Source organism: Stenotrophomonas sp. UBA7606 (assembly GCF_002477705.1).
GTDB lineage: Bacteria > Pseudomonadota > Gammaproteobacteria > Xanthomonadales > Xanthomonadaceae > Stenotrophomonas.
In genome coordinates, this window is sequence record NZ_DLJW01000128.1 from 1 (window position 1) to 46,867 (window position 46,867).

The window sequence follows — 46,867 nt, forward strand, 5'->3', positions numbered from 1 at the left end:
CTCGGCTGGGGCCTGCCCGGCAAAGCTTTGGCCGAGCATGACTCGGCTCTACAGGAAGCAGGTTTGACTCATGGCTCGCTTCGCACTAATGTATTAGCACGCTATTACATTGATACAAATGAAAACACGTCAGGAAACCGAACGAGACAAGGCCGCCGATGCCGCGCTGAAAGCGCTGGCGCGTGCCTTTGCCGCCCTCGACAAGCCGCAGGAAGCGCAGGCCTTCCTGCGCGACCTGTGCACGCCCGCGGAGCTGGAAGCCATGGCCGACCGCTGGCGGGTGGTGCCCTTGCTGCGCAAGGGCGTTCCTTACCGTGAGATCTACGACCTGACCGGGGTGAGTGTCACCACCATCGGCCGGGTTGCGCGCTCGCTCGAGCATGGTGCCGGTGGCTATGCCGCCGCCATCGACCGCCTCGCCACGCGCAAGTCCGAATCCAACTGAGATAAACCCATGAGTGCTTCAACCACCGCCCCGGCACGTGACCGGTTGCGTATCGCCATCCAGAAGAGCGGCCGCCTGGCCGATCCCGCGCGCAGCCTGCTGGCCGCCTGTGGCCTGAGCTGGCGGCAGAGCCGCGACAAGCTGTTCTGCTTCGGCGAATCGTTGCCGGTGGATCTGCTGCTGGTGCGTGACGATGACATCCCCGGGCTGATTGCCGACGGTGTCTGCGACCTCGGTGTGGTGGGTCTGAACGAACTGGACGAGCAGGCCAAGGCGCGCCGCCAGATCGGCTTGCCCGATGCCTACCAGCCGCTGCGCGGTCTGGGCTTCGGCTCCTGCCGGCTGATGATCGCGGTGCCGGAAGACTGGGATTGGCAGGGCGTGCAGATGCTGCAGGGCAAGCGCATCGCCACCAGCTACCCGGCCATCCTGGCCGCTTGGCTGAAAGAAAAAGGCGTGGATGCGCAGGTGGTGGAGCTGTCCGGGTCGGTGGAAATCGCGCCGAAGCTGGGCACCGCCGAACTGATCTGCGATCTGGTTTCCAGCGGCGCCACCTTGGCCGCCAACCAGCTCAAGCCGGTGGAGACGTTGTTGGAGAGTGAGGCGGTACTGGCCGGGCCGGTACACGAGTTGGACGACGCCCGCGCCGGCCTGATGGCGATGCTGCTGCGTCGTCTGGATGGCCTGAGCAAGGTGCAGGACCAGAAGCTGCTGATGTTCTCCGCTGCCGAAGACCGGGTGGACGAACTGGCGCGCCTGCTGCCCGACGCCGAGCCGCTGCTGCGGCTGCCGGGGCAGGGCGATGCGGTGCGCCTGCAGACCATGTGCAGCGGCGCACTCAGCTGGCAGCGGCTGGAAGAACTGGAACGCGCTGGCGCCCAGGGCTTGATGGTATTGGCGGTGGAGAAGTCGCTGGTATGAACATCCTCGATTGGAATGCGTTGGATGCAGACGCCCAGGCGCGCGCCCTGACCCGTCCGGTGCAGACCGTTGCCGCGCAGACGCGTGCCTCGGTTGCCGAACTGATCGACCAGGTACGCAGCCGCGGCGACGCGGCGTTGCGTGATATCACCGAGCGTTTCGACGGTGTTGCGCCGGAGCGGTTTGAAGTGAGCGAAGCCGAGTTCGCAGCGGCCGAGCTGGCGGTACCGGCGGCGCTGCATATCGCGATGCAGCAGGCGGCCGATCGCATCGACCGCTTCCACCGCGCCGGTATGGCCCAGCCTTACAGCGTTGAAACCGCGCCCGGCGTGGTCTGTGAAAAGGTCATCCGCCCGATCGCGCGGGTTGGCCTGTATGTGCCGGCAGGCAGCGCGCCGCTGCCGTCGACGGCGCTGATGCTGGGTGTGCCGGCCAAGCTGGCAGGGTGCCGCGAAGTGGTGTTGTGCACGCCGCCGCGCAAGGACGGCAGCGCCGATCCGGCCGTTCTGGTGGCCGCACGCCTGACCGGTGTGCACCGTGTGTTCAAGATTGGCGGTGCGCAGGCGATTGCCGCCCTGGCCTACGGCACCGAGACCGTTCCTTCCTGCGACAAGCTGTTCGGGCCGGGCAACAGCTTTGTGACCGAAGCCAAGCAGCAGGTTGCGCAGGCCGGCGCCGCCGCCATCGATATGCCGGCGGGCCCCTCGGAAGTGCTGGTGATTGCCGATGCCGGTGCCAACCCGGCATTTGTCGCCGCCGATCTGCTGTCGCAGGCCGAGCACGGCCCGGATTCACAGGTGCTGCTGCTCTGCGACGACGCGGCGATGATTGCCGCGGTACAGGACGAAGTGGAGGCCCAGGTTGCCCAGCTTGCCCGTGAGGCCATCGCACGGCAGGCGCTGGGCAGCTCCTTGCTGGTCAAGGTCGCGTCGATTGCCCAAGCCTTCGAGATTTCCAACCGTTATGCGCCCGAGCACCTGATCCTGGCGCTGCGTGAGCCACGCCAGTGGCTGGACAAGGTGGAAGCGGCAGGTTCGGTTTTCCTCGGCGACTACACGCCCGAAGCGCTGGGCGATTACTGCTCCGGCACCAACCATGTGCTGCCCACCGCGGGTGCCGCGCGCGCCTATAGCGGCGTCAGCGTGGCCAGCTACCAGAACCAGATCAGCGTGCAGGCCGCAAGTCGCGAGGGCATTGCCGGTATCGGCCCCTGTGCCTTGACCCTTGCCCGCGCCGAAGGCCTGGGCGCCCACGCCAATGCCGTCGCGCTGCGACTGGGGGTTGCGCCGTGAGCACCGTGTTGGACCTGGTCCGCGATGACCTGCGCGACTTTGGCGGCTACTCGTCGGCACGCAGTGCCAAGCTGCAGGGCGAGATATGGCTCAATGCCAATGAATCGGCCTGGGCCAATCCCGGCGACCCGGCCGCCAGTTGCCGGCGTTATCCGGATCCGCAGCCGCAGGCATTGCGTGAGCGCCTGGCCGGCCTGTACGGCTGCCAGCCGGAGCAGCTGTTGATCGGCCGCGGCAGCGATGAAGCCATCGACCTGCTGGTGCGCGCCCTGTGCGTGCCGGGCCGCGACGCGGTGCTGTACACGCCGCCGGTATTTGGCATGTATGCGGTCAGTGCCCGCTTGCAGAATGCGCCGGCGCTGGAAGTGCCCTTGCTGGACACCGAGGCCGGGCTGGTGGCCGATATCGACGCCATCATCGCCACCGCAAAACAGGGCAATGCCAAGCTGGTTTTCCTGTGCTCGCCGTCCAACCCCGGCGGCCTGAGCATTCCGCTGCAGCAGGTGCAGGCCGTGGCCGAAGCGCTGCGCGGGCAGGCGCTGGTGGTGGTGGATGAGGCCTATGCCGAGTTTGCCGATGAGCCGTCCGCTACCAGCCTGATGGAACGCTTTGACAACATCGCGGTGCTGCGGACCCTGTCCAAGGCACATGCGCTGGCCGCTGCGCGCATAGGCTGCGTGATTGCCGATGCCGCCTTGATCGCGGTATTGCGCCGCTGCCAGGCGCCGTACCCGATTCCCACGCCTTGTTCGGCACTTGCTCTTGCCGGCCTGGAAGATGCTGCACTGGCGCAGACCCGCGCCCGCATCGCGATGGTGCGCAGCGAACGTAACCGTCTGCGCATCGCCTTGTCGCTGCAGCGCTGTGTACGCCATGTTTACGGCTCGGATGCGAACTTCCTGCTGGTCCGTTTCAACGACGCGGAGGCAGCCTTCCAGGTCTTGCTGAAGGCCGGTGTGGTGGTGCGCGACCAGCGCGCCGCGCCGCAATTGCACGACGCCCTGCGCATCACTCTGGGCACCCCTGAACAGAACGACCGCGTCCTCGACGCACTTGCCACGCTGGAGCTTGCCGCATGACCCCCATTCTGTTCGTCGATCGCGATGGCACCCTGATCGAGGAGCCGGCCGATTTCCAGATCGATGCCTACGAGAAGATCCGCTTCGTCAAGAACGTGATCCCGGCCATGCTCAAGCTGCGCGATGCGGGCTACCAGTTCGTCATCGTCTCCAACCAGGACGGCCTGGGCACGGAAGGCTATCCGCAGGCCAGTTTCGACGGCCCCAATGACTTGATGCTGCAGATCTTCGCCAGCCAGGGCATCACGTTCCGCGACGTGCTGATCGACCCCAGCTGGCCGCAGGACAACAGCCCCAACCGCAAGCCGGGCATCGGCATGATGGTTGGCTACCTGCAGGACCGCAACATCGATTGGGCGCGCTCGGGCATGGTCGGTGACCGCCCCACCGATATCCAGTTTGCCGACAACATGAAGATCCGTGGTTTCCAGCTGCGCACCGAACAATTCGGCGGTGAGTGGGATTGGGATGCCATCGCCCACGAGCTGGCTGACGCCCCGCGCCGCGCCACGGTGCAGCGCGACACCAAGGAAACCCAGATCCGCGTATTCGTCGACCTGGACAAGGTGGCCAGCTCGAAGATCAACACCGGCCTGCCGTTCTTCGACCACATGCTGGACCAGATCGGCCGTCACGGCGGTTTTGCGCTGGAAGTGGAAGCCAAGGGCGACCTGCACATCGATGAGCACCACACCATCGAGGACACTGGCCTTGCGCTGGGCCAGGCGCTGCGTGAAGCGCTGGGTGACAAGCGCGGCATCGGCCGCTATGGCTTCACCTTGCCGATGGATGAAACCCTGGCCAGCGCCGCGCTGGATTTCAGCGGCCGCCCGTACTTTGTGTTCGAAGGCGATTTCAAGCGCGAGCGGGTGGGCGACATGCCGACCGAGCTGGTGCCGCATTTCTTCCGCTCGCTGTGCGATGCCAGCGGGTTGAACCTCAACCTCAAGGTGGAAGGCGACAACGACCATCACAAGGTGGAAGCCTGCTTCAAGGCACTTGCGCGCGCCTTGCGCCAGGCCATCCGCAAGGAAGGCACCGAGCTGCCTTCGACCAAGGGGGCCTTGTGAGCAGGGTAGGGCTGGTTGATGCCGGCGGCGCCAACCTGGGCTCGGTGCGCTATGCGCTGGAGCGCTTGCAGGTGGACGTGCAGATGGTGCGCGCGCCGGCCGACCTGGCTGGGCTGGAGCGGGTGATTCTGCCCGGCGTCGGCGCTGCTGCCGAAGGCATGAAGCGCCTGCGCGCGCAGGGCCTGGTGCAGCCGCTGCGTGAACTGCAGGTGCCCTTGATGGGGATCTGCCTGGGCATGCAGTTGCTGTTCGAGCGCTCGGAAGAGGGCGATGTGGAATGCCTGGGCCTGCTGCCCGGTATTGTCCGCCGCCTGCATCCCGGTGTCGGCGTGCGCGTGCCGCATATGGGCTGGAACAAGCTGTTGGCGCTGCGCGAGTCGCCCTTGCTTGCGGGCGCGCCGTTGGGTTCCAGCGCCTATTTCGTGCACAGCTACGCCGCACCGGTGACCTCGGACACGGTGGCCGCCTGCCATCACGGTGGGCTGTTCACCGCGGTGGTACAGCGTGGCCGCTTGTGTGGCGCGCAGTTCCATCCCGAGCGTTCGGCCGGGCCGGGCGCACGCATCCTGCAGAACTTTCTCGAGATTGCCGCATGAGTTTCACTGTCTACCCCGCGCTGGATATCCGTGATGGCCGCGTCGTGCGCCTGCTGCAGGGCGACTATGCCAAGCAGACCACCTACGGCGACGATGCCTTGCCGCGCGCGCAGGTGTTTGCCAACACCGGTGCCCGTTGGATGCACCTGGTCGATCTGGATGCGGCCAAGGCCGGTGGTTACACGCTGGCGCCATTGCTGCAGCAGATCGCCGCCACCACCTCCCTGAAAGTGCAGACCGGCGGCGGTGTGCGCGGCCGCGACGATGTTGCCCGCATCCTGGAGGCCGGCGCCAGCCGCGTGGTGATTGGCTCACTGGCGGTGCGCCAGCCCGAGCAGGTGCTGGAATGGCTGGCCGAGTTCGGCCCCGAGCAGCTGACCATCGCGCTGGATACGCGCCAGGGCGAGGACGGCGTGTGGCGCCTGCCGGTGCACGGCTGGACCGAAACCGCCGACGTGACCCTGGACGAACTGGCCAGCCGCTATGCGCAGGCCGGCATGCAGCATCTGCTGTGCACCGATATTTCCCGCGACGGCATGCTCTCAGGCCCCAATATCGAACTGTACGCACACCTGGCCAAGCTGCTGCCCGGCGTTGCCGTGCAGGCCTCGGGCGGCGTGCGTGATGCCGACGACATCCGCGCGGCCAAGGCCGCCGGCTGCGGCGGCGCGGTGCTGGGCAAGGCACTGCTGGAAGGGCGCCTGCAACTGGACGAGGCCTTGTCATGCTGAGCCGCCGCATCATTCCCTGCCTGGACGTGCGCGAAGGCCGGGTGGTCAAGGGCGTCAAGTTCCGCGATCACATCGACATGGGTGATATCACCGAGCTGGCGCTGCGCTACCGCGACCAGGGTGCCGACGAGCTGGTGTTCTATGACATCTCCGCCAGCCCGGAAGGGCGCTCGGTGGACCGCGCCTGGATCGAGCGCGTGGCGCGGCTGATCGACATCCCGTTCTGCGTGGCGGGCGGCATCCGCGATGTGGAAACCGCGCGTGCCGTGCTCAATGCCGGTGCCGACAAGATTTCCATCAATACGCCGGCACTGGAGCGCCCGCAGCTGATCGAAGAGCTGGCTGACGCCTTCGGCCAACAATGCGTGGTGGTGGGCGTGGATTCGATCCGTGAGCCTGACGGCCAGTGGCGGGTGCGCTCCTACACCGGCGACCCGGCCAAGACCCGCGCCGAGGCCCGGCTGACCCTGGATTGGCTGCGCGAGGTGCAGCAGCGCGGCGCAGGTGAAATCGTGCTGAACTGCATGGACAGCGATGGCGTGCGCAAGGGGTACGATATTGCGCAGTTACGCCAGGCCCGGGCGTTGTGCACGGTTCCGCTGATCGCCTCTGGCGGCGCGGGTACGCCGCAGCATTTCGCCGATGTGTTCGAACAGGCTGACGTTGACGGGGCTTTGGCCGCCAGTGTGTTCCACTCGGGCGCCATTGCCATTCCGGAACTGAAGCAGTTCCTGCGCGAACAACAGATCGAGGTTAGGGATGTCTACTGAATTCAAGCCGGTTGATCCGGCTGCGCTGGACTGGGAAAAGGTCAACGGCCTGATCCCGGTCATCATCCAGGACGAAGCCACGCTGCGCGTGCTGATGCTGGGCTATATGGACCGGCAGGCGCTGGAAACCACGCGCAGCAGCGGCAAGGTCACCTTCTTCAGCCGCAGCAAGAAGCGCCTGTGGATGAAGGGCGAAACCTCCGGCAACCACCTGGATCTGGTGGACATCCGCAGCGACTGCGACAACGACACCTTGCTGGTGACCGTGCGCCCGCACGGGCCCACCTGCCATACCGGCAGCACCAGTTGCTTCAGCGCAGCCCCGGGCAACTTCCTGGGCGCGCTGGATGCGCTGGTGAAGCAACGCGAGCACGACCGCCCGCTCAACAGTTATACGACCAAGCTGTTCGAGAAGGGCGCGCGGCATATCGCGCAGAAGGTGGGCGAGGAAGGCGTGGAAACCGCGCTGGCCGGTGTGGTGCAGCGTGACGACGAGCTGCTGGGCGAATCGGCCGACCTGCTGTTCCACCTGATCGTGCTGCTGCGCGCACGCGGCCTGTCGCTGGACGACGCCACCGCCGTGCTCGAAGAGCGCCACGCCAAGGCCGCTGAAAAAGCCGTCAGCTGAGCAACTGTAGTGCCGAGCCATGCTCGGCAGGGGCCTTCCCAGAAATCCCCGTAGTGCCGAGCCATGCTCGGCAGGGGCTCTACCGGTAACGCCCAGCCGATGCCGCGTAGCACCGTAGCCCGGGTAAGCGCAGCGCACCCGGGGCTCTCCTCGTACAGCTCCCGGGTGCGCTGCGCTTACCCGGGCTACCGTGGTTGATGAGCGCGATCCCTGCCAGCGACGGCTCGCCAGCTGGCGCAACCCCACTGCAGCATCCCGGGGCGATAATGGCCACCTGCCTTTCGCCGCCGAGGACACCATGCGCCCATCCCTGCTGACCGCCCTGTTGCTGGCCTGTGCGCCGTTTGCGGCTGCCGCTTCCTGCGTCGAGGGCGCGGTATTCCTCGACAGCAATGGCAATGGCCGGCAAGACGCCGGCGAAAAGCCCTTGTCCGGCATCCGTGTCTCCGACGGCGAGCACATCGTCAGCACCGGCAAGGATGGCCGCTACCAACTACCGGGCTCCAGCCAGCCCAATATCTTCATCATCAAGCCGGCCGGCTACAGCGCGGCCAAGCGCAGCGACGGCCAGCCCGATATCTGGCGTCCGCAGGCGGGCGAGGGTGATGCCCAGTGCCGCGCGTTTGCGCTGCAGCCCGACAAGCATGCCCCCAGCAGCTTCCAGGCCTTGCTGGTGGCCGACAGCCAGACCAGCAGCGCGCTGGACGTGAGCTACTTCGAGCGCGACATCATCGAGCCGCTGCGTGGCAAGCACCAGGCACGCCTGGGCATGACCCTGGGTGATATCACCAATGACGACCCCAGCCTCTACCCGGCGCTGACCAAGGCGGTCACCTCGCTGGGCGTGCCGTGGCTGCATGTGCCCGGCAATCACGACATGGACCTGGGCGCCAGCAGCGACGCCGATTCGCTGGCCAGCTTCCACCGCCAGCTTGGCCCGGATACCTACGCCTGGGAAGAAGCATCGATGGTGTTCATCGGCATGGACGACATCATCGCCCAGCCCGGGCAGAAGCCTGCTTATGTCGGCGGTCTGCGCGAGGATCAGTTCGCCTTCCTCGAGGCCTACCTGCCGACCATTCCGAAGGACAAGCTGGTGGTGCTGGGCTTCCACATCCCCTTGTTTGACCATGTTTACCGCGCGGAAGATCGGGCCCGTCTGTTCAAGCTGTTGGAACACGTACCTCACCCCTTGATCGTCAGCGGCCACACCCATAACCAGAGCCAGAAGTTCTGGGGCGTGCCGGACGGTTGGAACGGCGCCAAGCCGTTGCACGAATACAACGTCGGCGCTGCCTGCGGCGCGTTCTGGTCCGGGGTGAAGGATGCGCAGGGCATTCCTGATACCACGATGGCCGACGGCACGCCCAATGGCTACGGCCTGCTCAACATCCGCCCGCAAGGCCAGTACAGCGTCGAGTATCGCGTCGCCCGCGCGCCGGCAGATCAGCAGATTGCTCTGCATGCGCCCAAGGTGCTGCGCCAGGGGGCCTACCCGGCCTGGGGCATCTACGCCAACGTGTTCATGGGCTACGAAGGTTTGCCGGTGGAGTTCCGCGTAGACGGCGGCGATTGGCAAGCGATGAAGCAGGTGCTGCAGCCGGACCCGCGCCTGCTGGTCGAGAACATCGCCGACGACCTGGCCACGGCACTGCGCGGCTACGACCGCTCGCCGGAAGCCGTGCCGTCCAGCCACCTGTGGCGCGCGGCGTTGCCGACCAAGCTGGCCGAGGGTGAGCACGAAGTGGAAGTTCGGGCGGTGTTGAACGGTGTTCAATACCTGAGCAGTACCCGCTACCGCCTGCAGACTGCCAGCCCCTGAACAACGCTGGATGGCTGTGCTTTCCCGAACCTTCCGGTGCGAGCATTCCAGGTGGCCCGAGTGATCGCACTATCGCCCGGGTAAGGCATGGCGCGCCCAGGAAACAGGGGCGATCCAACCGCGCGCATGCTCCAGCAATGCTTTGGCGTGGGTAAGCACAACGCTAGCGGGTGACTCGATGGCTCCAATAGCGTCGGGTGCCTGGTAATGTGCAGAGCCGCGCCGATCGATCCTCGGTTACTGGGCCACAGCATTCTGGTCGTTGGCAGCGCCCTATTTGTGATTGCTGGCGTTGTTCGAGCTGTCCGAGTGCACGGGGTGCACGAACGGGTAGGGCACCGGCGCGGTTTCAGGTAGGCCGGCTCGCCAGCGTGCCAGAACCTGCTCGACCTGCTTGCCGCTCTCAAACTGCGGCACGGACGGCTGCTCGCCTTCTTCCCGCTCGCGCCTGCGCACTGTAGTGGCTGCCAAGTCGAATGCCTGGGTGAGATCGGTTGTTGTATTCAAGGCCTCAACCAGGAACGCACGACCGAACCATGTCGCACTGTCGGTATTGCCGCAGCCGAACGACGGCCGGTCGCGGCGGGCAGCGGTAATCACCGTGTGTCTTGGCGAGCGCAAGGCCTGGATGAAGGCCCCTGAATAACAGGCAGATACCACCACCACGGCGTTGCCGATACCGGCATTGTCGAGCATTCGGGCCAGCTCGTTCGGTGCCAGGTATTCCTCCTGCCCAGGGCCGGTGTGCAGATAGACGCTGTTGTCGTCCAGGCCGTGGCTGCTCAGGTAGAGGAACAGCACGTCCTCTTCCGGATCCAATACCTTGCCTAGTGCGTCGAGTGACTGGCCGATGCTCTGGCGCGTAGCGAGCGGCATGGGCGCATCGCCCTTGGCGCTGGCCGGGTGGTTGATCAGGCTGATCATCCGCCCATCGGCATTCCAGCGCTTGGCCGAGAGTTGCCGTAGATAGAGCACCTCATTGCGGAACACATCCTCATCGGCGTCCCCGGCAATGCCGAGGATGTACATGTCGGGGGTACCGGGCCTTTGGACGGGCAGGCGTGCTATTTCAGCCTCCAATAGTGCCGCTTGCTGGTTTGCCTGCTTTGTACCTGATTGGGGTTTGCCGGCAGATAGCGCGTTGCCGGTGGTCAGGATGATGATCAGGGTCGCTACAGCGATTGTTCGCAGATGGGACGACGGGCGGAAGGTGGGCAGCAGAATGGGCATGGCGGCGTCCTTGCGGGGTGGGTTAAGCGTTGCAGGGTGGTGCGCGTCATGCAATATGGCGCCGGGCATAAGCCCGCTTCCACAACTGAGCTGCGCCAATTGCTCGGTTTTTCCATTTGGTGTTTGGGGTGCAGGGATGAATTCGCAGGCGAACCAGGCCGAGCCATGACCTGGATGACGGAAGTGGGGTGTTTGACGATCCACTGGTTCCTGGTCAGGCCACGCAGGAAGTACCGCCAAGCTGCCCGTGATTGCGCATGCCCTGCTTCAGCCGATAGATGCCGATGTCAGGCTCAAAGGACTTGAGGGGATCGCAGGCGAGGCGCGAGTGATCGTTGTTGGCCAGGTGCACGTGTTCCCAACAGCTGCCTTTAATCCTGTTCCGCAACCGGAAACGCCTTCAATGCCGCCCACACCACCGGCTTTGCCCATTCGGGTACCTGTGCGAACTCTTCCTGTTCGGTCGGGCAGAGAATGCGGCCGCGGTCCACTTCCAGTACCAGCAGGGGTTCCACCTGACCCTCGGCATCCGGCGGGCGGCTGTTGTCGTAGACGTGCAGGGTGGTGAGGTGCGGCAGCAGTTCGATCAGGTTGAGGCGTGAGCTGTCGTAGCGCTGGCGGATTTTTTCCTCGGGGATGTCATGGCCGCCATTGGCGACACGTTCGGCAACGCGTTGCAGGTGCAGCTCAATGCTTTCCAGGCCGCAGAACCAGACCGTGACTTCATGCTGTTGGCAGGCCTCGCGCAGCAGCTTGGGAATGGTGTTGGCGCCGAGCGTGGTTTCGAATGCGTAGTCCCGGTTGTCGGCCATGGCTGCGCGCAGGCGGCGGGTGCCTTCCTGCCACGCGGTAGCGTTGGCGTCCTGCAGGGGCCAGCCGCGATCCACCAGCTGCCGTGTGAATGCGTCCGGATTGAACCACGTGGCGCCGTCGTGCTGCAGCAGCATGCCCAGCAGCGAGCTCTTGCCGGCGCCGTTGACGCCGGCCAATACCAGAATCCGTGCCACCGCTTAGAGTGACTTGCCCGGGGTGAGTTTGATGCCGCGGCGGGCAGGGCGGGCCAATGCCTTGGCCAAGCCGGGGCCGTCATTGAGCACACTCAGGTGGGCATCGAACTCTGCCTGTAGCTGCTTGAGCGACTGGGCGCGCTGGGTGGCTTCGGACGCCCCGGCGGCCTGGCTGACCAGGCGCTGGTATTCCTCTGCCGAGACCACCACCGCCTGCGGATGGTTGTGGTTGGTGACCACCACTGCGCCGAGTTTGGCGACCTTGCGCATCAGCTCCGGCCAGCCCTTGGCCTTGACGTCGCTGGCGGGCGTCTTTTCCAGGTCCAGCAGGTTCAGGGAGAGGTCCATGGCGGGCGTCCTTGGGTGGGTATTTGGAAAATATCCCAAATTTCTCTAAATGGGAAATTTGGGATATTTATTGTTCAGGTGGGGTGGGGTCGAGGGTGTGGGGCGTGGGGCGTCAGGGATTGCGTTTGTTTGTGCTGGCTTCGAGATTCGGGTCGTAGGCGTGGCGCAAAGCTTGAAGCCTAAAGCGGCCCTCACCCCAACCCCTCTCCCGCAAGCGGGAGAGGGGCTCATGTCCCCCAACTCCCGCTCCGCGCCCCAGTCCGGGCGTTCGATGAGCAGCGAACCAGTGGTTCGCAAGCTGCTTCTCTCACCCCGTAAGCGGGAGAGAGGCTTTGGAACGCAGAACGCCCGGTGCAGTGCACCGGGCGTTCTGTTGTCTCAAGCATCAGCAGAGGCGTGGATCAGCCGCCGCGCGGGCCGCGGTTGCCGCCGCCACCCGGACGACCACCGCCACCGGGGCGGCCTGCGCCGCCGGGGCGGTTGCCACCCGGGCGCGGGCCGCCGGCCGGGCGTGCACCCGGGCCACGGTTGCCGCCGCTCGGGCGATTGCCGGCCGGACGTGCGCCGTACGGGCTGAAGCCCGGGTTGGCGTGGTCGGACGGGAAGCTCGGGGCATTGCCCGGATGACCATAAGGGTGCTTGCGCTGCTGGCCCTGGCCTGCGCCCTGGCCACCTGCACCGCCGCGGCCGGCACCGGCTGCGCCACCCGGGCGCGGCTTGCCGTAGGGGCGCGCCTGGCCATCAGCCGCGGCGCCGCGGCCCGGGCCGCGGTTGCCACCGGGGCCACGGCCTGCGCCGGGGCCTGCATTGCGGTGGCCGCTCGGGCCGGTGCTCACGCCGTCCGGCACGTACCAGGTGCGGAACGCGGCCGGGTTGCCTTCCGGCAGGCTGCGGTCGCCGCTGGGCTTGCGCTGCTTGAACGGCTTCTGCGACTGCTTGGCTGCGGCTTCACCGCTGACCGTCAGGCCGCCCTTGTTGAAGCCGCCACCCTTGCCACCACGGCCACGGCCGCGGTCTTCGCGGACGTTGTCGAAGCGGCGCAGTTCGCGGCCTTCGTCGGCAGTGTTGTGGCCGTTGACGTAGGCATTGCCACGGCTGCCCTCGCGCGATACGCGCAGTGCGGTCTTGGCGGCGCGGCGCTGGCCGATCACCGGCTGCAGGGTCAGTGCCGACGGGGTGCCTTCTTCCAGCTTCAGCTGGGCGCGCAGCGCCTCCACCTGCTGGGCCGGCAGCTCGACGGACTGGCCGCGCAGCAGTTCGCGCGGCAGTTCGATCTTGCCGTAACGGGTGCGCTTCAGGCGGCTGACCTGGCAGCCCTGCGATTCCCACAGGCGGCGCACTTCACGGTTGCGGCCTTCCTTCACCACCACGCGGAACCAGTCGTGCGAGTCGGTGCCGCCGATGCGTTCGATCTCGTCGAACTTGGCCGGGCCGTCTTCCAGCGCGACGCCACGGGCGAGGCGGTCAACGATGTTGTCCGGCACCTTTTCTTCGCCTTCCGGGGCGCGCACGCGCACCACGTACTCGCGCTCCACCTCGAACGAGGGGTGCATCATCGCGTTGGCGAGTTCGCCATCAGTGGTGGCCAGCAGCAGGCCGGTGGTGTTGATGTCCAGGCGGCCGATCGCGATCCAGCGTGCGCCCTTGAGCGGCGGCAGCGCCTCGAACACGGTCGGGCGGCCTTCGGGATCGTCACGCGTGGTGACTTCGCCTTCGGGCTTGTTGTAGATCAGCACGCGCGAGGGATCGGTCAGCGCGCTGGCAACAAAGGCGCGGCCGTCCAGGTCGATCTTGTCGCCGCTCTTGATCGACTGGCCGGTCTGGGCGGTTTCACCATTGACCTTGACCAGGCCGTCGGCGATGCGCTGTTCCAGCGCACGGCGCGAGCCCAGCCCGGCCTGGGCCAGGACCTTGTGCAGGCGTTCTTCAAGCTTGGGCTGTTCGGTGCTGGCTTCGCGCTTGAGCGAGAGCTTGTTCAACGACAGCTTGCGGGGGGTGTCACTCATCTATTTGCTCCGGCCGGCGTTTTCTGCGTCGGCCTCAGGTTCGGGATCGGCTTCGTCAACAGCCACGGTCGTCGTCGCGACGGCGATGTTTCCGGTGTCTTCCACTTCCGCCGCGCGCTCTCCCGGCGCGGCGTCGGGTTCGCCCGTGAGGGCGGTGTTGCTGGCCGGTTCGTCGGAGCCATCGGGTTCCGGCGTATCGGCGGTATCGGGGTTGTCTGCCGTGTTGGCGGCGTCGCCATCGGGCGTGGCGGCAACGGCGGCAAGCGGGGCGGCCGGTTGGCCGTCGCCGTCCAGCGGCAGTTGCGGTTCCAGCTCGCCGATGTCACGCAGTTCGGACAATGGCGGCAGTTCGTCCAGGCGCTTGAGCCCGAAGTAATCCAGAAAGCCCTTGGTGGTGCCGAACAGGGCGGGCTTGCCGGGCACGTCGCGATGGCCAATCACGCGGATCCATTCGCGCTCTTCCAGTGCCTGGATGATGTTACTGCTCACCGCCACGCCGCGCACCTGCTCGATTTCGCCACGGGTGATGGGCTGTCGGTAGGCAATCAATGCCAGGGTTTCCAGGGTGGCGCGGGTGTAGCGGGTCTTGCGCTCGGTCCACAGCCGGGACACCCAGCCGTGCACCTCGTTGGTGATCTGGAAGCGGAACCCGGAGGCTACCTCCACCAGCTCCACGCCACGCCCGCTGCAGCCTTCGCGCAGCAGCTCCAGGGCGCGCTCGATGCTGCCCGGCGGTGCCGGCTCGTCTTCCGGAAACAGACCCTGCAACTGCGCCAGGGTCAGCGGCTGGCTGGATGCCAGCAGCGCGCCTTCGACTATGCGGTTGATCAGTGGTTGATCCATGCGTCCTGTGGCTTGTTCAGGCGGGGTCGGTGGCGTCGGCATCATCGAACTCGCTGGAGAACGACAGCGGTGCGTTGGTGTTGCCGGCGGCGAGGGACTTCACGTAGATCGGGGCAAGCGGTGCTTCCTGCACGATGTCCAGCAACTGCTCCTTGGCCAGTTCCAGCATGGCCAGGAAGGTCACCAGCACGCCGAGTCGTCCTTCCTCGGCACTGAACAGCGATTCGAAACGGTAGAACCTGCCATCTTCCAGATGGCTGAGCATCTCGCCCATGCGCTGGCGCACGCTCAGCGCCTCGCGCTTGATGGCGTGGCCGCTGAACAGCTCGGCGCGCTTGAGCACGTCGTGCAGCGCCATCAGCATTTCCTTCAGTTCCACCGGCGGCGGCAGCTTCACCGCGGCATGCTCGGGCACGAAGGCATGGGCCATGCTGGTGTCGCGGTCCTGGCGGGGCAGGCTGTCGATGTCTTCGGCAGCCTGCTTGAAACGTTCGTACTCCTGCAGCCTGCGCACCAGTTCGGCGCGCGGGTCTGCCTCGTCACCCTCCACGCTGGGCGGGCGTGGCAACAGCATGCGTGACTTGATCTCGGCCAGCATCGCGGCCATCACCAGGTATTCGGCGGCCAGCTCGAAGCGCAGCTCCTGCATCACGTTGATGTACTCAACGTATTGCTTGGTGATCTCGGCCACCGGGATATCCAGGATGTCCAGGTTCTGCCGGCGGATCAGGTAAAGCAGCAGATCAAGCGGGCCTTCGAAGGCATCGAGGATGACTTCCAGCGCATCCGGCGGGATGTAGAGATCCTGCGGGATCTGCAGTACCGGCTGACCATGCACCATCGCCAGCGGCATTTCCTGCTGCTGCGGGGCATGGGGCGGCGCTGGCGGGTTCGCGACGTGCGCGAGTTCGGAAGTCATCAGGTCGACATTGGTATTGCGAGCCTTACGCGCCCCGGGGTTACGGCCCGGGATGGTTCCTGCCCTTGAGTATTGCGATCCATGCGCGCTGGCCGGCGCGCTTCCACACATCAACAACACGGCGCGCCGCAGACACGCGGCACATCTATCCAACGAGGAGGTCGTCTACGCGGTCCGGGAGAGGTCTGCGTCGGTTGAACGACGGGGCGCCGGGGCCTGCCGTCGCACCGAGCCGCTACTGGCCGGCTGCGTGCAATGGCGTAAAGAGTAATCGCCGGGTAGGGGCCATGTCCAGCGTTGTGACGCTAGACTTGTGGTCTTTCCATTCAGCGGACAAGGAGAATTTGCCCGTGTGGTACGTGATTGAAGGCCATGATGGCGAGCAGGTACTGGCTGCGCGCATGCAGGCCAGGGCGGCACATCTTGATCGGCTAAAGACATTGTTGGCCGAAGGCAGGCTGCTTCTGGCCGGTCCCTGTCCTGCCATTGACGCCGAGGACCCGGGTGAGGCCGGTTTCAGCGGCAGCGTGGTGATTGCCAGCTTCGAAGACCTGGCCGCTGCCCGTGCCTGGGCTGACGCCGATCCCTATGTGGCTGCCGGGGTCTATGTTCGGGTGGATGTGCGGCCGTTCCGCAAGGTGCTGCCATGAACCGGTTGGAGCGTATCCGGCTGGCGCTGGAGGCGGCCCTGGCCCCGCAATTGCTGGAGGTCGAGGACGACAGCCACCGCCATGCTGGCCATGCCGGTGCTCGTGATGGCCGTGGTCACTTCAATGTGACGGTGGTCAGCGAGGCGTTTGCCGGCAAGCCGCCCTTGGCGCGGCACCGTACGGTGTATGCGGCGTTGGGGGAAATGATGCAGACCGATATCCATGCCCTGTCCATCAAGGCATTGACCCCGGCCGAACACGCCGGGCTGGGCTGAACGGAAACCGGCCGGGGAGGGCAGGCTGAATGGACAGGCGATGTCTTTTTGAGACATCGTCCAGTAACAAACTGTTTACACAGTATCCTGAAAACGTTTACAGTCGGGCCCGACCCCGAATTGCGGAGGGCACGGCGGTGGCGAAGTCGGCAATCACCATCAAGGATGTTGCCAGGGAGGCGAATGTCTCCGTTGCCACCGTGTCGCGCGCGCTCAATGGCCACGACAATGTCGCCGAGCCGGTGCGCAAACTGGTGCGGGACGTGGCCAAGCGGCTGCGCTATACCCCGCACGCGGCTGCCCGCAGCCTGAGCAGCCGCAGCACCCAGACGCTGGGGGTGGTGCTGCCGGATCTCTACGGCGAATTCTTTTCCGAACTGATGCGCGGCATCGACGGTGTGGCAACTGCCCACCGTTGGCACCTGCTTGTGTCCAGCTATCACGGCGATGCGCAGCAGCGCGGCGCGGTGCTGCAGGCCATGCGTGGCCGCGTGGATGGCGTGCTGGTGCTGTCGCCCTATGCCGGCGACACCGAGGCGCTGGTCGAAGACCTGCCCGATATTCCCTGTGTGCTGATCAATACGCCGTTGGCAGATGCGGCGTTGCCGGTTTTCAGTGTGGACGATCACGCCGGTGCGATGGCGATGACCCGGCACCTGCTGGCATCGGGCTACCGGCGCATCGCCTTCATCGGCGGCCCGGAGCGCAACCACGATGCCCAGCAGCGCCTGCGCGGCTTTCGCGAGGTGATGGCGGCGGCGGGGGCCCAGGCCACGGCGATAGAACTGCCGGGCGCGTTCGATGAGGCATCCGGCCACCAGGCCGGGCTGGCCCTGCTGGCGCTGCCGGAGTTGCCGGACGCGGTGTTTGCCGCCAACGACATGATGGCGCTGGGGTGTCTGTATGCACTGCAGCAGGCGGGCGTGCGCGTGCCTGCGCAGGTGGCGGTGGCGGGCTTCGACGATATCCCGCTGGCACGGTTCGTTCACCCGTCCTTGACGACGATGCAGGTGAGCATCGCAGGGCTTGGTGAGCAGGCAATGACGCATCTGCTGCAATTGATCCAGGACCCGCAGGCGACGCAGGCGGCGGGTCTGATGTTGGTTCCAAGCCTTGTCGTGCGGGGCTCCACGGCCCAGCGCGATCCCGTTTAGACACGCCAACCCGGCATAGACCGGGCGGACCGACAACCCCGTTATTCAACGGCTCCATGCCGCCACCTTGGGAGAGGTGAAACATGAAACAGATTGCCAGGACATCCACGCCCACACGAAAGCTGCTCAGCTGCGCGCTGGCCAGTTGCCTGTTGCTGGGTGCTGCACCGGTGTTCGCACAAAGCACCGGCGCCACCATCCGCGGCCAGGTGATGGCGGATTCGGCCCCCGCCGCGCAGGCGCAGGTCACTGCAACCAATATCGCCACCGGCCTGACCCGCAGCGTGCAAAGCACGGCCAATGGCGGCTATTCGTTGGCCGGCCTGCCGCCGGGTACCTATAAGGTGGATGTGAATGCCGGTGGCAAGACCACCACCCAGAACATCACCGTGGCCGTGGGCCAGACCGCCACCGTCAACCTGGGCGTGGGCGGCGTGGCGGAAACCGCTGGCGGTGCGGCGACCACGCTGGATGCGGTGCAGGTGACGGCGCAGGCCGTGGTGGAGACCAAGACCTCGGAAGTGGCTACCTATGTCAGCCAGCGCCAGATGGAGGCGCTGCCGCAGGCATCCCGCAATTTCCTTGCGTTTGCCGACACCGTACCCGGCATGGTGTTCGAGACGCGTTCCAACAGCACCAGCCAGCTGAAAAGCGGTGCGCAAAGCGCCAATGGCGTGAACGTTTTCATCGATGGTGTCGGCCAGAAGAGTTACACGCTGGCAGGCGGTATCAGCGGGCAGACGCAGAGTCAGGGCAATCCATTTCCGCAGCTGGCGATCGGTGAATACAAGGTAATCACCTCCAATTACAAGGCGGAATACGACCAGATCAGCAGCGCGGCGGTGACCGCGGTAACCAAATCCGGTACCAACGAGTTCCATGGTGATTTCTTCTGGGACAAGACCGGCATCCGTGATTGGCGCGAATCCACCCCTATCGAGGATAAGCAGGGCTTCAAGAATCCTTCCGGCGAAACGCAGTACGGTGCTGCTTTTGGTGGCCCCATCGTCAAGGACAAATTGTTCTTCTTCGTCACCTATGAGGGCAAGGAGTTCGAGCGCCCGCGCACCGTGCGTACCGATGATTCGGTCAATGGTGCGGCGTTGATCCCGGAACTGGCGCAGTATCTGGTTTCCACCAGCGTGCCGTTCAATGAGGACCTGTGGTTTGGCAAGTTGACGTGGCAGCCAGGCGATGCGCACCTGTTCGAGCTTTCGACCAAGCGTCGCAGCGAGTCGGAGATCACCGATATCGGTAACGGTACCAACTCCGTGCAGTCCGGCAAGACCAACGACAACGACAGCACTCGTTATGACCTGCGGTATCAGTTCAACAGTCTCAACTGGTTGAACGATGCGCACCTCACCTACGAAGACGACACCTTTAATCCCCGTGCGATGTACCTGACCAATGGGCAACGCTATGCGGCCTGGACGCAGGGACCGAATCCTTCGGAAATCGGAACGTTCATCCATCTGGGCGGCGGCGCCGACTTCCAGAACAAGGGACAGAAGGGCTGGGGCTTCCAGGATGACCTGACCTTCATGGGCTGGGAGCGCCACACCATCAAGATGGGTGTGAAGTTCAAAAGCATCGATCTGAATTCCTTCGAACAGCAGCCATACAATCCGCAGTTCCGCTACGACTACTACGCCAACCTGCAGGCCGGTAACACCAGTGTCGCCGACATGGTGCCGTACGAGGTGCAGTTCGCGCCGAGCTATGCGGGCGCCCGCAATATCGAGTCCAAGAACAAGCAGTACGGTATCTACATCCAGGACGACTGGGATGTGACCGACAAGCTGCAGTTGAACCTTGGCTTGCGCTATGACTACGAAACATCGTCCAGTTTCGAGGACTTCGTCACCCCGCAGGGCGTGGTGGATGCATTGCGGGGTTGGGCCAACGTCAACAATCCCAATGTGGACTATGACTACAACGACTACATAAGCACCGGCAAGAATCGCAAGCCGTTCAAGGACGCCTGGCAGCCGCGGCTTGGTTTCTCATATGACTTGTTCAACGACCAGCGGCACGTGATCTTCGGTGGCGTAGGCCGTGCCTACGACCGTAACGTGTTTGATTACATCGCGCTGGAGCGCTCAAAGGGAGCTTTCCCAAGTTTCACCTACAGGTTCAATACGCCGAACCACCCCTGTGACGTGGGTGTTGGCAATTGCATAGCGTTCGATCCGTCGTACTACGACCGTGAGAACCTGTATGCGCTGATCGCCGGGCCGTCGCGGGCGGGTGCAGAAGTGGACCTGATCAACAATGACCTCAAGGTTCCGTATTCGGACCAGGTGAGTCTGGGCATGCGCAACATCGTCCAGGTCGGCGGGCAGGACTGGAATACGTCCGCCGCCGTCGCCTACATCGAGAGCCATGACGGCATTCTGTTCACCCTTGGCAACCGTCGTGCCGATGGTAGCTACCATGGCCCGGGTGCATCCTTCGGCAGTTCGCCGTGGGGAGATCCGCTGCCCGGCTATGGCAACATCATCAAGGCGGACAACGGTGTTGAAACACGCATCACGCAGGTTCTGCTTTCTGCCGACAAGCCGTTTACCAGCGAGTCGCCCTGGGGCGTGACGCTGGCCTATACCTATAGCGATGCAAAGGAGAACCGTGGCAACGCGGCCAACAGCGACGAGCATTATTCGTTCGATTATCCCAATTTGGACGATGTCGCTTTCGTGCCATCGGTCGGCATTTCCAAGCACCGCTTTGTTGCCACCGGCATTGTCGAGTATTGGGGCTTGCAGTTCTCAGCCAAGCTGACCGTGGCTTCCCCGCCGGGCAAGGACTCGCTGAACTGCTATTTCGTGGATGGTTGCAACAACGGCTATTTCGAGACGCTGTATTTCAGCCCCTCGCGCCAGCGACAGTTGGATCTGGCCATCCAGAAGGAATGGGATACCGGTACTGACCTGAAGTTGCGGGTCCGCGGTGATGTGTTCAACGTCACCAATGATCGCAGTTACACCAACTTCAATACCAACCGTGGTGACTACCAGAACGGTGTGGCGGTCCCCAATCCAAACTTCGGCAAGCGTAGCAACGACGAGATCCTGGCCAACCTGCCCAGGACGTTCAAGCTTTCATTTGGTTTGCACTGGTAACGCTGTGCCCCGGCTGCCGCACTGGCAGCCGGGGCATTGCGCAGGATCGATGCAGGTGTGTCGCGGGATTGCGACGGTTCGTTCTCACAACTCTGGATGTCGTCTTGAGCATGTCATTTTCTCCGCGGGTTCTGGTTGGTGTTGCCGGTGGTTGCTTGCTTGCCTTGCTGGGAGGCTGCGGCAAGGCGCCGGAGCCGGCCATGCCCAAGGTATTGCCGCAGGTGATCCTGATCGAGGCCAATCTGCCACCGCGCCCGATGAAGCCGGAGCTGCCGCCGCTGTTCGATGACATCGAGCGGCGCACCTTCCAGTTCTTCTGGGACACCACCAACGAGCAGAACGGGCTTACCCCGGATCGCTATCCGTCACGCCCGTTCGCCAGCGTAGCGTCGGTAGGCTATGCCTTGACCGCCTATCCGATCGGCATCGAGAACGGTTGGGTCAGCCGCAGCCAGGCGGTGGACCGCACGCTGCTGACGCTCAGGTTCTTCCGTGACCTGCCCAGCGGCCCGCAACGCACCGGCAAGGGTGGCTACAAGGGTTTCTATTACCACTTCCTCGACATGCAGGAAGGCCGCCGCTATGACAGCTGGGTGGAACTGTCCAGCGTGGATACGGCGTTGTTGCTGATGGGCGTGTTGTTCGCGCAGTCGTACTACGACGGCGACGATGCACGCGAGAAAGAGATCCGACAGATTGCCGACACCATCTATAAACGCGTTGACTGGCCGTGGCTGCAGCGCAACAAGCCGCTGGTGTCGATGGGCTGGTTCCCGGAGAGCGGTTTCATCCAGCATGACTGGATGGGCTACAACGAGGCGATGATGCTGTACATCCTGGCCCTGGGTTCACCGTCACATCCGGTGGAGCCGGATGCCTGGACGGTATGGACGCGCACCTATGACAACGACTGGGGCGTATACCAGGGGCAGGAATACCTGTCGTTCGGGCCCTTGTTTGGCCACCAGTACAGCCACGTCTGGATCGATTTCCGCGATATCCAGGACCCGTACATGCGCGAGCGCGGCATCGACTACTTCCTCAACAGTCGTCGCGCTACGCTGGCCCAGCGTGAGTACGCCATCGAAAACCCGATGCAGTGGAAGGACTACGGCGAGAATGTCTGGGGTCTGACCGCAGGCGATGGCCCACAGAACACCACCCAGGAATACAAGGGTGAGCAGCGCCAGTTTCGCCACTACTCATCGCGTGGCGCCGGCCTGCGCGAGAACTTCGACGACGGCACGATCGTGCCGTCGGCGGCGATTTCTTCGTTGCCATTTGCCCCGGAAGTGGTCATTCCCACCACGGTGGAAATGCACAAGCGCTACGGTGACTACCTGTACTCCAGCTATGGATTCCTGGATTCGTTCAACCCCAGCTTCAACTACGACATCCCGCTGAAGACCGGTCGCTTGATCCCCGACCGCGGCTGGGTTGCAAGCGACTACATCGCTATCGACCAGGGCCCGATCCTTGCCGGTATCGCCAATTACCGCAACGATTTCGTCTGGGACGTGATGAAAAAGAACCCGTACATCCGCAAGGGCTTGGAGCGGGCGGGGTTCACCGGTGGCTGGTTGGCACCGGAAGGCAGCTTCCAGCCGCTGCAGAAGGACGAACAGGCGGCCTCCGCGCGGGCGGCCGGCATTGCCGAATCCCGTGCGGCCGCCGCCGCCGAGCAGAAGGCCGCTACACAGCAACCGGCGGGCTCGCGGCCGCAGCAGCAGTGAGCCCGTGATGAGGCGTCTGCTGGCCATGTTTGCCCTGCTGATCCTGCTGGCTAGTTGCAAGCCGGCGCAGCAGGGCACCACCTTGCGGTTCTGGGCGATGGGCCGCGAGGCCGAGGTGGTGGGCGAGTTGATCCGCGAGTTCGAGGCGGAAAACCCGGGCATCCGCGTCGAGGTACAGAACATTCCCTGGACGGCGGCGCATGAAAAGCTGCTCACCGCCTATGCGGCCGATGGCTTGCCCGATGTCTGCCAGCTGGGCAATACCTGGATTGCCGAGTTCGCCACCCTGCAGGCGTTGGAGCCGTTGCAGGCGTATGTGGATGCGTCGCACACGGTGCAGCAGCAGGACTATTTTGCCGGTATCTGGGACACCAATGTGGTCGAAGGCCAATTGGTGGGTGTGCCGTGGTATGTGGATACGCGCCTGTTGTTCTACCGCAAGGATCTGCTGCGTGCGGTGGGGTATTCGCAGCCGCCGCGCACCTGGGCCGAGTGGGAGCAGGTCAATGCGGCCTTGAAGCAGCACATGGGCGACCGGGGCTATCCGGTGCTGATGCCGCTCAATGAGTTCGAGCCGCAGCTTTCGTTCGCCCTGCAGCAGCAGGACCCCTTGCTGCGCGATCATGACACCCGTGGCAATTTCCGCAGTGCCGGTTTCCGCCGCACGTTGGCGTTCTACGACAACATGTTCCAACAGGGGTGGGCCCCGAAGATGTCGGAGACGCAGATCTCCAACGTCTGGGATGAGTTCTTCCGTGGCTTCACCGCGTTCTATCTGTCCGGCCCCTGGAATATCCGCGAGTTCCGCCAGCGCCAGCCTGCCGGGCTGGAAGGCGAGTGGGGCACGGCGCCGTTGCCTGGGCCCGGGGGGCCGGGTGCCGGCATTGCCGGCGGTACCAGCCTGGTGGTGATGCGCTCCTCGCAGCAGAAGCAGGCGGCCTGGAAGCTGATCGAGTTCCTGTCGCGGCCGGACATCCAGCAACGGTTCTACACGATCATTGGCGACCTGCCGCCGCGCCGCAGTGCCTGGCAGTCAGCGGAGTTGACCGGTGATCCACTGACGGCGGCGTTTGCCGACCAGTTGGAGCGGGTCAAGCCCACGCCCAAGGTGCTGGAGTGGGAACGCATCGCCCAGCAGATGCGGGTAGTGACCGAGCAGGTGGTGCGTGGTGGCTTGCCGCAGGACAAGGCCGTACAACAGCTGGACCAGCAGGTGGACGACATCCTTGCCAAGCGCCGCTGGATCGTCGAACAACAAGCTGCGGGCAATGCTGCGGAGGGGCACCCATGAAACAGCGTTCGCTGGCAGGTTGGGTGTTCGCGGCACCGGCCTTGATCGTGATCGGCCTGTTCTTCGGGGTGCCGGTGCTGTCAGCCTTGGCGCTGAGCCTGACCGACTTCGATCTCTATGCCTTGGCCGACACCCGCAACCTGCGCTTCGCCGGCCTGGACAACTACATCGACCTGCTGCAGACGCCGATGTTCTGGAAGTCGCTGGGCAACACTGCGTACTTCGTGGTGATCGGCGTGCCCTTGTCCATCGCGCTGTCGCTGGGTGCGGCGTTGCTGCTGAATGCGCCGGCGGCGCGGTTCAAGGCCTTGTTCCGCACCGCGCTGTTTGCGCCGGTGGTGACCACGCTGGTGGCGGTGGCGGTGATCTGGCGCTACCTGTTCCATACCCGCTATGGGCTGGTGAACTGGGGGCTGGGGCAGGTGGGCATCAATCCGGTGGATTGGCTGGGTGACCCGCGCTGGGCCATGCCCACCATCATCCTGTTCGCGGTGTCGAAGAACTTCGGCTACAACATGGTGATCTTCCTGGCAGGCCTGCAGGCGATCCCCAGGGACTTGTACGAGGCAGCACGCATCGACGGCGCCTCGCGCTGGCAGCAGTTCCTGCACATCACCCTGCCAATGCTGGGGCCGGTGCTGCTGGTGGTGGGCGTGATCACCGTTTCCGGTTATTTCCAGTTGTTTGCCGAGCCCTATGTGATGACCCGTGGTGATCCGCTGCAGAGTACGGTCAGCGTGCTGTATTTCATGTTCGAGGAAGGCTTCAAGTGGTGGAACCTGGGCCGCGCATCGGCCGTGGCCTTCCTGCTGTTCCTGATCATCCTGGCGGTGACTACGGTGATGCTGCGCGTGGGCAAACGCAAGGAGCTGGTATGAGCCGGGCAGGCACAGGGCGCGAGATCGGCCAGTCGCGGTGGCATGGCTGGTGGGTGAACGCCGGGTTGGTGCTGCTGGCGATGGTCAGCCTGGCGCCATTGGCGTGGATGGTGTCGGTGTCGTTCATGCCCAGCGGCCAGGCTTCGCAGTTTCCGCCGCCGCTGCTGCCCTCGCAGTCAACGCTAGCCAATTATCACGCGCTGTTCGCGCGTACCGGCATGGGGCGCAACTTCATCAATAGTCTGCTGGTGTCGGTGGGTATCACGTTGGGGTCATTGCTGTTCAATACCCTCGCCGGTTACGCATTCGCCAAGCTGCGCTTTGCCGGCCGCGAACGGATCTTCCAGACCTTGCTGGCCGCGCTGGTGATCCCTGCGCAGGTGGCGATGCTGCCTCTGTTCCTGCTGATGAAGCAGATGGGGTTGGTGAATACCTTTGGTGGCGTAGTGGTGCCGGCATTGGCCAGCGTGTTCGGCATTTTCCTGGTGCGCCAGTACGCGCGCTCCATACCCGATGAACTGCTGGAGGCTGCGCGCATTGATGGTGCCAGCGAGGCGCGGATCTTCTTCCAGATCGTGCTGCCCATGCTCAAGCCGGTACTGGTGACGCTGGCGATCTTCACCTTCATGGGCGCCTGGAACGACTTCATGTGGCCTTTGATCGTGCTGACCGACCAGGAGCACTACACCTTGCCGGTGGCGCTGGCCAGCCTGTCACGCGAGCACATCATGGACGTGGAAATGATGATGGCCGGTGCGGTGGTTACGGTGCTGCCGGTATTGCTGTTGTTCCTGGTGTTGCAACGCTATTACATCCAGGGGCTGCTGCTGGGCAGTGTCAAAGGCTGACTGGTACTTCCTTCTGCAACCAAGCGCGTTGCAGGCCGCACTTCTTTGCGAAAATCCGGTGCTTGCCACCGGCAGTATTGGAACCTGGAAATGATCAAGCGTTGCTCCATTCTTGCGATTGCCGCCTTGCTGGGTGGCCTGGCCGCGCCGGCATATGCGGCAGTGCTCGCCAAGTTTGACGACGTCAATGCCTGGCAGCTGACCACATCGCCACAGGTCAGTGGATCGTTGCGCCCGGTGAGCGGCAACAGTGGCCGCGCCCTGTGCCTGGACTATGACTTCCATGAAGTCTCCGGCTATGCGGGTATCCGCCGGGCGGTGGACGTCAGCTGGCCGGAGAACTACCAGGTGTCGTTCGAGCTGCGTGGAGACTCGCCGGCCAACGACCTGCAGTTCAAGCTGGTCGATGCCAGCGGTGACAATGTGTGGTGGGTCAACAACACCGGCTACACGTTCCCGAAGAACTGGACCCGGGTGACCTACCGCAAGCGGCATATCGACAAGGCCTGGGGGCCGGACCCGGACAAGACCCTGCGCCGCAGCGCCGCGGTGGAGTTCACCATCTACAGCAAGGTGGGCGGACGCGGTACGGTCTGCTTCGACCAGCTGACAATGCAGCCACTGCCGAAGGAGGACACCTCGGCGCTGACCACCTCGGTGATCGCCGATACGGCTACCGCGCTGCAGCAGCGTATTTCCGATGGCAAGCCTGATACGGTCTGGATCAGTGGCGGCGTCAAGCAGCAGACCATCAGCCTGGACCTGGGCAAGGTGCGCGAATTCGGAGGAGCGGTGGTGCAATGGGTGCCCGGCCTGGAAGCGTCGCGTTACCTGGTGCAGGCATCGCGCGATGGCCGCGAATGGCGGAAGGTGCGCGAGGTAACTGCCGGGACCGGCGGCAAGGACTGGCTGGCCCTGCCTGAAACCGAAGCGCGCTACCTGCGCTTTGATCTGATCGACGGCCCCAACTGGCGTTACGGTATCCGCGACATCAGCTTGAAGCCCCTGGATTTTGCCGACACTCCCAACGACTTCGTCCGTAGCGTTGCGGCCGACCTGCCAAGAGGATCGTTGCCACGTGGTTTCAGTGGCGAGCAGTCCTATTGGACCTTGCTGGGTCTGGATGGCGGCAGCGACCAGGCATTGATCAGCGAGGATGGCGCGCTGGAAGCGGTGAAGTCGGGTTTCAGCATTGAGCCGTTCGTGCTGCTGGACGGCAAGATGATCAGCTGGGCCGACGTAAAAACGGTGCAGGGTCTGCTGGATGGCTACCTGCCGATGCCTTCGGTGGATTGGCAGCATGACGCAATGGGGCTGCAGGTCAGTGGCTTCGTGCAGGGACGCCCGGGGCAGTCGCAGCTGGTCGCGCGCTATCGCCTGCATAACACCGACAAGCAGGCGCATGACTACCAGCTGGCGCTGGCGGTGCGGCCGTTCCAGGTCAACCCACCTACCCAGTTCCTCAATACCGTCGGCGGCGTGAGCCGCATCAATACGCTTGCGGTGCAGGCCCAGCAGGTTGCGGTCAACGGCCAGCCGCGGGTCTTTGCGACGCAGGCTGCGGATGCTGTCTTCGCCAGTAGCTTCGACAGCAAGTTGGACGTGATCCACCTGGCAGCCAACCAGTTGCCGTCTGCACACGAGGCGCATGATGCGGATGGGCTGGCGTCCGGTGCGCTGGTTTACAAGTGGACGCTGGAGCCGGGCCAGAGCCGCGAGGTGGTGCTGGTGCTGCCACAGGCCGGCACCTGGCAGATGCCGGCACAGTTCGATGCCGACAAGGCACAGCAGCAGGTCGCGGCGATGTGGCGGCAGAAGCTGGACCAGGTGCAGCTGCAGTTGCCCGACGCCGGCCAGCCCTTGGCCAACACCCTGCGCACCGCGCTGGCGCATATGCTGATCTCGCGCGTGGGCCCCAGCCTGCAGCCGGGCACGCGCTCCTACGCGCGCAGCTGGATCCGCGACGGCGCGATGATTTCCGAAGGCCTGTTGCGGATGGGGCGCCGCGATGCGGTGCGCCAATACGTGGACTGGTATGCGCCCTACCAGTTTGAAAGTGGCATGGTGCCGTGTTGCGTGGATGCGCGCGGCAGCGATCCGGTGCCGGAAAACGACAGCCATGGCGAGCTGATCTACACCATCGCCGAGTACTGGCGGCATACCGGTGACATGGAGTTCCTGCAGCGCATGTGGCCGCATGTGCAGGGCGCGTGGCGCTACATGGAGCAGCTGCGGCTGAGCGAGCGCACCGAGGAAAACCGCGCGCGGCACCCGGGCTTCTACGGGATGATGCCGGTGTCGATCAGCCACGAAGGCTACTCGGCCAAGCCGGTGCATTCGTACTGGGACGACTTCTGGGCCCTGCGCGGTTACAAGGACGCGGCCGACATCGCGGTCGCGCTGGGCCATGAAGAGGACGCGGTGGCGATGTCCGCGTCGCGCGATGAGTTCCGTCAGGACCTCAACGACTCGCTGCTGGCGACGATGCAGGCGCACAACATCGACTTCCTGCCGGGGTCGGTGGAGCTGGGCGACTTTGATGCCACCTCGACCACCATCGCATTGGCACCGGGGGGCGAGCAGGGCAGGTTGCCGCAGCCGGCCTTGAACACTACCTTCGAACGCTACTGGGCGCAGTTCGTGGAGCGCCGTGATGGCAAGCGCCAGTGGAAGGATTACACCCCGTACGAATGGCGCAACGTCGCTGCCTTCGTCCGCCTGGGCTGGCGTAGCCGTGCCTGGGAAGCCACCGAGTTCTTCTTCAAGGACCGGGTACCGCCGGCATGGAACCAGTGGGCGGAGGTGGTTTCTTCAACGCCGCGTACGCCGTTCTTCGTGGGTGACCTGCCGCACGCCTGGGTGGCGTCGGATTTTGTCCGCTCGGCCTTGGACATGTTTGCCTACCAGCGCGAAGTGGACGATGCCATAGTGCTGGCGGCCGGCGTACCAACGGCATGGTTGAGCGGCAAGGGCATCGCGGTGGATGGGCTGCACAGCGCACATGGCACGGTGAAATATCGGCTGCTGCGCAGTGACCGGCAGCTGCTGCTGGAGGTGCCGCAGGGCCTGCAGTTGCCGGCCGGCGGCATCGTGCTGCCGTGGCCTTATGAGGGCGCGCCAGGTGCGGCGAGCATCAACGGTGAACCGGCGCAGTGGGAAGGCAGCGAGCTGCGGATCAGCAGCCTGCCGGCGAAGGTTGAGATCGAGGTCCCAGCAGACCAGCGTCGCAACGAGCGAAGCAAGCGCTGAATGCTTCTTGCCCCTTCTTTGCGCAGCAGGGGAGGGTCGGGGAGGGGTAGGCTTTGCTCCCTCCCTTGCGCAGCAGGGGAGGGCTGGGGAGGGGTAGGCTTCTGTCTCCGCCACTGCGCAGCTGCAGCCCCCTCCCTGCCGAGGACTCAGGCGCCGCGGGCCGCCTTGACGATGGCAGCCGCCGCAGCAGCGGACTGCTTCACCTCGTCCCACTGGCCGTTGCGGATCCACGCATCCTGCACCATCCACGAACCACCGATGCAGACCACGTTCTTCTGCGACAGGTAGTCGCCTGCAGTGGCTTCGGTGATGCCGCCGGTGGGGCAGAGCTTGAGCTCGGGGATCGGGCCGGCAACGCCCTTGATCATCGCCAGGCCGCCGACGGCGGTGGCCGGGAACAGTTTGCAGATCCGGAAGCCGCGGGCAACCAGCGCCAGCAGCTCGGTAGGCGAGGCGGCGCCGGGTACTACCGGCAGCGGTGCCTCGGCCAGCGCGTCGGCCATATGGGCCGGCGTGCCCGGGGTCACCAGGAAATCGGCGCCGGCATCGATGGCCTGCTGCATCTGTGCCACGGTCAGCACCGTGCCTGCGCCGACCACCACATCGGGCAGTTCGCGCTTGAGCATGGCCAGTGCTTCCATTGCCACCGGCGTGCGCAGGGTCAACTCGATGGCCGGCAGGCCGCCTTCAAGCAGGGCGGCGCTGACCGCACGGGCCTGGTCGAGGGTGTGCACAGTGACAACCGGCAGGATGCCTGCGGCGGTCAGCAGTTGCTCGGCGCGGTCCTGGTGCTTGGCAATACTCATGGTGTCCTCTCTTCAATCTGGTCTTGAGTGCCTTGATGCGGGCATCGGGAGTCGAAATTGGTGTTTCGCAACAGCGGCTGGCACAGCCGGATGCGACTTCGCGTTCCGTTGCGTTGTTCGGGGGCGGCGACCACGGTCGTCCGCGTATCCCCAATCCCGAATTTTCAGGCGTCCTTGGCTTCGTGCGGGGCCGCCGCGGCGGCGGCATCGTGGCCCAGGTCGTACTCGGCGTCGTATTCCCACAGGCTGCCGTCCGGGTGCATCGGGCCACAGGAGATCGACACCGCGCCCTGGTCGGCCGGGCCGACAATGCGGCGATTCATCGCGAACAGGTTGCGGCCCATGTCGGTGCCGGCCGGCGCAGTGTTGGCGGCGATGCCGCGTGCAGCCCATTCGGCGGCGTCCACCAATACCTCCAGGGTGCCGGCCTCACCGTCCAGGCGGATGATGTCGCCTTCGCGGATGCGGGCGATCGGGCCGCCGCGCGAGGCTTCCGGGGTGACGTGGATGGCGGCCGGGATCTTGCCGGAGGCACCGGACAGGCGTCCGTCGGTCACCAGCGCCACGCGCCGGCCCTGGTTCTGCAACAGGCCCAGCAACGGTGCCAGCGAGTGCAGCTCGGGCATGCCGTTGGAGCGCGGGCCCTGGTAACGGACCACGGCAACGAAGTCCTGCGGCAGCGCGCCGGCGGCGTGCAGCTTGTTCAATACCTGCGGTGCATCGACGACAACAGCCGGGGCTTCGATGCTGCGGTACTGCGGTTTCACTGCCGACAGCTTGATCAGTGAACGGCCGATATTGCCGCGCAGCAGGCGCAGACCGCCCTGTGATTCAAACGGATTGTTTGCCGGGCGCACCACGTCCTCGTCACCGCTGATGGCATCGGCCGGCACGTAGCTGACCTTGCCGTCGGTCAGTCGCGGCTCCTGTGCGAAGGCGCGCATGCCGCCCTCGGCGATGGTGGCCAGGTCGTCATGCATCAGGCCGGCGTCCATCAGCTCGCGGAACACGAAGCCGGGGCCACCGGCGGCGGCAAAGCGGTTCACGTCGGCGTCGCCGTTGGGGTAGACGCGGGCCAGCAGCGGCACGATCTGCGACAGCTCGTCCATGTCGTCCCAGGTCAGCACGATGCCTGCGGCACGGGCCACCGCGATCCAGTGGATGGTGTGGTTGGTGGAGCCGCCGGTTGCCATCAGTGCGACCACGGCGTTGACGATGGCGCGCTCGTCGATCAGGTGGCCAAACGGACGGAAGTCATTGCCCAAGGCACTGATATCCAGCGCACGTGCGGTGGCGGCGCGGGTCAGCGCATCACGCAGCGGCAGCTCGGGATTGACGAACGATGCGCCCGGCAGCTGCACGCCCATGGCTTCCAGCAGCACCTGGTTGGAGTTGGCGGTGCCATAGAAAGTGCAGGTGCCCGGGGCGTGGTAGGAGGCCGATTCGGCTTCCAGCAGTTCCTCGCGGGTGGCCTCGCCAGCGGCGTAGCGCTCGCGTACTTCGGCCTTCTTCTTGTTGGGGATGCCCGGGGTCATCGGGCCGGCTGGCACGAACACCGCCGGCAGGTGGCCGAACGCCAGCGCACCGATCAGCAGGCCGGGCACGATCTTGTCGCACACGCCCAGGTAGATGGTGGCGTCGAACATGTCATGGCTCAGGCCAATTGCGGTCGACTGGGCAATGATGTCGCGCGAGAACAGCGACAGCTCCATGCCGCCGCGGCCCTGGGTGACACCGTCGCACATCGCCGGCACGCCGCCGGCCACCTGCGCGGTGGCGCCCAGCTCGCGTGCGGCAGTGCGGATCAGCTCCGGGTAGTGCTCGAACGGCTGGTGTGCCGACAGCATGTCGTTGTAGGCGGTGATGATGCCCAGGTTGGGCGTCACGTCGCCGCGCAGGCGGTCCTTGTCGGTTGGCCCGCAAGCGGCAAAGGCATGGGCCAGGTTGCCGCAGCTCAGGCGCGAGCGGAACGGGCCCTGGCGGACGGCCGCATCAATGCCTGCCAGGTAGGCCGCGCGCGATTTTTCGCTGCGCTGGCGGATGCGTTCGGTGATGGCATGGATTTTCGGATGCAGGCTCATTGGCGGTCAGCTATTGGAAGGGCGGGCATGGCCCGCCGTGGAGCGAAAGGGGCAGACAGGTGCGGGGGTTATGCGCACCAGTGCACGCGCAGCGGGTTGCCGGGGGCGTTGATCGCCGCCAGCACCGGGTACTGCTCGATGTCGTTGCTGGCCAGCACCGTTTCCAGCACGTCCAGCTTCTGCTTGCCACGCAGCAACAACAGGCGGTTGGGGATAGGCGCCAGGCCGGCGGGGGTCAGGGTGATGCGCAGGTGCCAGTGCTTGGCCACCGGGCAGCCGGTGGCGTCCAGCGCGGCGTAGGGGTGGGTGCTGGCCAGTGCATGCGGCAGGTCCTTGGACCCGGGGAACAGCGAAGCGGTATGGCCATCATTGCCCATGCCCAGCACCACCAGGCACGGCGGGCGCGAGTGCTCGGCCATCAGGTTGGCGGTATGCACGCAGTCGGCGATCGACTGGCCGACGCGCACCAATGGATCGAAGTGCGCGCCCTCGGCACGGTTGAGGAAGCTGTCGCGTACCAGCCAGGCATTGCTGTCGTGGTCCTGCGGTGAAAGCCAGCGTTCATCGGCCAGGCCAACTTCCACACGCGCCCATTCCAGGGGGTGCTCGGTCAGGCGCTGATAGGCCGGCGCAGGCGTGGTGCCGCCGGACAGCAGCATGCGCGCGCGCCCATGGTTGGCGATGTCCTGTTCCAGCAAGCCCGCCATTTCGGCGGCCACACCCTCGATCCAGGCCTCGTCATCGGCGTGGCGGATGAGGGTTACGCGGTCGGAAATAGCGGCGGTCATGCAGTTGCTCCAAGGCTTGCCCGTTGCATGTCCAGCGCATAGGCGGCGGCACCCAGCAGGCCGGGGTTGGGGTGGACGATAGCCATGGACGGAATCTGCGACATGGTCGCGCTGAAACGTCCCTTGCTTTCAAAACGTTGGCGGAAGCCGGAGTGCTGCAACTGCTGCAGCAGGCGTGGTACCAGGCCACCGGTGAGGAACACGCCATCCCAGGCACCCTGTACCAGTACCGCATCACCGGCCACGGCGCCGAAGATCTCCAGGAACACCTCCACCGCGCGTACCGCCACCGGGTCACCTTCAGCGGCTGCGGCGGTGACGCCGGACGGCTGCAGCAGGCCCGGGTCGGTGGCAGCCATCTCGCTGAGGGCGCGATGGATGTTGACCAGGCCGGGGCCGCAGACCAGGCGCTCGTTGGAGACCCGGCCGAACTGTGCCGACAGGATCTCCAGGATGCGTATCTGCTCCGGCGAGGCCGGGGCGAAGCTGGCATGGCCGCCTTCGGTGGCCAGTGGGTAGTTGCGCCCGTCGCGCACCACCAGCCCGCCCACGCCCAGACCGGTGCCCGGGCCGAGCACGCAATAGTTGCGTGGCTGGTCGCTGCCAGCCGGCTGCCAGCTGGCGCCGCCGACCTGGACCACGTCGTCATTGCCAAGCAGGGCAATGCACATGGCCTGGGCGACGAAGTCGTTGATCAGGTGCAGCTCGTTGAAGCCGAGCTGGGCGCGCGTGCGGGAGTTGGAAATGACCCACGGATGATTGGTGATACGAGCTTCATCGCCATCGACGCGGCCGGCGACGGCAAACACGCCGCTGTGCGCGCTGGCACCCCGTTCCTGCAGGTAATGGGCGGCCGCATCGGCCAGTGACGCAAACTGCGTCACCGGGTATTCGTCGATGCTGGCCTGGTCCAGCGGGGTGGCTGCGCGCAGGTCAGCCAGTGCGAAGCGGGCGTTGGTGCCGCCGATGTCGGCGACCAGTACGCAGCCAGCCTCCGGGCTCACAGGCCCGGCTCCGCACCTTCTTCATTGGCCAGGGCGGCGGGTAGGAAATGGCCGGACTGCAGCGGGCCCCAACTACCGGCCGGATAGGGTTCCATCGGCAGGTTGGCGGCCTTCCAGGCGTCGCTGACGCTGTCGATCCAGGCCCAGGCCGCGCGTACTTCGTCATCGCGCACGAACAGTGCGTGGTTGCCATTGAACGCATCCAGGAACAGGCGCTCGTACGCGATGCGGCGGTGCAGGCCGGTGGGCACGGACAGTTCCAGTTCCAGCGGCTGCAGTTCCAGTGCGCCCCATTCCGGGCCGGCCAGCGAGCTCATCAGGCCCAGCTGGATGTTTTCCTGCGGCTGCAACTGGAAGGTCAGGCGGTTGGGGGTCGCATTCCTGCGGTCGGGGCGCTCGAACAGCCAGTGGGTGACCGGCTTGAGGTTGACCTCGATGCGGGTGGTACGTTCCGGCAGGCGCTTGCCGGTGACCAGGTGGAATGGCACGCCGGCCCAGCGCCAGTTGTCGATATGGGCGGTGACACCAACGAAGGTTTCGGCCTCGCTGCCTTCCGGCGGCTGGTAGGCCTGTGCTGGCTGGCCATTGATGGTGCCGGCGGTATAGCGCGCGCGCACGCTGTCCTTGGCCGCGTGCTTGGCGTCCAGCGGGCGCAGCGCACGCAGCACCTTCACCTTCTCATCGCGGATGCGATCGGCCTCCAGCGATGCCGGCGGCTCCATCGCCACCAGGCACAGCAGCTGCAGGATATGGCTCTGCACCATGTCGCGCAGCGCGCCGGAGCGCGAGTAATACGAGTCGCGGCCATCCACACCGTCGCTCTCGGCCACGAGGATGTGCACCGATTCGATGTAGTTGCGGTTCCAGACCGCTTCCAGAAGCGTATTGCCGAAGCGCAGCGCCATCAGGTTCTGGACGGCGGCCTTGCCCAGGTAGTGGTCCAGGCGGAACACGCGGTCTTCGTCGATCAGCTTGCCGATGGACTGCAGGATTTCCTCGGCGCTGTCGCTGTCCGAGCCGATCGGCTTTTCCAGCATCAGGCGGTTGGGGGCGGCCAGTGCGCCGCCAAGGGACAGGCCTTCGCAGGTGGAGATGTACAGGCCGGGCGGAATGGCCAGGTAGCTGACGCACTTGCGGTGCACCAGGTCCTTCACGGCTTCGGCCACGGATTCGGCGTTGCGCAGGTCCACCGAGCGGTAGTCGATGCGGCGCAGCAGGTTGTTGATGTCATCCTGGCTGGCCTGCGGCATGGCCTGTTCCAGGCGCGGGCGCAGGATGTCATGGAATTTCGCGGTGTCGTGCGGCGACAGCGCCAGCGCACGCACACGGAAATCCTCGGGGAGCAGGCCGTCGCCAAGCAGGCGAAGCAGGGACGGGAACAGGTAACGCTGGGCCAGATCGCCTGTGGCACCGAACAGGAAAAGGGTGTCGTGCATGGCTCGAGTTTCGTGTGCGGATGACATCGTTGTCAATTATTTGTATGCGGGGCGTTCGCCCATAGCGGGCGGTGCCTGGCGGGTGCCGTCTGTTGCCAGCCGGCGGGCTGCTTCATGGCAATGCAAACGCCTGCCCGGGCGGGAGTTGGCCCGCTGCCGGTGCCGGGGAGGGCATGCCACGAAGGGAGTATGGATGGTGCCATATGAATATGCTTAACGTGCGTGTGGTTTCGGATGTATACGATTGCAACCCGGTGTTCGGTGCTGGCAGTGCCAGCTGTTCGCAGCCCGTGCAGGGCAAGCTGATGAGGTGGGCGTTGATGGCCAAGGTGCAGTTCGATGGCGTACGGAAGGTCTATGACAACGGACAGGTGGCCGTGCATGGCGCTACGTTCGATATCGCCGACGGCGAGTTGATGGTGTTGGTAGGACCTTCGGGGTGCGGCAAATCCACGCTGCTGCGCATGGTGGCGGGGCTGGAAGAGATCAGCGCCGGCACCCTGCGCATCGGCGAGCGTGTGGTCAACGACGTGGCGCCGAAAGATCGCGACATCGCCATGGTGTTCCAGAATTACGCGCTGTACCCGCATATGACCGTGGCCGAGAACCTCGCCTTCGGGCTGAAGCTGCGCGGGCACGGCAAGGCCGAGGTACAACGGCGGGTGCAGCAGTCCGCCGAGGCGCTGGGCTTGACCTCGATGCTGGACAAGCTGCCGCGCGCCATGTCCGGCGGGCAGCGCCAGCGTGTGGCCCTGGGGCGGGCGCTGGTGCGTGAGCCTTCGGTGTTCCTGCTGGATGAGCCGCTCTCCAATCTTGACGCGAAGCTGCGCCATTCGGTGCGTACCGAGATCGCCCAACTGCACCGCACGCTGGGCACGACGATGATCTACGTCACCCATGACCAGGTGGAGGCAATGACATTGGGACAGCGCATCGTGGTGCTCAATGAGGGGCGTATCCAGCAGATAGACACGCCCATGGCCTTGTACGAACGCCCCGCCAATCTGTTTGTTGCCGGTTTCCTTGGCAGCCCCGCGATGAATGTGCTGCGCGGCACCCTGCAGCGCGGGGTTGGGGGTGTGGTGCTGCGGCTGGCGGATGGGGGCGAGCTGCCGCTGGGCTCGGCGATGGTCGATCCGGCGTGGCTGGGGAGCGCAATGGCTGTTGGCATGCGTCCGGAGCATCTGCAGCCAGGACAGGGCGAGGCGTCGTTCATGGCCCGCATCGAGGGCATCGAGCCGGTGGGGAATGAAATTTTCGTCAACCTGCAGGCGGCCGGGCAGGCGCTGGTGATGCGGGTAGCACCGCAGACGCTGCCGGCAGTGGGGCAGGAGATATCGGTACAGGCGCTGTCCGGTGCACTGCATTTCTTTGACGCGGACAACGGTGAGCGGATCGGGGCGCAGCGTCAGGCGGCGTGAACTGCAGTGGCATACGGCCCGTCACCGCTTGCACGCCTTCTTGGTTGCGTAGCACCGGGGTGGTTCGGCCTTTGCCGGCCCCCCCGTTTCACGGCTCCTGCAGCTTGTGCGTCCTCCCTTTTGCGCAGCAAGGGGGAGGGCGGGGGAGGGGGCAATGTGTTTGGCGGAGCGCGAGCTGCGCGGCTTGCGTTATTGCTGCCAGTGGGGTCAGCGGGCGAGCCCATCCACTAGCGCGGCGATCCGCGTGGCGGCGGCGCGGATCTGCAGTTCGCCCTCGGTCAGTTCCAGCGGCAATACCGCCAGGGCGAGGTTGCCGGCGGCGCTGGCTACGCTGCCGATTGCTGCGCCTGCCTGCTCGACGCCGTCGCCAGGCGCCACCACGCCATCACACTCCAACAGCGCCAGCGAGCGCTTGGCCTTGCCCAGGAAGTGGGTGCGGGCGACGATTTCCTGGCCCGGATAGCAGCCCTTCTTCACGCTGTAGGCGGCCAATCTGTCCAGGCCCAACTGCTGCGGCGTCCATTGCTCACGCTGCGCCTCCACCAGCCGCGGCAGACCCAAGCGCAGGTCGCTCCGGCGCCAGATCAGCGCTTCGGCGTCGCTGGCGGCGTCGGCTGCGGCACCCAGGTGCAGGCTGCGGGGCAGGGCAGCGCAGCCGACATCGAGTTCGATCACGCCATCGTCAAGTTGCGCAATTACCGCGCTCTGCGCGGAAACCGGTGCGTGCAGTGCGCCGCTGACCGGCAGGTTGTCTGCAAGGCTGATGACGACCTTGCGGCGGAATACGAAACGCCGCAACTGCTCGGCCATGGCCTCGGCGCCGCCGTCGTGGCAGACCAGCAGCAGCCTGCCTGTATCCACCCGAACCAGCTGAAAGATAGACAGCACGCGGCCCTTGGCTGTCAGCCAGGTACTCCATTGCCAGTGTCCGTCGGCCAATGACGGCACGTCGTTGGCGAACTGCGCTTGTGCGAAAGCCACCGCATCCGGCCCGGAAAGAGAGAGCACCTGGGCGTGCGGGAGTGTGCGGAAACCGTTGAAAGCAGGGGCGAGGTTGTCAGACACGGTGCTGGGGACTAAAATTTGTGCGTTGCGAGACCGACAATGATAGGCCAAACAACCCCCACTCCCGAGCCCGAAGCTGAAGCCCCGCTGCCCCCCGACAAGCAACCGCTTGCCGAGGTCGTACCGGAGCAGAAGGAAATAGGCGGCCGCGGCGGACTTGATCCGGTGCGGTACGGCGATTGGGAGAAAAACGGGCGCTGCATCGATTTCTGAGCAGCGTTGAGCCAACGCGGCATTGAGCCGCCCAGCCGAGATACGAGTCAGCGAATGGCGAACAGACCCCGCCCCCTTTCTCCGCACCTGCAGGTGTATCGCTGGCAGATCCAGATGGCCACCTCGATCCTGCATCGAGCCACCGGCATCATTCTGGCTGTCGGCGCCCTGATCATCGCAGGCGGTTTGCTCGCCCTGATGATGGGCCCTGAGTCCTGGAACTGCTTCACCACCCATGCCAGTGCCTGGTACGGCAAGGTGATCCTGTTCGGTTGGACCTGGTGTTTCGCCTACCACCTGTGCAACGGCATCCGCCACATCGTGCAGGATTTCGCCATCGGCTATGCCAAGCCGACCTTCATCCGCAGCAGCTGGATCTCGGTGATCGCCTCGCTGGTCATCACCGCGCTGATCTGGGCCTATGTCTGCATGGGAGCGACCGCATGAGCAAGTTCCGTACCCCGCTCAAGAATGCGCGTGGCCTTGGCAGCTCCAAGTCCGGTACCGAGCACTTCATCCATCAGCGCCTGACCGCCACCGCGCTGGTCGCACTGACCATCTGGTTCCTGTGCCTGGTGCTGAGCCTGATCGGCGCTGACTACGTCACCGCGGTGGAAGCGGTGTCCAAGCCGTGGAACGCGATCCTGCTGGTCGGCTTCCTGGTCGCCATGTTCTGGCACGCCCAGCTTGGCCTGCAGGTGGTCCTGGAGGACTACATCCACAACTCGCTGATGGCCCTGGCCTTGCAGACCACGGTGAAGTTCATCGCCGTGCTCGGCGCCATCGTCAGCATCTTTGCGGTCGCCCGCATCGCGCTTGGGAACTGATACATGTCCGCTTACAACATCACAGAACACAAGGTTGACATGGTGGTCGTCGGCGCCGGCGGCGCTGGCCTGCGTGCGACCTTTGGCCTGGCCCAGAAGGGCCTGCAGACCGTCTGCATCACCAAGGTCTTCCCGACCCGCTCGCACACCGTGGCAGCGCAGGGTGGCATCTCCGCCGCGCTGGCCAACATGGGCGAGGACGACTGGCGCTACCACTTCTACGACACCATCAAGGGGTCGGATTGGCTGGGCGACCAGGACGCCATCGAGTACATGTGCCGTGAGGCCATCCCGGCCATCATCGAGCTGGAGCACTACGGCGTTCCGTTCTCGCGCACCGAAGAGGGCAAGATCTACCAGCGTCCGTTCGGTGGCATGACCACCAAATACGGTGAAGGCCCGTCCGCGCAGCGTACCTGCGCGGCCGCCGACCGTACCGGCCACGCCATCCTGCACACCCTGTACCAGCAGTCGCTGGCGCACAACGCGCAGTTCATGATCGAGTACTTCGCACTCGACCTGATCTTCGACGACGAAGGCGTCTGCCGCGGCGTGCTCGCCCTGGACATGGCCGAAGGCACCCTGCACCTGTTCCGTTCGCAGGGCGTGGTGCTGGCAACCGGCGGCTACGGCCGGGCCTACTTCAGCGCCACCTCGGCACACACCTGTACCGGTGACGGCGGTGGCCTGGTGGCCCGTGCCGGCCTGCCGCTGCAGGACATGGAATTCGTGCAGTTCCACCCGACCGGCATCTACGGCGCCGGATGCCTGATCACCGAAGGTGTGCGAGGCGAGGGCGGCATCCTGCGCAACAGCAGTGGCGAGCGCTTCATGGAGCGCTATGCACCGCATTACAAGGATCTGGCATCGCGTGACGTGGTGTCGCGCTCGATGACCATCGAAATCCGCGAAGGCCGTGGCGTCGGCGAGCACAAGGATCACATCCTGCTCGACCTGACCCACCTGGGCCCGGGCGTGATCGACAAGAAGCTGCCGGGTATTGCCGAAAGCGCACGCATCTTCGCAGGCGTGGACGTGCACAAGCAGCCGATTCCGGTCATCCCGACCGTGCACTACAACATGGGCGGCATCCCGACCAACTACCACGGTGAAGTGGTGCGCAAGGTCGGCGACAACCCCGATGCGGTTGTGCCGGGCCTGTACGCCATCGGCGAAGCTGCCTGCGTGTCGGTGCACGGCGCCAACCGCCTGGGTTCCAACTCGTTGCTCGACCTTGTGGTGTTCGGCCGCGCCGTGGCCAACCGTTGCGCCGAGACGATCAAGCCGGGCGCCTCGCACAAGACCCTGCCGTCCGATGCCTGCGACAAGGCACTGGGCTTGCTGGACAAACTGCGCCACGCCAACGGCGACACCCCGACTGCCGTCATCCGTGACCGCATGCAGCGCACGATGCAGGCCGACGCCGCCGTGTTCCGCACCAGCAAGACGCTGGAAGAGGGCTGCCAGAAGATGGCCGAAGTGTTCGATTCGTTCCAGGACGTCAAGGTTTCCGACCGCTCGCTGGTCTGGAACTCCGACCTGATCGAAACCTACGAGCTGAACAACCTGCTGCTCAACGCCGTTGCCACCATCAACTCGGCCGAGCAGCGCAAGGAAAGCCGTGGCGCCCACGCGCACGAGGACTTCCCGGACCGCGACGACGTCAACTGGCAGAAGCACACGCTGGTCACCGTCGACGACAAGGGCAAGTGCAGCTTCGATTACCGCCCGGTGCACATGTACACGCTCAGCGATGACGTGTCCGTGGTGCCGCCGAAGCCGCGCGTCTACTGATCCGGGGAACTACGAACATGGCTGAATTTTCTCTTCCCAAGAACTCCCAGGTCACCAAGGGCAAGCACTTCCCGGTCAAGGGTGGTGGCAAGAACCTGCGCACCTTCAAGATCTACCGTTGGAGCCCGGATGACGACCAGAACCCGCGTACCGACACCTACGAGATCGATCTCGATGCGTGCGGCCCGATGGTTCTGGACGCGCTGATCAAGATCAAGAACGAGATTGATCCGACCCTGACCTTCCGCCGCTCCTGCCGCGAAGGCATCTGCGGTTCGTGCGCGATGAACATCGACGGCACCAATACCCTGGCCTGTACCCGTGCCATTGCCGATTGCGCCAAGGCCGAGGTGCCGATCTACCCGCTGCCGCACATGGACGTGGTCAAGGATCTGGTTCCGGACCTGACCCACTTCTACGCGCAGTACGCTTCGATCAAGCCGTGGATCCGTACCCAGACCCCGGCACCGCCGGATCGCGAACGCCTGCAGTCGCCGGAAGACCGCGAGAAGCTGGACGGTCTGTACGAGTGCATCCTGTGCGCCTGCTGCTCGACCAGCTGCCCAAGCTACTGGTGGAACGGCGAGCGTTACCTGGGCCCGGCGATCCTGCTGCAGGCCTACCGCTGGATCATCGACTCGCGTGATGAAGACACCGGCGCACGCCTGGACGACCTGGAAGATCCGTTCAAGCTGTACCGCTGCCACACCATCATGAACTGCGCACGCACCTGCCCGAAGGGCTTGAACCCGGCACTGGCAATCGCCGAGATCAAGAAGTTGATGATGGCCCGCCGCGCTTGATGCGTCATGCCTTCTCCCCTCGGGAGAAGAGCCTGTCCCCGCGAAGGCGGGGATGCCCCGTAGGGGCGGATGAGGGTCCGGGCGAAGCCTGCTGCCCTCGATTTCGCAGGAGCTTCGCTCCAACCCTCACCCCAACCCCTCTCCCTGTGGGAGAGGGGCTTTGGTATCAGAGGTATCCGAAGCCATGCAGACCGAAGACGAAATCCTGTTGAAGAAACTGCGCTGGCGTTGCCGCCGTGGCATGCGCGAGCTGGACCAGCTTTTCGGTCGGTATCTTGACCGCCGCTGGCTGGATGCGCCGGCTGAAGAGCGCGCGGTTTTCCTGCAGTTGCTGGACACCGAGGACGATAAGTTGTGGCGCTGGTCCATGGGCTACGAGGCCTGTCCCGATGCCACGCAGGCAGCACTCATCAGTTACATCCGCGCCCTTCCGGTGTGAGTGGCGTCCCTCGCGCTGGTTGACCGGCGCTTTGCTGGGCCTGTCGTTGCTGGCGGCCGTTGCCCTGTTGAACTGCGATCTTGAATTGCACCTGGCCTGGCCGCTGGCCATCGCGGTGCTGCTGCTGGGTGCGCACCAGGTGCGGGCCGAAGCCCGCAAGCCCGCGCGTCAGCTGCTGCTGCCGTCGCCGCCAGCCCCGATGTGCGTCGATGGGGTGAGCGTGCAGGGCCCGGTTCTGCTGGAACGCGGTCCACTGCTGTTGTTGCGTTGGCACCAGGGCAGGCGCCGCCATCAGCTGCTGTTCTGGCCCGATACCCTGCCGCGCGCCCGGCGACGTGAACTGCGACTGGCCGTTCGTGCGCATGGCGTTTCCCGCAGGCCGGCGTCGGTGGCACCATAGCGACACCTTCCGGGCCCAAACGCATGTTCAAACCCTTACCCGTCGCAATCGGATTGCGCTACCTGCGAGCCAAGCGCCGCAACGGCTTCATTTCCTTCATCTCGATGGCATCGATCCTCGGCATTGCGCTGGGCGTCACGGTGCTGATCACCACGCTGGCGGTGATGAGCGGTTTCCAGAAGGAAATCCGCGACCGCCTGCTGCAGATGTCGGCCCATGCCACGGTCAGTGCCGATGGCGAGCCAATGGCCAACTGGCAGCACGCCATCGATGTGGCAACCAAGGACCCGCGTGTTGCCGGTGCCGCGCCTTATATCGAGATCCAGGGCATGTTGTCCGGCGCCCGGGTGCAGGGTGCCATCGTGCAGGGCATCGACCCGGCGCAGGAATCCAAGGTGTCGGTGTTGGCCGAGAAAATGACCAAGGGTTCGCTGGACGACCTGAAGCCCGGCGAGTTCAACATCGTGCTGGGGAAGGAACTGGCAATCTGGTTGGGCGTGGATGTCGGCGACAACGTGGTCGCCACCCTGGCCGAGGTGCAGGGCACGCCGATGGGGGCGATGCCGCGGGTCAAGCGCTTCACTGTCAGTGGCATCTTCGAGGCGGGTTCCAACGAAGTGGATCGCGGCGTCGCCTTCACCAACATGCAGGACATGGAACGCGTGCTGCGCATGGACGGCGTTACCGGCGTGCGCCTGAAGATGCATGACATGGACCAGGCCTATACGGTGGCACGCGATCTGGCGGTCAACCTCAACGGCTACTACCGGGTCAGCGACTGGACCCAGGAAAACGCCAACCTCTACCACTCGCTGCGCATGGAAAAGACGGTGATGGGCATCCTGCTGTCGCTGATCATCGCCATGGGCGCGTTCAACCTGGTGTCCTCGCAGGTGATGCTGGTTACCGACAAGCAGGCCGACATCGCGATCCTGCGTACGCTGGGTCTCACGCCCGGCGGGGTGATGCAGGTGTTCATGGTGCAGGGCACCTTGATCGGCGTGTTCGGCACCATTGCCGGCGTCATTGGTGGTATCGCACTGACCTTGAACCTGGAGCGCATCCTTGGCCTGATCGAGTCCGCCTTCAACATCAAGTTGCTGCCGGAGGACGTGTATTACATCACCGGCCTGCCGACCGACATGCAGACCGGCGACATCGTCACCATCACCGTGGTGGCCCTGCTGATGAGTTTTGCAGCGACCTTGTACCCGGCGTGGCGTGCGGCCCGCACCCAGCCGGCGGAGGCGCTGCGCTATGAATGAGAAAGCATTGATGGAATCGGTTATCCGCGCCGAAGGCCTCGGCAAGACCTATGCCGAGGGCAAGATGCATACGCCGGTGTTCGACGGGCTGGATCTGGATGTGGCCGCCGGCGAGACCGTGGCCATCGTCGGTGCCTCCGGCGCGGGCAAGAGCACGTTGCTGCACCTGCTGGGCGGGTTGGACATTCCGACGGCCGGCGAGGTGTATGTTGCCGGGCAACGGATGTCAGCCCTGTCCGATACCGAACGTGGCCGGCTGCGCAACCGCTCGTTGGGCTTCGTCTACCAGTTCCACCACCTGCTGCCAGAGTTCACCGCGCTGGAAAACGTGATGATGCCGGTGATGCTGGGGGGGCGCGATGCGGCTGGTGCCAGCCAGCGCGCCAAGGCGCTGCTGGAATCGGTGGGTCTTGGGCACCGTCTTGAGCACAAGCCCGGGGAGCTGTCCGGCGGTGAGCGGCAGCGCGCCGCGGTGGCACGTGCGTTGGTCAACCAGCCCGCCTGCGTGTTGGGTGACGAGCCCACAGGCAACCTGGACGACAAAACCGCAGCCACCGTTTTCGAACTGATGCTGGAACTCAACCGTGCCCAGCGCACCAGTCTGGTGCTGGTTACCCACGACCGTGGCCTGGCGCGCAAGCTGGACCGCGTTCTGGAGCTGCGCCAGGGACGTTTGTACCAGCTGGCACGCAGCGAAGTCTGAGCTGGCACGGCTGCTGAACGGTTTTTGCGACAGCTCGCGTTTACCCGTGTTCAGGTGGATGATGGGGTCCTTGGTTCCGCTGTACCCGTCGTTCCGTGTGAGGAGTAGTGCCATGAAAAAAATGCTGGTCGCGGCAATGCTGGCCGCAACGTTGGCAGGCTGTGCAACCACGGGAAAACTGAGCAGTGACGAGCGGCTGCAGCTCTATCGCAGCCATGCCGGTGCGCCCGTCAACAGTTTCAAGTACTTTGGATCGCTCAATGGCTGGACGGAGTTGGGCGACAGCGCTCTGGCCGTATGGACCCGGCCCAACGAGGCCTGGTTGTTGAACCTGGGTGGCCCGTGCATGGATCTGTCGTATGCGCCCGCGATCACCGTGACCAACATGATGGGGCAGGTATCGGCGCGGTTTGATCGGGTGATCGTGCATGGCAGCGGCCCGATGGCACACGTACCTTGCCGGATCGACAGCATCCAGCCGCTGGACGTAAAAGCGCTGCGTGCATCCGAGAAGGAAATGCGCGAGGCCAAGATCGCCGAACGTGCCGCCGACCAAGGCGGCGAAACGAACTGACGTAGGCACGACACGTAGTGCGACTGCGTTGAGGGGCCGCGTTGAGCCCCTCTCCCGTTTTACGGGAGAGGGGTTGGGGTGAGGGCCGCTTTCGGGCTTTGCCGGTAAAGCTTCTGCCGAGCATGGCTCGGCACTACATGTGACACGACTTCGTTGGGGCTGGATCGAGCCCTTCTCCCGTTTACGGGGTGAGAGGACAGCTTGCGAGCCATTGGTTCGCTGCTCATCGAACGCCCTTGCGCGAGGGCTGGGGCGCGGGCAGCTTTGCAGCTTTATCGGGAAAGCCTATGCCGAGCATGGCTCGGCACTGCCGGTGTTTGGTTTTACGGTGCTTCCGGGGCGACGTAGCCGGCCGGCTTTTCCGCACCGCCGGCGAACAGATATTTCACCAGCTCTTCCTCAAGGAAGGCGCGGTGCTTCGGGTCGCGCGGCGACAGCCGGTTCTCATTGATCAGCATGGTCTGGTGCGCCAGCCATGCGGCCCAGGCCTGCTTGCCGATGTTGGCGAAAATGCGCTGGCCCAGTTCGCCCGGATAGGGCACGAAATCCAGACCCTCGGTTTCGCGTTGTTCGTATTGGCAGAAGACGGAGCGGGGCATGGTGGTGTCCTGTCGAATCAATGTGCCGGATGACGATCCAGCAGTTTGCGGATGGGGGCGGGAAGGCCGAGTGCGGCCAGTTCGTCACGCGCTACCCAGCGTAGATCGGCATTGTCACCGACCTTGGACTTGAGTGCGACCTTGCGCAGGTGCAGCGTCTGCAGATGCAGGCGGTAATGGCTGAAGGTGTGCACGATCAGCGGCAGCTCGTTGGCGTTGTCGTAATCGCCCTTCACCGTGGCGGCGAACCATTCGCGTAGTTCGGTGTCGGTCTCGGCCTGCGGCAGGGTCCACAGCGAGGCCCAGATGCCGGTGGGAGGGCGCTTGAGCAACAGGATGCGGCCTTGTGCGTCTTCCAGCAGCAGCGCACTGGCCTCGCGTTCGGGCAGCACCTTGCTGGGTTTGGGGGTTGGCAGCGCATCGACCAGACCCTGCGCATGCGCGGCGCAATTGTTCTGCAGCGGGCACAGGATGCAGGCGGGCTTTGCCCGCGTGCACAGGGTGGCGCCGAAGTCCATCTGCGCCTGGGTGTAGTCGGCCATGCGCCCGGTCGGTACCTGCGTGACATGGGCCTGGGCTTGCGCCCACAGTTGCTTCTCGATGGCGGGCTGGCCGGGAAAGCCGCTGATGCCGTGATAGCGCGTCAAGACGCGCTTGACGTTGCCATCGAGGATGGCGAACGGGTCGTTCCAGGCTTGGCTGAGGATGGCCCCGGCGGTGCTGCGGCCTATGCCGGGCAGGGCGAGCAGGGCATCGAAATCGCGCGGCAGTTCGCCGCCGTGCAGCTCGACGCATTGCCTGGCTGCGGCATGCAGGTTGCGGGCGCGCGCGTAGTAGCCCAGGCCGGCCCAATGCGCCATCAACGTATCGTTGTCGGTCGCGGCAAGGTCGGCCAGCGTCGGGAAGGACTGTATGAAGCGCTGGAAGTACGGGATGACCGTGGCGACCTGGGTCTGCTGCAACATGATTTCCGACAGCCACACCCGGTAGGGCGAGCGCGGATGCTGCCAGGGCAGATCGTGGCGGCCGTGCTGGTCGAACCAGGTCAGGAGTTGGCTGGGGAAGTTGGGCATGGGCTCGCAGGCGATGGCTGGCGATTGCAGCTAGTCCCTTCTCCCGTTTACGGGAGAAGAGCCTGTCCCCGCGAAGGCGGGGATGCCCCTGAAGGGGCGGATGAGGGGAGCTCTTGCTTCTGCTCGTAGAGCTTACCCTCACCCCAACCCCTCTCCCGGCGGGAGAGGGGCTTTGGATCAGTTGCCGCCCAAGGCCTGCGGCAGCAGCGCATCGACGAAGGCTTCGGCGTCAAACACGCGCAGGTCTTCCGGGCGCTCGCCGATGCCGGCGAAGCGGATCGGGATGCCGAACTCGCGGGCCAGTGCGAACACCACGCCGCCCTTGGCGGTGCCGTCCAGCTTGGTTACCACCAGGCCGGTGACGCCGGCAGCGGCGTGGAACTGGCGCAGCTGCGAGAGCGCGTTCTGGCCGGTGGTGCCGTCGATCACCATCAGCACTTCGTGCGGTGCGGTGTCGTCGATCTTGCCCAGCACGCGGCGGATCTTGCTCAGCTCGTTCATCAGCCCGGTCTGGGTATGCAGGCGGCCGGCGGTGTCGGCGATCAGCACGCTGGTGCCGCGCGCCTTGCCGGCCTGCAGGGCATCAAAGGCGACCGATGCGGCATCGGCGTTCTGGCCCTGGGCGACCACGGCCACGCCGTTGCGCTCGCCCCAGATCTGCAGCTGGGC

General features: G+C 65.0%; 44 protein-coding genes and 1 pseudogene. 30 read left to right on the forward strand and 15 right to left on the reverse strand.

Annotated features, from left to right (window positions below; genetic code table 11):
* Positions 1-118: 118 nt before the first annotated feature.
* The 10 genes from B2527_RS17370 to B2527_RS17415 all read left to right on the forward strand — a co-directional run bounded on the left by B2527_RS17370 (position 119) and on the right by B2527_RS17415 (position 9,354).
* Positions 119-445 (forward strand): YerC/YecD family TrpR-related protein, encoded by a 327-nt coding sequence (locus B2527_RS17370; RefSeq protein WP_293716620.1) that lies wholly within the window; start codon positions 119-121, stop codon positions 443-445.
* Between the two features lie 9 nt (positions 446-454).
* Positions 455-1,366, forward strand: a complete 912-nt coding sequence (gene hisG / locus B2527_RS17375) for an ATP phosphoribosyltransferase (RefSeq protein ID WP_293716622.1) — start codon at positions 455-457, stop codon at positions 1,364-1,366.
* Entirely contained in the window at positions 1,363-2,658 is a 1,296-nt protein-coding gene (hisD, locus tag B2527_RS17380) for a histidinol dehydrogenase (protein ID WP_293716624.1), read from the forward strand. Before hisG ends, hisD begins: the two co-directional genes overlap by 4 nt.
* Complete coding sequence (gene hisC, locus B2527_RS17385) at positions 2,655-3,737, forward strand: histidinol-phosphate transaminase (RefSeq protein ID WP_293716626.1); 1,083 nt, start codon at positions 2,655-2,657, stop codon at positions 3,735-3,737. The genes hisD and hisC overlap by 4 nt, the downstream gene beginning before the upstream one ends.
* Positions 3,734-4,807 (forward strand): bifunctional histidinol-phosphatase/imidazoleglycerol-phosphate dehydratase HisB, encoded by a 1,074-nt coding sequence (gene hisB, locus B2527_RS17390; RefSeq protein WP_293716628.1) that lies wholly within the window; start codon positions 3,734-3,736, stop codon positions 4,805-4,807. The genes hisC and hisB overlap by 4 nt, the downstream gene beginning before the upstream one ends.
* Complete coding sequence (gene hisH, locus B2527_RS17395; RefSeq protein ID WP_293716630.1) at positions 4,804-5,403, forward strand: imidazole glycerol phosphate synthase subunit HisH; 600 nt, start codon at positions 4,804-4,806, stop codon at positions 5,401-5,403. Before hisB ends, hisH begins: the two co-directional genes overlap by 4 nt.
* Positions 5,400-6,134 carry a 1-(5-phosphoribosyl)-5-[(5-phosphoribosylamino)methylideneamino]imidazole-4-carboxamide isomerase gene (hisA, locus tag B2527_RS17400; protein ID WP_293716632.1) on the forward strand — a complete coding sequence of 245 codons (735 nt, stop codon included), beginning with the start codon at positions 5,400-5,402 and terminating at the stop codon, positions 6,132-6,134. The genes hisH and hisA overlap by 4 nt, the downstream gene beginning before the upstream one ends.
* Complete coding sequence (hisF, locus tag B2527_RS17405) at positions 6,128-6,904, forward strand: imidazole glycerol phosphate synthase subunit HisF (RefSeq protein WP_293716634.1); 777 nt, start codon at positions 6,128-6,130, stop codon at positions 6,902-6,904. The genes hisA and hisF overlap by 7 nt, the downstream gene beginning before the upstream one ends.
* Positions 6,894-7,532, forward strand: coding sequence for a bifunctional phosphoribosyl-AMP cyclohydrolase/phosphoribosyl-ATP diphosphatase HisIE (hisIE, locus tag B2527_RS17410; RefSeq protein ID WP_293716636.1), 639 nt, complete (start codon positions 6,894-6,896; stop codon positions 7,530-7,532). Before hisF ends, hisIE begins: the two co-directional genes overlap by 11 nt.
* A gap of 298 nt (positions 7,533-7,830) precedes the next feature.
* Positions 7,831-9,354, forward strand: a complete 1,524-nt coding sequence (locus B2527_RS17415) for a calcineurin-like phosphoesterase C-terminal domain-containing protein (RefSeq protein ID WP_293716638.1) — start codon at positions 7,831-7,833, stop codon at positions 9,352-9,354.
* A gap of 273 nt (positions 9,355-9,627) precedes the next feature.
* Here the strand turns inward: B2527_RS17415 and B2527_RS17420 are convergent, their stop codons facing one another.
* From B2527_RS17420 to B2527_RS17445, 6 genes are all read right to left on the reverse strand, one after another.
* Positions 9,628-10,584 (reverse strand): C13 family peptidase, encoded by a 957-nt coding sequence (locus B2527_RS17420; protein WP_293716640.1) that lies wholly within the window; start codon positions 10,582-10,584, stop codon positions 9,628-9,630.
* A gap of 371 nt (positions 10,585-10,955) precedes the next feature.
* Positions 10,956-11,591: an AAA family ATPase gene (locus tag B2527_RS17425; RefSeq protein WP_293716642.1), complete on the reverse strand. Its 636-nt coding sequence runs from the start codon at positions 11,589-11,591 to the stop codon at positions 10,956-10,958.
* A gap of 3 nt (positions 11,592-11,594) precedes the next feature.
* Positions 11,595-11,939, reverse strand: coding sequence for a type II toxin-antitoxin system prevent-host-death family antitoxin (locus B2527_RS17430; RefSeq protein WP_293716644.1), 345 nt, complete (start codon positions 11,937-11,939; stop codon positions 11,595-11,597).
* Between the two features lie 401 nt (positions 11,940-12,340).
* Positions 12,341-13,945 (reverse strand): pseudouridine synthase, encoded by a 1,605-nt coding sequence (locus tag B2527_RS17435; protein WP_293716646.1) that lies wholly within the window; start codon positions 13,943-13,945, stop codon positions 12,341-12,343.
* Positions 13,946-14,788: an SMC-Scp complex subunit ScpB gene (gene scpB / locus B2527_RS17440; protein ID WP_293716648.1), complete on the reverse strand. Its 843-nt coding sequence runs from the start codon at positions 14,786-14,788 to the stop codon at positions 13,946-13,948.
* Positions 14,789-14,804: 16 nt separating this feature from the next.
* On the reverse strand, positions 14,805-15,707 hold the full coding sequence (locus tag B2527_RS17445) for a segregation and condensation protein A (RefSeq protein WP_293716650.1): 903 nt from the start codon (positions 15,705-15,707) through the stop codon (positions 14,805-14,807).
* A 350-nt stretch (positions 15,708-16,057) separates the two neighbouring features.
* Here B2527_RS17445 and B2527_RS17450 point away from each other — a divergent pair, with 350 nt between their 5' ends.
* From B2527_RS17450 to B2527_RS17490, 9 genes are all read left to right on the forward strand, one after another.
* Positions 16,058-16,357 carry a YciI family protein gene (locus B2527_RS17450; RefSeq protein WP_293716652.1) on the forward strand — a complete coding sequence of 100 codons (300 nt, stop codon included), beginning with the start codon at positions 16,058-16,060 and terminating at the stop codon, positions 16,355-16,357.
* The gene (locus B2527_RS17455) at positions 16,354-16,632 is read left to right on the forward strand and encodes a BolA family protein (protein ID WP_293716654.1); all 279 of its coding nucleotides are present in this window, start codon (positions 16,354-16,356) and stop codon (positions 16,630-16,632) included. The genes B2527_RS17450 and B2527_RS17455 overlap by 4 nt, the downstream gene beginning before the upstream one ends.
* A gap of 137 nt (positions 16,633-16,769) precedes the next feature.
* Positions 16,770-17,786 (forward strand): LacI family DNA-binding transcriptional regulator, encoded by a 1,017-nt coding sequence (locus tag B2527_RS17460; RefSeq protein WP_293716656.1) that lies wholly within the window; start codon positions 16,770-16,772, stop codon positions 17,784-17,786.
* Positions 17,787-17,869: 83 nt separating this feature from the next.
* On the forward strand, positions 17,870-20,908 hold the full coding sequence (locus B2527_RS17465; RefSeq protein WP_293716658.1) for a TonB-dependent receptor: 3,039 nt from the start codon (positions 17,870-17,872) through the stop codon (positions 20,906-20,908).
* Positions 20,909-21,072: 164 nt separating this feature from the next.
* Entirely contained in the window at positions 21,073-22,641 is a 1,569-nt protein-coding gene (locus B2527_RS17470; protein ID WP_414717125.1) for a glucoamylase family protein, read from the forward strand.
* A 25-nt stretch (positions 22,642-22,666) separates the two neighbouring features.
* The gene (locus B2527_RS17475) at positions 22,667-23,932 is read left to right on the forward strand and encodes a sugar ABC transporter substrate-binding protein (protein WP_293716682.1); all 1,266 of its coding nucleotides are present in this window, start codon (positions 22,667-22,669) and stop codon (positions 23,930-23,932) included.
* Entirely contained in the window at positions 23,929-24,810 is an 882-nt protein-coding gene (locus B2527_RS17480) for a carbohydrate ABC transporter permease (RefSeq protein WP_293716661.1), read from the forward strand. Before B2527_RS17475 ends, B2527_RS17480 begins: the two co-directional genes overlap by 4 nt.
* Entirely contained in the window at positions 24,807-25,658 is an 852-nt protein-coding gene (locus B2527_RS17485; RefSeq protein WP_293716662.1) for a carbohydrate ABC transporter permease, read from the forward strand. Before B2527_RS17480 ends, B2527_RS17485 begins: the two co-directional genes overlap by 4 nt.
* A 90-nt stretch (positions 25,659-25,748) precedes the next feature.
* On the forward strand, positions 25,749-28,907 hold the full coding sequence (locus tag B2527_RS17490; protein ID WP_293716663.1) for a discoidin domain-containing protein: 3,159 nt from the start codon (positions 25,749-25,751) through the stop codon (positions 28,905-28,907).
* Between the two features lie 146 nt (positions 28,908-29,053).
* Here the strand turns inward: B2527_RS17490 and eda are convergent, their stop codons facing one another.
* From eda to zwf, 5 genes are all read right to left on the reverse strand, one after another.
* Positions 29,054-29,713: a bifunctional 4-hydroxy-2-oxoglutarate aldolase/2-dehydro-3-deoxy-phosphogluconate aldolase gene (gene eda, locus B2527_RS17495; protein WP_293716664.1), complete on the reverse strand. Its 660-nt coding sequence runs from the start codon at positions 29,711-29,713 to the stop codon at positions 29,054-29,056.
* Between the two features lie 164 nt (positions 29,714-29,877).
* Entirely contained in the window at positions 29,878-31,794 is a 1,917-nt protein-coding gene (gene edd / locus B2527_RS17500) for a phosphogluconate dehydratase (RefSeq protein WP_293716665.1), read from the reverse strand.
* 68 nt (positions 31,795-31,862) lie between these two features.
* Positions 31,863-32,582, reverse strand: a complete 720-nt coding sequence (locus tag B2527_RS17505; RefSeq protein ID WP_293716666.1) for a 6-phosphogluconolactonase — start codon at positions 32,580-32,582, stop codon at positions 31,863-31,865.
* Complete coding sequence (glk, locus tag B2527_RS17510; RefSeq protein WP_293716667.1) at positions 32,579-33,586, reverse strand: glucokinase; 1,008 nt, start codon at positions 33,584-33,586, stop codon at positions 32,579-32,581. Before glk ends, B2527_RS17505 begins: the two co-directional genes overlap by 4 nt.
* Positions 33,583-35,022 (reverse strand): glucose-6-phosphate dehydrogenase, encoded by a 1,440-nt coding sequence (gene zwf, locus B2527_RS17515; protein ID WP_343124770.1) that lies wholly within the window; start codon positions 35,020-35,022, stop codon positions 33,583-33,585. The genes glk and zwf overlap by 4 nt, the downstream gene beginning before the upstream one ends.
* A gap of 320 nt (positions 35,023-35,342) precedes the next feature.
* Between zwf and B2527_RS17520 the strand changes: the two genes are divergently transcribed.
* Positions 35,343-36,443, forward strand: a complete 1,101-nt coding sequence (locus tag B2527_RS17520) for an ABC transporter ATP-binding protein (RefSeq protein WP_293716683.1) — start codon at positions 35,343-35,345, stop codon at positions 36,441-36,443.
* A 207-nt stretch (positions 36,444-36,650) separates the two neighbouring features.
* On the opposite strand, the gene B2527_RS17525 is transcribed toward B2527_RS17520, so the two are convergent.
* Entirely contained in the window at positions 36,651-37,508 is an 858-nt protein-coding gene (locus B2527_RS17525; protein WP_293716669.1) for a YgfZ/GcvT domain-containing protein, read from the reverse strand.
* Positions 37,509-37,547: 39 nt separating this feature from the next.
* Between B2527_RS17525 and B2527_RS17530 the strand changes: the two genes are divergently transcribed.
* From B2527_RS17530 to B2527_RS17575, 10 genes are all read left to right on the forward strand, one after another.
* Positions 37,548-37,721 (forward strand): DUF1674 domain-containing protein, encoded by a 174-nt coding sequence (locus tag B2527_RS17530; protein ID WP_293716670.1) that lies wholly within the window; start codon positions 37,548-37,550, stop codon positions 37,719-37,721.
* 54 nt (positions 37,722-37,775) lie between these two features.
* Complete coding sequence (sdhC, locus tag B2527_RS17535) at positions 37,776-38,168, forward strand: succinate dehydrogenase, cytochrome b556 subunit (protein WP_293716671.1); 393 nt, start codon at positions 37,776-37,778, stop codon at positions 38,166-38,168.
* Entirely contained in the window at positions 38,165-38,548 is a 384-nt protein-coding gene (sdhD, locus tag B2527_RS17540; RefSeq protein ID WP_293716672.1) for a succinate dehydrogenase, hydrophobic membrane anchor protein, read from the forward strand. The genes sdhC and sdhD overlap by 4 nt, the downstream gene beginning before the upstream one ends.
* Before the next feature lie 3 nt (positions 38,549-38,551).
* Positions 38,552-40,342: a succinate dehydrogenase flavoprotein subunit gene (sdhA, locus tag B2527_RS17545; RefSeq protein WP_293716673.1), complete on the forward strand. Its 1,791-nt coding sequence runs from the start codon at positions 38,552-38,554 to the stop codon at positions 40,340-40,342.
* A 17-nt stretch (positions 40,343-40,359) separates the two neighbouring features.
* Positions 40,360-41,145: a succinate dehydrogenase iron-sulfur subunit gene (locus B2527_RS17550; protein ID WP_293716674.1), complete on the forward strand. Its 786-nt coding sequence runs from the start codon at positions 40,360-40,362 to the stop codon at positions 41,143-41,145.
* A gap of 184 nt (positions 41,146-41,329) precedes the next feature.
* On the forward strand, positions 41,330-41,584 hold the full coding sequence (locus B2527_RS17555; protein WP_293716675.1) for a succinate dehydrogenase assembly factor 2: 255 nt from the start codon (positions 41,330-41,332) through the stop codon (positions 41,582-41,584).
* A 19-nt stretch (positions 41,585-41,603) separates the two neighbouring features.
* Complete coding sequence (locus B2527_RS17560) at positions 41,604-41,984, forward strand: hypothetical protein (protein ID WP_293716676.1); 381 nt, start codon at positions 41,604-41,606, stop codon at positions 41,982-41,984.
* A 23-nt stretch (positions 41,985-42,007) separates the two neighbouring features.
* Positions 42,008-43,249, forward strand: coding sequence for a lipoprotein-releasing ABC transporter permease subunit (locus B2527_RS17565; RefSeq protein WP_293716677.1), 1,242 nt, complete (start codon positions 42,008-42,010; stop codon positions 43,247-43,249).
* Positions 43,242-43,952 carry a lipoprotein-releasing ABC transporter ATP-binding protein LolD gene (lolD, locus tag B2527_RS17570; protein WP_293716678.1) on the forward strand — a complete coding sequence of 237 codons (711 nt, stop codon included), beginning with the start codon at positions 43,242-43,244 and terminating at the stop codon, positions 43,950-43,952. Before B2527_RS17565 ends, lolD begins: the two co-directional genes overlap by 8 nt.
* 112 nt (positions 43,953-44,064) lie before the next feature.
* Positions 44,065-44,526 carry a DUF6491 family protein gene (locus tag B2527_RS17575; protein ID WP_293716679.1) on the forward strand — a complete coding sequence of 154 codons (462 nt, stop codon included), beginning with the start codon at positions 44,065-44,067 and terminating at the stop codon, positions 44,524-44,526.
* 323 nt (positions 44,527-44,849) lie between these two features.
* Here B2527_RS17575 and B2527_RS17580 read toward each other — a convergent pair whose 3' ends face one another.
* The 3 genes and pseudogenes from B2527_RS17580 to B2527_RS17590 all read right to left on the reverse strand — a co-directional run.
* Positions 44,850-45,125 carry an oxidative damage protection protein gene (locus B2527_RS17580; RefSeq protein ID WP_293716680.1) on the reverse strand — a complete coding sequence of 92 codons (276 nt, stop codon included), beginning with the start codon at positions 45,123-45,125 and terminating at the stop codon, positions 44,850-44,852.
* A 17-nt stretch (positions 45,126-45,142) separates the two neighbouring features.
* Complete coding sequence (gene mutY, locus B2527_RS17585) at positions 45,143-46,198, reverse strand: A/G-specific adenine glycosylase (protein ID WP_293716681.1); 1,056 nt, start codon at positions 46,196-46,198, stop codon at positions 45,143-45,145.
* A gap of 177 nt (positions 46,199-46,375) precedes the next feature.
* Positions 46,376-46,867: pseudogene (locus tag B2527_RS17590) on the reverse strand (signal recognition particle-docking protein FtsY); the annotation flags it as partial.

Coding starts and splice junctions, on each gene's coding strand:
- B2527_RS17520 (WP_293716683.1), top strand. CDS start 35,343: ATGGCCAAGGTGCAGTTCGATGGCGTACGGAAGGTCTATGACAACGGA.
- B2527_RS17415 (WP_293716638.1), top strand. CDS start 7,831: ATGCGCCCATCCCTGCTGACCGCCCTGTTGCTGGCCTGTGCGCCGTTT.
- B2527_RS17430 (WP_293716644.1), bottom strand. CDS start 11,939: ATGGACCTCTCCCTGAACCTGCTGGACCTGGAAAAGACGCCCGCCAGC.
- B2527_RS17485 (WP_293716662.1), top strand. CDS start 24,807: ATGAGCCGGGCAGGCACAGGGCGCGAGATCGGCCAGTCGCGGTGGCAT.
- B2527_RS17370 (WP_293716620.1), top strand. CDS start 119: ATGAAAACACGTCAGGAAACCGAACGAGACAAGGCCGCCGATGCCGCG.
- eda (WP_293716664.1), bottom strand. CDS start 29,713: ATGAGTATTGCCAAGCACCAGGACCGCGCCGAGCAACTGCTGACCGCC.
- B2527_RS17580 (WP_293716680.1), bottom strand. CDS start 45,125: ATGCCCCGCTCCGTCTTCTGCCAATACGAACAACGCGAAACCGAGGGT.
- B2527_RS17550 (WP_293716674.1), top strand. CDS start 40,360: ATGGCTGAATTTTCTCTTCCCAAGAACTCCCAGGTCACCAAGGGCAAG.
- B2527_RS17530 (WP_293716670.1), top strand. CDS start 37,548: ATGATAGGCCAAACAACCCCCACTCCCGAGCCCGAAGCTGAAGCCCCG.
- B2527_RS17455 (WP_293716654.1), top strand. CDS start 16,354: ATGAACCGGTTGGAGCGTATCCGGCTGGCGCTGGAGGCGGCCCTGGCC.
- B2527_RS17465 (WP_293716658.1), top strand. CDS start 17,870: ATGAAACAGATTGCCAGGACATCCACGCCCACACGAAAGCTGCTCAGC.
- B2527_RS17480 (WP_293716661.1), top strand. CDS start 23,929: ATGAAACAGCGTTCGCTGGCAGGTTGGGTGTTCGCGGCACCGGCCTTG.
- hisB (WP_293716628.1), top strand. CDS start 3,734: ATGACCCCCATTCTGTTCGTCGATCGCGATGGCACCCTGATCGAGGAG.
- hisF (WP_293716634.1), top strand. CDS start 6,128: ATGCTGAGCCGCCGCATCATTCCCTGCCTGGACGTGCGCGAAGGCCGG.
- B2527_RS17445 (WP_293716650.1), bottom strand. CDS start 15,707: ATGACTTCCGAACTCGCGCACGTCGCGAACCCGCCAGCGCCGCCCCAT.
- hisD (WP_293716624.1), top strand. CDS start 1,363: ATGAACATCCTCGATTGGAATGCGTTGGATGCAGACGCCCAGGCGCGC.
- sdhD (WP_293716672.1), top strand. CDS start 38,165: ATGAGCAAGTTCCGTACCCCGCTCAAGAATGCGCGTGGCCTTGGCAGC.
- sdhC (WP_293716671.1), top strand. CDS start 37,776: ATGGCGAACAGACCCCGCCCCCTTTCTCCGCACCTGCAGGTGTATCGC.
- B2527_RS17565 (WP_293716677.1), top strand. CDS start 42,008: ATGTTCAAACCCTTACCCGTCGCAATCGGATTGCGCTACCTGCGAGCC.
- mutY (WP_293716681.1), bottom strand. CDS start 46,198: ATGCCCAACTTCCCCAGCCAACTCCTGACCTGGTTCGACCAGCACGGC.
- sdhA (WP_293716673.1), top strand. CDS start 38,552: ATGTCCGCTTACAACATCACAGAACACAAGGTTGACATGGTGGTCGTC.
- B2527_RS17435 (WP_293716646.1), bottom strand. CDS start 13,945: ATGAGTGACACCCCCCGCAAGCTGTCGTTGAACAAGCTCTCGCTCAAG.
- hisA (WP_293716632.1), top strand. CDS start 5,400: ATGAGTTTCACTGTCTACCCCGCGCTGGATATCCGTGATGGCCGCGTC.
- hisG (WP_293716622.1), top strand. CDS start 455: ATGAGTGCTTCAACCACCGCCCCGGCACGTGACCGGTTGCGTATCGCC.
- B2527_RS17490 (WP_293716663.1), top strand. CDS start 25,749: ATGATCAAGCGTTGCTCCATTCTTGCGATTGCCGCCTTGCTGGGTGGC.
- edd (WP_293716665.1), bottom strand. CDS start 31,794: ATGAGCCTGCATCCGAAAATCCATGCCATCACCGAACGCATCCGCCAG.
- scpB (WP_293716648.1), bottom strand. CDS start 14,788: ATGGATCAACCACTGATCAACCGCATAGTCGAAGGCGCGCTGCTGGCA.
- hisIE (WP_293716636.1), top strand. CDS start 6,894: ATGTCTACTGAATTCAAGCCGGTTGATCCGGCTGCGCTGGACTGGGAA.
- lolD (WP_293716678.1), top strand. CDS start 43,242: ATGAATGAGAAAGCATTGATGGAATCGGTTATCCGCGCCGAAGGCCTC.
- B2527_RS17475 (WP_293716682.1), top strand. CDS start 22,667: ATGTTTGCCCTGCTGATCCTGCTGGCTAGTTGCAAGCCGGCGCAGCAG.
- zwf (WP_343124770.1), bottom strand. CDS start 35,022: ATGCACGACACCCTTTTCCTGTTCGGTGCCACAGGCGATCTGGCCCAG.
- B2527_RS17575 (WP_293716679.1), top strand. CDS start 44,065: ATGAAAAAAATGCTGGTCGCGGCAATGCTGGCCGCAACGTTGGCAGGC.
- B2527_RS17505 (WP_293716666.1), bottom strand. CDS start 32,582: ATGACCGCCGCTATTTCCGACCGCGTAACCCTCATCCGCCACGCCGAT.
- B2527_RS17420 (WP_293716640.1), bottom strand. CDS start 10,584: ATGCCCATTCTGCTGCCCACCTTCCGCCCGTCGTCCCATCTGCGAACA.
- B2527_RS17555 (WP_293716675.1), top strand. CDS start 41,330: ATGCAGACCGAAGACGAAATCCTGTTGAAGAAACTGCGCTGGCGTTGC.